This is a genomic window from Jatrophihabitans cynanchi (assembly GCF_027247405.1).
Classification (GTDB): domain Bacteria; phylum Actinomycetota; class Actinomycetes; order Mycobacteriales; family Jatrophihabitantaceae; genus Jatrophihabitans_B; species Jatrophihabitans_B cynanchi.
In genome coordinates, this window is record NZ_CP097463.1 from 1,650,137 (window position 1) to 1,706,423 (window position 56,287).

The 56,287-nt window shown below is 71.0% G+C and carries 54 protein-coding genes (2 of these 54 cut by a window edge); 29 read left to right on the top strand and 25 right to left on the bottom strand.

The features are described 5' to 3' along the window. The 5 genes from M6B22_RS07935 to M6B22_RS07955 all read left to right on the top strand — a co-directional run. Nucleotides 1-254, top strand: partial view of a MerR family transcriptional regulator gene (locus tag M6B22_RS07935; RefSeq protein ID WP_269445229.1) — the 3' portion only. The gene continues 145 nt to the left of window position 1, outside the view; only the last 254 of its 399 coding nucleotides appear in the window; its start codon lies off the left edge, out of view; its stop codon occupies nt 252-254. A 127-nt stretch (nt 255-381) separates the two neighbouring features. Continuing rightward, nucleotides 382-1,701: a glycoside hydrolase family 16 protein gene (locus tag M6B22_RS07940; RefSeq protein WP_269445230.1), complete on the top strand. Its 1,320-nt coding sequence runs from the start codon at nt 382-384 to the stop codon at nt 1,699-1,701. Nucleotides 1,702-1,844: 143 nt separating this feature from the next. Continuing rightward, nucleotides 1,845-3,608, top strand: coding sequence for an acetyl/propionyl/methylcrotonyl-CoA carboxylase subunit alpha (locus tag M6B22_RS07945; protein ID WP_269445231.1), 1,764 nt, complete (start codon nt 1,845-1,847; stop codon nt 3,606-3,608). Then, on the top strand, nt 3,608-4,390 hold the full coding sequence (locus M6B22_RS07950; RefSeq protein ID WP_407935664.1) for an SDR family oxidoreductase: 783 nt from the start codon (nt 3,608-3,610) through the stop codon (nt 4,388-4,390). Before M6B22_RS07945 ends, M6B22_RS07950 begins: the two co-directional genes overlap by 1 nt. 19 nt (nt 4,391-4,409) lie before the next feature. Beyond that, nucleotides 4,410-4,730 carry a DUF5313 family protein gene (locus tag M6B22_RS07955; protein WP_269445233.1) on the top strand — a complete coding sequence of 107 codons (321 nt, stop codon included), beginning with the start codon at nt 4,410-4,412 and terminating at the stop codon, nt 4,728-4,730. A gap of 39 nt (nt 4,731-4,769) precedes the next feature. On the opposite strand, the gene M6B22_RS07960 is transcribed toward M6B22_RS07955, so the two are convergent. From M6B22_RS07960 to M6B22_RS07970, 3 genes are all read right to left on the bottom strand, one after another. Then, nucleotides 4,770-6,128: an HNH endonuclease signature motif containing protein gene (locus M6B22_RS07960; RefSeq protein ID WP_269445234.1), complete on the bottom strand. Its 1,359-nt coding sequence runs from the start codon at nt 6,126-6,128 to the stop codon at nt 4,770-4,772. A 440-nt stretch (nt 6,129-6,568) separates the two neighbouring features. Next, entirely contained in the window at nt 6,569-6,913 is a 345-nt protein-coding gene (locus M6B22_RS07965; RefSeq protein WP_269445235.1) for a hypothetical protein, read from the bottom strand. A gap of 9 nt (nt 6,914-6,922) precedes the next feature. Beyond that, the gene (locus M6B22_RS07970) at nt 6,923-8,368 is read right to left on the bottom strand and encodes an NAD(P)H-quinone dehydrogenase (RefSeq protein ID WP_269445236.1); all 1,446 of its coding nucleotides are present in this window, start codon (nt 8,366-8,368) and stop codon (nt 6,923-6,925) included. Between the two features lie 80 nt (nt 8,369-8,448). Here M6B22_RS07970 and M6B22_RS07975 point away from each other — a divergent pair, with 80 nt between their 5' ends. The 3 genes from M6B22_RS07975 to M6B22_RS07985 are packed head-to-tail and all read left to right on the top strand — an operon-like array spanning nt 8,449 to nt 9,552. Next, on the top strand, nt 8,449-8,913 hold the full coding sequence (locus M6B22_RS07975) for a gamma-glutamylcyclotransferase family protein (protein ID WP_269445237.1): 465 nt from the start codon (nt 8,449-8,451) through the stop codon (nt 8,911-8,913). A gap of 56 nt (nt 8,914-8,969) precedes the next feature. Continuing rightward, nucleotides 8,970-9,176, top strand: coding sequence for a helix-turn-helix transcriptional regulator (locus M6B22_RS07980; protein WP_269445238.1), 207 nt, complete (start codon nt 8,970-8,972; stop codon nt 9,174-9,176). Beyond that, nucleotides 9,151-9,552 carry a hypothetical protein gene (locus tag M6B22_RS07985; RefSeq protein WP_269445239.1) on the top strand — a complete coding sequence of 134 codons (402 nt, stop codon included), beginning with the start codon at nt 9,151-9,153 and terminating at the stop codon, nt 9,550-9,552. Before M6B22_RS07980 ends, M6B22_RS07985 begins: the two co-directional genes overlap by 26 nt. Here M6B22_RS07985 and M6B22_RS07990 read toward each other — a convergent pair. From M6B22_RS07990 to M6B22_RS08005, 4 genes are read right to left on the bottom strand one after another with little or no spacing between them, the layout of a single operon-like run. Continuing rightward, entirely contained in the window at nt 9,536-10,729 is a 1,194-nt protein-coding gene (locus M6B22_RS07990) for an amidohydrolase (protein ID WP_269445240.1), read from the bottom strand. The two genes, M6B22_RS07985 and M6B22_RS07990, sit on opposite strands and share 17 nt — an antisense overlap. 18 nt (nt 10,730-10,747) lie before the next feature. Next, complete coding sequence (locus M6B22_RS07995; RefSeq protein ID WP_269445241.1) at nt 10,748-11,536, bottom strand: ABC transporter permease subunit; 789 nt, start codon at nt 11,534-11,536, stop codon at nt 10,748-10,750. Further along, entirely contained in the window at nt 11,526-12,428 is a 903-nt protein-coding gene (locus M6B22_RS08000) for an ABC transporter ATP-binding protein (RefSeq protein ID WP_269445242.1), read from the bottom strand. The genes M6B22_RS07995 and M6B22_RS08000 overlap by 11 nt, the downstream gene beginning before the upstream one ends. Further along, nucleotides 12,425-13,066: a TetR/AcrR family transcriptional regulator gene (locus M6B22_RS08005; RefSeq protein WP_269445243.1), complete on the bottom strand. Its 642-nt coding sequence runs from the start codon at nt 13,064-13,066 to the stop codon at nt 12,425-12,427. Before M6B22_RS08005 ends, M6B22_RS08000 begins: the two co-directional genes overlap by 4 nt. 105 nt (nt 13,067-13,171) lie before the next feature. Here M6B22_RS08005 and M6B22_RS08010 point away from each other — a divergent pair, with 105 nt between their 5' ends. From M6B22_RS08010 to M6B22_RS08030, 5 genes are all read left to right on the top strand, one after another. Further along, the gene (locus M6B22_RS08010; RefSeq protein WP_269445244.1) at nt 13,172-16,882 is read left to right on the top strand and encodes a nitrate reductase subunit alpha; all 3,711 of its coding nucleotides are present in this window, start codon (nt 13,172-13,174) and stop codon (nt 16,880-16,882) included. Then, nucleotides 16,882-18,546: a nitrate reductase subunit beta gene (narH, locus tag M6B22_RS08015; protein ID WP_269445245.1), complete on the top strand. Its 1,665-nt coding sequence runs from the start codon at nt 16,882-16,884 to the stop codon at nt 18,544-18,546. The genes M6B22_RS08010 and narH overlap by 1 nt, the downstream gene beginning before the upstream one ends. Continuing rightward, on the top strand, nt 18,543-19,166 hold the full coding sequence (gene narJ / locus M6B22_RS08020) for a nitrate reductase molybdenum cofactor assembly chaperone (protein ID WP_269445246.1): 624 nt from the start codon (nt 18,543-18,545) through the stop codon (nt 19,164-19,166). Before narH ends, narJ begins: the two co-directional genes overlap by 4 nt. After that, nucleotides 19,163-19,900 (top strand): respiratory nitrate reductase subunit gamma, encoded by a 738-nt coding sequence (narI, locus tag M6B22_RS08025; protein WP_269445247.1) that lies wholly within the window; start codon nt 19,163-19,165, stop codon nt 19,898-19,900. The genes narJ and narI overlap by 4 nt, the downstream gene beginning before the upstream one ends. A 64-nt stretch (nt 19,901-19,964) precedes the next feature. After that, on the top strand, nt 19,965-21,419 hold the full coding sequence (locus tag M6B22_RS08030) for a potassium/proton antiporter (protein WP_269445248.1): 1,455 nt from the start codon (nt 19,965-19,967) through the stop codon (nt 21,417-21,419). Nucleotides 21,420-21,464: 45 nt separating this feature from the next. Here the strand turns inward: M6B22_RS08030 and meaB are convergent, their stop codons facing one another. From meaB to M6B22_RS08045, 3 genes are read right to left on the bottom strand one after another with little or no spacing between them, the layout of a single operon-like run. Beyond that, complete coding sequence (gene meaB / locus M6B22_RS08035) at nt 21,465-22,454, bottom strand: methylmalonyl Co-A mutase-associated GTPase MeaB (protein ID WP_269445249.1); 990 nt, start codon at nt 22,452-22,454, stop codon at nt 21,465-21,467. Between the two features lie 5 nt (nt 22,455-22,459). After that, entirely contained in the window at nt 22,460-24,589 is a 2,130-nt protein-coding gene (gene scpA, locus M6B22_RS08040; RefSeq protein ID WP_269445250.1) for a methylmalonyl-CoA mutase, read from the bottom strand. After that, the gene (locus tag M6B22_RS08045; RefSeq protein WP_269445251.1) at nt 24,586-26,421 is read right to left on the bottom strand and encodes a methylmalonyl-CoA mutase family protein; all 1,836 of its coding nucleotides are present in this window, start codon (nt 26,419-26,421) and stop codon (nt 24,586-24,588) included. The genes scpA and M6B22_RS08045 overlap by 4 nt, the downstream gene beginning before the upstream one ends. A 139-nt stretch (nt 26,422-26,560) precedes the next feature. On the opposite strand from M6B22_RS08045, the gene M6B22_RS08050 reads away from it, so the two are divergent. From M6B22_RS08050 to M6B22_RS08070, 5 genes are read left to right on the top strand one after another with little or no spacing between them, the layout of a single operon-like run. Continuing rightward, nucleotides 26,561-26,884 (top strand): hypothetical protein, encoded by a 324-nt coding sequence (locus M6B22_RS08050; RefSeq protein WP_269445252.1) that lies wholly within the window; start codon nt 26,561-26,563, stop codon nt 26,882-26,884. 52 nt (nt 26,885-26,936) lie between these two features. Next, entirely contained in the window at nt 26,937-27,293 is a 357-nt protein-coding gene (locus tag M6B22_RS08055; protein WP_269445253.1) for a TraR/DksA family transcriptional regulator, read from the top strand. 43 nt (nt 27,294-27,336) lie between these two features. Beyond that, on the top strand, nt 27,337-28,164 hold the full coding sequence (locus tag M6B22_RS08060) for a purine-nucleoside phosphorylase (protein ID WP_269445254.1): 828 nt from the start codon (nt 27,337-27,339) through the stop codon (nt 28,162-28,164). Nucleotides 28,165-28,166: 2 nt separating this feature from the next. Then, the gene (locus M6B22_RS08065) at nt 28,167-28,715 is read left to right on the top strand and encodes an NAD-dependent epimerase/dehydratase family protein (RefSeq protein WP_269445255.1); all 549 of its coding nucleotides are present in this window, start codon (nt 28,167-28,169) and stop codon (nt 28,713-28,715) included. After that, on the top strand, nt 28,705-30,423 hold the full coding sequence (locus M6B22_RS08070) for a phospho-sugar mutase (RefSeq protein WP_269445256.1): 1,719 nt from the start codon (nt 28,705-28,707) through the stop codon (nt 30,421-30,423). Before M6B22_RS08065 ends, M6B22_RS08070 begins: the two co-directional genes overlap by 11 nt. 12 nt (nt 30,424-30,435) lie before the next feature. Here the strand turns inward: M6B22_RS08070 and M6B22_RS08075 are convergent, their stop codons facing one another. Continuing rightward, complete coding sequence (locus tag M6B22_RS08075) at nt 30,436-31,389, bottom strand: ZIP family metal transporter (protein ID WP_269445257.1); 954 nt, start codon at nt 31,387-31,389, stop codon at nt 30,436-30,438. Nucleotides 31,390-31,492: 103 nt separating this feature from the next. Between M6B22_RS08075 and M6B22_RS08080 the strand changes: the two genes are divergently transcribed. After that, nucleotides 31,493-32,248: a phosphatase PAP2 family protein gene (locus M6B22_RS08080; protein WP_269445258.1), complete on the top strand. Its 756-nt coding sequence runs from the start codon at nt 31,493-31,495 to the stop codon at nt 32,246-32,248. Here the strand turns inward: M6B22_RS08080 and M6B22_RS08085 are convergent. The 3 genes from M6B22_RS08085 to M6B22_RS22125 form a co-directional block, all read right to left on the bottom strand. Beyond that, entirely contained in the window at nt 32,161-32,937 is a 777-nt protein-coding gene (locus M6B22_RS08085; RefSeq protein ID WP_269445259.1) for a hypothetical protein, read from the bottom strand. The two genes, M6B22_RS08080 and M6B22_RS08085, sit on opposite strands and share 88 nt — an antisense overlap. A 101-nt stretch (nt 32,938-33,038) precedes the next feature. Continuing rightward, entirely contained in the window at nt 33,039-33,611 is a 573-nt protein-coding gene (gene upp, locus M6B22_RS08090) for a uracil phosphoribosyltransferase (protein ID WP_407935665.1), read from the bottom strand. Nucleotides 33,612-33,671: 60 nt separating this feature from the next. Next, nucleotides 33,672-33,935, bottom strand: a complete 264-nt coding sequence (locus tag M6B22_RS22125) for a CGNR zinc finger domain-containing protein (protein ID WP_407935666.1) — start codon at nt 33,933-33,935, stop codon at nt 33,672-33,674. Between the two features lie 28 nt (nt 33,936-33,963). Here M6B22_RS22125 and deoC point away from each other — a divergent pair, with 28 nt between their 5' ends. Genes deoC through M6B22_RS08105 form a run of 3 tightly spaced genes read left to right on the top strand, consistent with a single transcriptional unit; the run spans nt 33,964 to nt 37,240 of the window. Continuing rightward, complete coding sequence (gene deoC, locus M6B22_RS08095) at nt 33,964-34,908, top strand: deoxyribose-phosphate aldolase (protein WP_269445261.1); 945 nt, start codon at nt 33,964-33,966, stop codon at nt 34,906-34,908. Nucleotides 34,909-34,911: 3 nt separating this feature from the next. Further along, nucleotides 34,912-36,345 carry an aldehyde dehydrogenase family protein gene (locus M6B22_RS08100; protein ID WP_269445262.1) on the top strand — a complete coding sequence of 478 codons (1,434 nt, stop codon included), beginning with the start codon at nt 34,912-34,914 and terminating at the stop codon, nt 36,343-36,345. Beyond that, nucleotides 36,335-37,240 carry an aldehyde dehydrogenase family protein gene (locus M6B22_RS08105; protein WP_269445263.1) on the top strand — a complete coding sequence of 302 codons (906 nt, stop codon included), beginning with the start codon at nt 36,335-36,337 and terminating at the stop codon, nt 37,238-37,240. Before M6B22_RS08100 ends, M6B22_RS08105 begins: the two co-directional genes overlap by 11 nt. Before the next feature lie 35 nt (nt 37,241-37,275). Here the strand turns inward: M6B22_RS08105 and M6B22_RS08110 are convergent, their stop codons facing one another. Further along, nucleotides 37,276-37,725, bottom strand: a complete 450-nt coding sequence (locus M6B22_RS08110; protein ID WP_269445264.1) for a helix-turn-helix domain-containing protein — start codon at nt 37,723-37,725, stop codon at nt 37,276-37,278. Between the two features lie 351 nt (nt 37,726-38,076). On the opposite strand from M6B22_RS08110, the gene M6B22_RS08115 reads away from it, so the two are divergent. Beyond that, nucleotides 38,077-39,438, top strand: coding sequence for an IS256 family transposase (locus tag M6B22_RS08115; protein ID WP_407935646.1), 1,362 nt, complete (start codon nt 38,077-38,079; stop codon nt 39,436-39,438). A 106-nt stretch (nt 39,439-39,544) separates the two neighbouring features. Here the strand turns inward: M6B22_RS08115 and M6B22_RS08120 are convergent, their stop codons facing one another. Beyond that, nucleotides 39,545-40,450, bottom strand: coding sequence for a hypothetical protein (locus M6B22_RS08120; RefSeq protein ID WP_269445265.1), 906 nt, complete (start codon nt 40,448-40,450; stop codon nt 39,545-39,547). Between the two features lie 114 nt (nt 40,451-40,564). On the opposite strand from M6B22_RS08120, the gene M6B22_RS08125 reads away from it, so the two are divergent. Next, nucleotides 40,565-40,855, top strand: a complete 291-nt coding sequence (locus M6B22_RS08125) for a transposase (RefSeq protein WP_269443116.1) — start codon at nt 40,565-40,567, stop codon at nt 40,853-40,855. Then, nucleotides 40,852-41,748: an IS3 family transposase gene (locus M6B22_RS08130; RefSeq protein WP_269445266.1), complete on the top strand. Its 897-nt coding sequence runs from the start codon at nt 40,852-40,854 to the stop codon at nt 41,746-41,748. The genes M6B22_RS08125 and M6B22_RS08130 overlap by 4 nt, the downstream gene beginning before the upstream one ends. On the opposite strand, the gene M6B22_RS08135 is transcribed toward M6B22_RS08130, so the two are convergent. After that, nucleotides 41,720-42,379 carry a DUF6318 family protein gene (locus tag M6B22_RS08135; RefSeq protein ID WP_269445267.1) on the bottom strand — a complete coding sequence of 220 codons (660 nt, stop codon included), beginning with the start codon at nt 42,377-42,379 and terminating at the stop codon, nt 41,720-41,722. The two genes, M6B22_RS08130 and M6B22_RS08135, sit on opposite strands and share 29 nt — an antisense overlap. 123 nt (nt 42,380-42,502) lie before the next feature. Here M6B22_RS08135 and M6B22_RS08140 point away from each other — a divergent pair, with 123 nt between their 5' ends. Further along, nucleotides 42,503-43,546, top strand: coding sequence for a hypothetical protein (locus tag M6B22_RS08140; RefSeq protein ID WP_269445268.1), 1,044 nt, complete (start codon nt 42,503-42,505; stop codon nt 43,544-43,546). 32 nt (nt 43,547-43,578) lie between these two features. On the opposite strand, the gene M6B22_RS08145 is transcribed toward M6B22_RS08140, so the two are convergent. Then, nucleotides 43,579-45,303, bottom strand: coding sequence for a glycerol-3-phosphate dehydrogenase/oxidase (locus tag M6B22_RS08145; protein WP_269445269.1), 1,725 nt, complete (start codon nt 45,301-45,303; stop codon nt 43,579-43,581). A 19-nt stretch (nt 45,304-45,322) separates the two neighbouring features. Between M6B22_RS08145 and glpK the strand changes: the two genes are divergently transcribed. The 3 genes from glpK to M6B22_RS08160 are packed head-to-tail and all read left to right on the top strand — an operon-like array spanning nt 45,323 to nt 49,137. Further along, nucleotides 45,323-46,810 carry a glycerol kinase GlpK gene (gene glpK / locus M6B22_RS08150; protein WP_269445270.1) on the top strand — a complete coding sequence of 496 codons (1,488 nt, stop codon included), beginning with the start codon at nt 45,323-45,325 and terminating at the stop codon, nt 46,808-46,810. After that, complete coding sequence (locus M6B22_RS08155; protein WP_269445271.1) at nt 46,807-47,850, top strand: LLM class flavin-dependent oxidoreductase; 1,044 nt, start codon at nt 46,807-46,809, stop codon at nt 47,848-47,850. The genes glpK and M6B22_RS08155 overlap by 4 nt, the downstream gene beginning before the upstream one ends. A 42-nt stretch (nt 47,851-47,892) precedes the next feature. Further along, a complete protein-coding gene (locus M6B22_RS08160) occupies nt 47,893-49,137 on the top strand; it encodes a glycoside hydrolase family 3 N-terminal domain-containing protein (protein WP_269445272.1) in 1,245 nt (414 codons plus the stop codon). Nucleotides 49,138-49,146: 9 nt separating this feature from the next. Here M6B22_RS08160 and M6B22_RS08165 read toward each other — a convergent pair whose 3' ends face one another. From M6B22_RS08165 to M6B22_RS08195, 7 genes are all read right to left on the bottom strand, one after another. Beyond that, the gene (locus tag M6B22_RS08165; RefSeq protein ID WP_269445273.1) at nt 49,147-50,223 is read right to left on the bottom strand and encodes an adenosine deaminase; all 1,077 of its coding nucleotides are present in this window, start codon (nt 50,221-50,223) and stop codon (nt 49,147-49,149) included. A 24-nt stretch (nt 50,224-50,247) separates the two neighbouring features. Continuing rightward, complete coding sequence (locus M6B22_RS08170; protein ID WP_269445274.1) at nt 50,248-51,375, bottom strand: acyltransferase family protein; 1,128 nt, start codon at nt 51,373-51,375, stop codon at nt 50,248-50,250. Between the two features lie 117 nt (nt 51,376-51,492). Beyond that, nucleotides 51,493-52,773 (bottom strand): thymidine phosphorylase, encoded by a 1,281-nt coding sequence (locus tag M6B22_RS08175; RefSeq protein ID WP_269445275.1) that lies wholly within the window; start codon nt 52,771-52,773, stop codon nt 51,493-51,495. Continuing rightward, a complete protein-coding gene (locus tag M6B22_RS08180) occupies nt 52,766-53,113 on the bottom strand; it encodes a cytidine deaminase (RefSeq protein ID WP_331459809.1) in 348 nt (115 codons plus the stop codon). The genes M6B22_RS08175 and M6B22_RS08180 overlap by 8 nt, the downstream gene beginning before the upstream one ends. Before the next feature lie 53 nt (nt 53,114-53,166). After that, nucleotides 53,167-54,483, bottom strand: a complete 1,317-nt coding sequence (locus M6B22_RS08185) for an ABC transporter permease (RefSeq protein ID WP_269445277.1) — start codon at nt 54,481-54,483, stop codon at nt 53,167-53,169. Beyond that, nucleotides 54,480-55,727: an ABC transporter permease gene (locus tag M6B22_RS08190; protein WP_269445278.1), complete on the bottom strand. Its 1,248-nt coding sequence runs from the start codon at nt 55,725-55,727 to the stop codon at nt 54,480-54,482. The genes M6B22_RS08185 and M6B22_RS08190 overlap by 4 nt, the downstream gene beginning before the upstream one ends. Further along, on the bottom strand, nt 55,724-56,287 hold the end of the coding sequence (locus M6B22_RS08195) for an ABC transporter ATP-binding protein (RefSeq protein WP_269445279.1). Its footprint extends 1,044 nt past the window's final position; the window shows 564 of its 1,608 coding nt (coding positions 1,045-1,608); its start codon lies off the right edge, out of view; the stop codon is at nt 55,724-55,726. The genes M6B22_RS08190 and M6B22_RS08195 overlap by 4 nt, the downstream gene beginning before the upstream one ends.

Below are 56,287 nucleotides of genomic sequence, written 5' to 3' on the forward strand. Positions count from 1 at the left end.
AGCGCGACCGCGCCCGGCTCCGCCTCATCCTGCGCGGCCGTCGCTTCGGCATGACGTTGCGCGAGTGCCGCGAGATCGTGGACATGTACGACGGCGCGGCGTCCTCCGAACGGCGCCAGCTGCAGGCACTGCTTGCCCGGCTGGACGAGATCGCGACCGATCTGCGCGCCCGCCAGGCCGACCTGCGCCGCACCCTGCGTGAGGTGGACGAGGTCGCTACCCAGTGCCGCGACCGGCTGCAGGAGCTGGGTTGATCGACATCCGGTTTGCGGCCTCATAAAGTTTCTGTTAGTTTCACCTCGAGGGGAAACACGGCGGGGCCCGAGCTGGACGGCACCCGGTTGACCCGGAGCGTCGTCCTGAGATGTGAGGACGACCCGTATGAGCCCCCACGCGCTGCTGTCGCCGGCCCGTATTCGTATCGCGGGCGGCGCGTTGCTCGTGTCCGCGGCCGTGGTGCTGGCCACCGCCGCCACCCCGGCCCCGTCCGCCCACCTGGACTCCGCAACTCCCGGCACGCCGGGAGTCGCGGGCTCGCCGCGCGCAACCTGGTCCCCATCCGCCGCCGGCTCGCTGTCGGCCGCGGCCCCGTCCCGCCCGACTCCGACCGGCACCGCCGTGGCCGCGCCGGGCGCGGGCGGGCCCGGATCAGGAACGCCTCAGGCGAGCAGCCGGCCCACCGCCGGCGCCACCGCCGGCTCGACCGCCGCGGGCAGTTCGGTCGAGCCGGCGGGTGGTCACCGTCAGGCCACCTCGCCGCGTGCGGCACAGCCGGCCCGACCCGCGGGACGGGCCTTCGCCCCGATCGCCGGAACCGGCGCGAAGGCGGGCAAGCGCTCCGCACCGATCAAGGCCGCCACCGGCTCGGGCACCCCCGCCTGCGGCGGGTCGGCCCCGCGCAAGGCCGACGGCAGCCTGTGGATCTGCAGCTTCGACGACGAGTTCAGCGGGACCGCCCTGGACACCGGCAAGTGGACCGTCCAGACCACCAAAGCGAGCGGTTTCCACTCCGGCGCCGAGTGCTTCACCGACTCGCCACGCAACATCGCGGTGTCCGGCGGCACGCTGCGCCTGACCGTGCGCAAGGAGGCCGCCCCGTTCAGCTGCGCCAGCCCGCGCGGCGCCTACCAGACCCAGTACACGAGCGGCACGGTCAACGGCTTCGGCAAGTTCGCCCAGGCGTACGGGCGGTTCGAGGTCCGCGCCCAGCTGCCGAGCGCCACGGTGCCGGGCCTGCAGGAGACGCTCTGGCTGTGGCCGACGGACCAGTTCAAGTACGGTGCGTGGCCCTCGTCCGGCGAGATCGACTTCGGCGAGTTCTACAGCCAGTACCCCGGCTGGGCGATCCCCTACCTGCACTATGACGTGCTGCAGTCGAGCGTGAACTGGGCGACGAACACGAACGTGTACACGGCGCTGCCCGCGCCCTACGCGCAGCCCGGAATGAACTGCCGGATCAACCAGGCGGCGTTCAACACCTACACGCTCACCTGGCAGCCCGGCCGCCTCGTGATCGCGATCAACGGCCAGAACTGCATCGTCGACAACTACGCCGCCACCGGCCTCAGCGGGGCCGCGCCGTTCGACCAGCCGTTCTTCATCGCGCTCACCCAGGCGTTGGGGATCGGCAGCAACGCGCCGACTGCGAGCACCCCGCTTCCGGCGACCACGCAGGTCGACTACGTCCGCATCTGGAAGTAACCCGGCACTGCGGACGCGTTGCCCGGCACGCGAGAAGCACCACATCCGCTCGGTTCGTCCGATCCGGCGCGGGTAGTGTCCGCCAGGACGGTGTTGGTGCTCCCGGGTCATGGATGCGTGCCCGGACCTCAGGAGGCTCGGCAGTGCAGAAGGTGCTGATCGCCAACCGTGGCGAGATCGCAGTGCGGGTCGCCCGCGCCTGTCGGGACGCCGGCTACACGTCAGTGGCCGTCTACGCCGAACCCGACCGCGACGCACTGCATGTGCAGACGGCCGACGAGGCGTTCGCGCTCGGCGGGAACACCCCGGCCGATTCGTACCTGGTCATCGACAAGGTGATCGACGCCGCCAAGCGTTCCGGTGCCGACGCGGTGCACCCCGGGTACGGCTTCCTGTCCGAGAACGCGGACTTCGCCCAGGCGGTCCTGGACGCCGGACTGACCTGGATCGGCCCGTCGCCACAGTCGATCCGCGACCTGGGCGACAAGGCGGTCGCGCGGCACATCGCCGAGCGCGCCGGTGCGCCGCTCGTTGCCGGCACCAAGGATCCGGTGTCCGGGGCGGACGAGGTGATCGCCTTTGCCGAGGAGTACGGGCTGCCGATCGCGATCAAGGCCGTCTACGGCGGCGGCGGCCGCGGCATGAAGATCGCCCGCGAGCTGTCCGAGGTGGCCGAACTCTACGAGTCCGCGGTGCGCGAGGCGATCTCCGCGTTCGGTCGCGGCGAGTGCTTCGTGGAGCGGTACCTGGATCGCTCGCGGCACGTCGAGGCGCAGGTGCTCGCCGACCAGCACGGCAACGTGATCGTGGTGGGCACCCGCGACTGCTCGCTGCAGCGGCGCAACCAGAAGCTGGTCGAGGAGGCACCGGCGCCGTACCTGACCGACGAGCAGCGCGCGACGATCCACGCGTCCGCCAAGGCGATCTGCCGCGAGGCGAAGTACCACGGTGCCGGCACGGTCGAGTATCTGGTGGGTGCGGACGGAGTCATCAGCTTCCTGGAGGTGAACACACGGCTGCAGGTCGAGCACCCGGTCACCGAAGAGACGAGCGGCATCGACCTGGTGCGCGAGCAGTTCCGTATCGCCGAGGGCGAGAAGCTGCGCTTCACCGAGGACCCGGCGCCGCGCGGGCACGCGTTCGAGTTCCGCATCAACGGCGAGGACCCGGGCCGGGGTTTCCTGCCCGCACCCGGCACCGTAACGACCTACCACGAACCGGCCGGACCCGGCGTGCGCGTCGACTCCGGCGTCGGCCCGAACTCGGTGATCGGCGGCGCGTTCGACTCGCTGCTCGCAAAGCTGATCGTGGTCGGTGAGGACCGCGCCGAGGCGCTGCAGCGCGCGCGCCGGGCGCTGGACGAGTTCGTGATCGAGGGGATGGCGACCGCACTGCCGTTCCACCGCGCCGTCGTGCGCGATCCGGCGTTCGCGACCGGCGACGACACCCCGTTCACCATCTTCACGCGCTGGATCGAGACCGAGTTCGACAACCAGATCCCGCCGTTCAGCGGTGCCGCCGAGTCCGCTGAGGAGGCAGGTCCGCGCGAGACGATCGTCGTCGAGGTCGGGGGCAAGCGGCTCGAGGTCTCGCTGCCGGCAGGCTTCGGTGCGGGTTCCGGAGGCGGATCGGGCGCGCGCAAGGCCGCGCCCAAGCGCTCCGCCGGCAAGAAGTCCGGCGCGGCCCTGTCCGGCGACGCGCTGACCGCTCCGATGCAGGGCACCATCGTCAAGGTCGGGGTTGCCGACGGCGACGTGGTCGAGGCCGGCCAGATGATCGTCGTGCTCGAGGCGATGAAGATGGAGCAACCGCTGAACGCCCACAAGAGCGGGACGATCACCGGGCTGAACGCCGAGGTCGGCGCGGTCGTCACGTCCGGATCGGCGATCTGCGAGATCAAGGACTGATCTTGGTGCCGGCCGCCTTCATCACCGGCGCGGCGGCCGGGATCGGTCGGGCCACGGCGCTGCGGTTCGCTGCGGCCGGCTACCTCGTGGGCTGTACCGACGTCGACGGGGCCGGGCTGGCATCGCTGGCGGCCGATGTCGAGGCGGCCGGTGGCGCTACCTGGACGGCTGTTCTCGACGTGAGCGATCCGGCCGGCTGGACCGCACGGCTGGCCGAGTTCGCCGAGGTCTCCGGCGGTCGGCTGGACGTGCTCGTGAACAACGCGGGCGTCCTGCGCATCGGCCGGTTCGCCGACGTCGACCTGGACGTGCATCTGCGCACGGTGCGGGTGAACGTCGACGGCGTGATCAACGGCTGCCATACCGCGTATCCCTACCTGCGGGCGACGCCTGGCGCGCACGTGGTGAACCTGTGCTCGGCGTCCGCGATCTACGGCCAGCCCGAACTCGCGACCTACTCGGCGACCAAGTTCGCGGTGCGCGGCCTGACCGAGGCCCTGGAACTGGAGTGGGCCGCGGACGGCATCACGGTCACCGCGCTGTGGCCGCTGTTCGTGGACACGGCGATGCTCGCCCAGCGGCACGCCGCCAGTACCGACTCGCTGGGGGTGCGTCTGAGCGCGCAGGACGTCGCGGACGCGGTTCTCGACGCGGTCCGGCCACGCCGCGTGCGCCGAGTCCATCGCGCAGTGGGCAGGCAGGCCAAGGTGATGCGCGCTGCCGCGGCGGTCGCACCGGGCTGGCTGATGCGCCTTTCGAACAAGCGGATCGCGAAGCTCTGAGGCCGGGCAAGATGGACGTATGGCCGAGCGCCCACCGGTAGGCCGCTGGCTGCTGTACGCGATCGGCTTCCGGCTCCCCGAACGCTATGACGAGTGGGTCTTTCGCGATCTGAACTCGCGCGGCTGGCGGCTGCGCGAAAGCCTACGGATCCTGGCGACCGCCCTGCCGTTCGCTATCGGTGCGCTGTTCCTTCCCGGCGAGCTCGGCCTACGCGAGCTCACCGCGTCGTTCTTCGTCTTCGGGCCGGCGCTCATCGCCGCTGCGTATGCCGACGAGTTCCGTGCCTACCGCCTACGGCAGCACGGTCTACTGCCACCCTCCGGACCCGACCCGGACTGATGTCTTCATCATCTGCGGCGACGATCCGCGCCGCTTGCCCTATGTCTTCAGGGGAAAGCTCGGTCGGGGGTCGTGTGCGGTGTTGCGGATGGGGGTTTGGTTGCCTGTCCAGGCGGGTGGGATCCAGTGCGGGATCCCTCCCCCGCCGGCTACGCCTTCATTGGCGGGGGGACTCCCACTGAGCATGCGGCACACCCAGCCGAGGCGTTCGAACGTGCGGTGGTGGTAGGTGCAGAGTAGGCAGCCGTTGTCGATGTGGGTGGGTCCGCCGTCGGCCCAGGGCACGATGTGGTGGACCTGGCAGTGTTGTGGTGGTGCGTCGCAGCCGGGGAATGAGCAGCCTTTGTCTCGGATGATCAGGGCGTGGCGTTGCTGGCGGGTGAAGATGCGGCAGGGGGTGCCGAGGGCTTCGATGCGCCGGTGTTGGTTGATCCAGACGGGTTGTACGAGGGTGTCCCCGCCGTCGGCCCACTGCCGGGCGGTGCTGGCGTGCACGATGGTGCCGTGTCCGGTGGTGGCGGTGCCGGTGCCGGTGAGGAACGCCTCGCGGGTCATGCTGAGTAGCAGGGTGCTGCTGATGCCGCCGCAGTCGGGCAGCAGTTCGGCGCGGGCGGTGAGTTTGAGCGCCTCCAGGAGCGCGTCGTGGCGCCGTTGCGGCGCAGTCCGGGGGTCCTTCCCGCCATCGGCGGCAGGCTTGGGTTTGGCGAGCGTGTCGAACACTGTGCGCAGCCACTCGGTGAGTTCGGCGGTGCAGTTGCCGCTCAACCGGCCGGACCCGTCGGGGCGGATGGCGAGGGTGACTTCGCGTTGGCGTTGCCGCTGGGTTTCTTGGGTGAGTAGCCCGTCCGGGTCCAGTAGCGCGGTGACGTGCCGGGTCAGGGTGCGTAGTTGGTCCAGGTCCAGCTCGCCGGCCTGCTTCGTGAGGGTGTGTTCGAGGTCCCGGTCGACCTCGGCCCGTACCGCGTCGGGGAGCTGTTCGATGGTGTGCACGATCAGCTTCGCGGCCGGTTCGGACACCTGACCGGCGGCTTGCGCCGCGGCCAGGACCGGGTAGAGGGGTTCGAGGGGTTCGCCGAGCAGGGTGCGGCGCGGTCCGAGTGCTTCGGCCGCGACGACGCGGGCTTTGGCCGCACCGATGCCGACCCGCAGCACGCTGCGCGCCAGTGTCGTCATCGAACGCTCCCCGAGGGTGTGCGGGACGTTGCGGGTCTGCAACTGTCCGATCAGGGCGTGATCGATCGGGGCCAGGGTGCGGCGCCGGTGTTCCAGTTCGCGCCACGGGGCCAGGACTTCGCTGTCGCTGTGAGAGTCCAGCACCAGGGTGTTCAGCCGCTGCAACACGGTGTCGAGTTCGGCCAGCACGGTGCCCGCTTCCGGACTGACGTCACTGCCGAACATGCTAGCGATAATAGCAGGTGTGACCGACAGATTCCACCCGAAACAAGGCGATACTCGAGATTTCTCGGCGAATCGCGGGCAACCGGAACCTGCTGCAGCGGGCAGACCATGACGAGCACAAACCCAGCAGCCCAGCGCGAAGGCGACCGGCAGCGCCAGCCGAAACGGCCGCAGCCGCCGTCGGTGCGCCCTTCACCACGTTCGGAGGCGACCCGGCAGCGCGAGCCGAGGATGCAGCCCCCGGCCCCGTCGGTGCGTCTACCACCACGCGCGAACGCGACCCGGCAGCGCGAGCCAGGCACGAGACGAACCACCGCCGTCGGCGCGACCCTCACCACAGGCGGACCGTGACCCGGCAGCGCGACCCGAGGCACGAGTGCACGCGCCAGCCGCCCCACCCGCGGCGCACCTCCGGCCGACCGACCGACGAGCTCCGGGAGTCAGTTGCGGCGGGCGCGTATCCGATCGATGGCAGCGATCCGCTTGCGGTTGATCTCGACGAGTTCGGCCGTCCGACGTTCGATGTCCGCCCGCGTCGTCCCCGGCGGGAACACCATCGCCCAGCCGCCGCCCTCCAGCTCCGGCACCCGCTCGACCATCGAGGCGGTCTCGACGTGATGGGTGCCGGTGAACGCGTGCGAGTCGTCGACGATCGCGACCAGCACATGCCCGTCCGGGACGGAGGGCAGCTCGGCGACGATGAGCTCGACGTGCTCGGCGAACACGGCAGCGACCTCGATCGTGCGGCCGGCGCGGGCACGCGCCTCGGGTGAGAGATCAACCATGATGTCCTTCTAGTCCAGGTCGTCGTGCAACATCAGCCGGCGGGCGGCCTCGGCCAGCGAGCCGGACAGCGCGGGATAGACGCCGATCGTGCCGGCCACGTCCGCGACCGTGAGGCCGCGCTGCACGGCCAGCGCCATCGGGAAGATCAACTCGGACGCGTTCGGGGCGACGATCACCGCACCGACCACTACGCCGGTGGCCGGCCGGCAGTACACCTTGACGAACCCGTCGCTGTGGCCCTGCATCTTCGCGCGGGCGTTCGTGGCGAGCGGCAGGGTGATGCTCCGGGCGGGTACGGCACCGGACGTGATCGCCTCGTAGCCGATCCCGACCGTGGCGATCTCCGGGTGCGTGAAGATGTTCGCCGCCACGGTCTTGAGCCGCAGCGGCGCCACGGCCTCGCCGAGCGCGTGCCACATCGCGATCCGGCCCTGCATGCCGGCCACCGAGGCGAGCAGCAGCACCCCGGTGCAGTCACCGGCCGCGTAGATGGACGGGATGTTGGTGCGCGAGACACGATCGACGCCGATGTAGCCGTCAGCATTCAGCTCCACGCCGACGTGTTCCAGCCCGAGGTCGGGCGTGTTCGGCACCGACCCCACACACATCAACGCGTGCGAGCCGTGCACCACCCGCCCGTCCAACAACTCGACGAGCACGCCGTCGTCGGAGCGGCGCACCGCCGACGCTCGCGCCCGCTTGATCAGCGTCCCGCCGCGCGAGGTGAACACCTGCTCAATGACCTCGGCCGCGTCCGGGTCCTCGCCAGGCAGCACTCGGTCCCGACTGGATACCAGGGTGACCGGCACCCCGAGCTCGCAGTAGCCGCTGGCGAACTCGGCGCCGGTGACGCCGGAGCCGACCACGATCAGGTGCTCGGGCAACTCGGTCAGCTCGTACACGTCCCGCCAGGACAGGATCCGCTCACCGTCCGGCACGGCGGTCGGCAGCACGCGGGGCGTCCCGCCGGTGGCGAGCAGCACGACGTCGGCCTCGACCGTCTCGATGATCCGCCCGGAGTAGTCGAGTACCTCCACCCGGTGCGCGCGCGGCGGTTGCTCGGCGGCGAACCGTCCCGCGCCGGCGAGCACGGTGACCTTCTCGTGCAGCAGCCGCTCGGTGATGTCCTCGGACTGCTGCAGCGCCAGGGCCTTGATCCGCGCGTTGACCTGGCGCAGGTCGACGTGCACCTCGGCGGACACCGCGCCGCCGACGCCCACCCTCGGCGCGTCCCGGAAGGCGGTGACCCGGTCGCTCGTGGCGATCAGCGTCTTGCTCGGCACGCAGTCGGTGAGCACGCACGAGCCGCCCAAGCCTCCCCCGGCGGCTACGCCCCCATTGCCGGGGGGACCCCCACCGACGCCTATGACCGTCACCTCGGCCCCGAGCTGGGCGGCCACCAGGGCCGACTCGTAGCCCGCAGGTCCGCCGCCGAGGATCACGATGCGCGTCACGCCGAGCATTGTCCCGCACCGTGCGTCCGGAGCCGCGCCGTCCACCCGTCCGGACCGAACTGTCGGTACGCTCCGCTTCGATGTCAGCAACCGGTGGGCTGTACGCCGCATACGGCTCGAACATGGATCCCGAGCAGATGCTCGAGCGCTGCCCGCACTCCCCGGCAGCCGGTACCGGCTGGCTGAACGGCTGGCGGCTGACCTTCGGCGGCGAGGACCTGGGCTGGGACGGCGCGCTGGCCATGGTCGTCCCGGACCCCAGCAGCCAGGTGTTCGTGGCGCTGTACGACGTCTCGCCGCAGGACCTCGCCGTGCTGGACTACTGGGAGGGCGCGGACACCGGGCTGTACACCAAGATCAAGCTGCGGGTCGCGACGCTGGACGGCGAGCTGCTGGCGTGGGTGTACGGACTGAACGGCTACGAGGGTGGCCTGCCCTCGGCGCGCCACCTCGGGCTGATCGCCGAGGCGGCCCAGGCAGCCGGAGCGCCGGATGACTACGTGGCCGAGTTGCGCTCGCGGCCGTGCCGCTCGCTGGGCGAATGACGCCCTGGCTGTAAAGCGACCTTGACAAGCGCGTCGGAGTCAAGGACGCTTGACAGATGCGCAACGACGTCCGCACCCTGCGCCAGGCCGCCGGCTTGTCGCAGGCCGCGCTGGGCGAACAGCTGGGCGTCTCGCGCCAGACGGTGATCGCGATCGAGACCGGTCGCTACGACCCGTCGTTGCCGCTCGCGATCTCCATCGCCCGCCATTTCCGAACGACCGTGGAGGAGATTTTCCATGTCGATCAAGACTGTGCTTCGTGACGGACGGATCCAGTTCGCCACTGTCTGCGTCGCCGCCGCGATCGCGTACCTGAGCATCGGGCTGGTCCGCCACGACCGGTCCCTGGCGATCACCGGGCCGGTGATCATGATCGGTTACGGCGCCGTCGCGATCGCCCTGAGCCGCCGCAGCGAGGCCATGTCCCTGCTGAGCAGCGGCCCGGCGGACGAGCGGCAGCAGCAGGTGATCCTCCGGTCCACATCCTTCACCGGGCTGGTTCTCGTCGCTGTCCTGGTGGGCGGCGCGCTCTGGACGCTGGCCGTCGGGTCGGCGCTCGCGAACGCGTTCTGCCTGCTCTGCGCGGTGGGCGGCGCCGCGTTCGCGGGCTCGACGGTCTGGTTCAGCCGGCGGGTGTAGCCCCGCGTCCGGTGCCGAGCGCCGTGCCGCGTGCCGAGTCCAGGGCCGCCTGCGCCAACGCCACGGTGTACCGCACCCCCACGTCGAGCGCCGACTCGTCGATGTCGAAGGTGCCCTGGTGCAGGTCGAACGGTTCCCCGCCAGGCGGCCGCACGCCGAGCCGCGCCATCGCACCGGGGACCTTGTCCAGGTACCAGGCGAAGTCCTCGCCGCCCATGCTCTGCTCGGTGCCGGCGAGCGCGTCCGGGCCCAGCCCGGCCAGCACCGCCGCGCGCTGCACCGCCACGGCCGACGGGTCGTTCACCACCGGCGGCACACCGCGCACGTAGGACGTCTCGACGCGTGCGCCGGTCGGCTGCACGATCTGGCTGATCAGCTCGCGGGTCATCGGTTCGGCCGCGTGCCAGGCGGTGCGGTCGAACACGCGCAGCGTGCCGCGCAACCTCCCGGTCGACGGGATCACGTTGGTCGCCTGCCCGGCCTCGACGGCACCCCAGACGAAGGACAGCGCGGCCCGCGGATCGACCCGGCGCGAGAGCAGCCCGGGCAGTTCGGTGATCAGCAGCCCCAGCGCGTAGACCAGATCCACCGTGAGATGCGGACGGGCCGTGTGCCCGCCGCGGCCGGTCAGCACCACCTCGACCTGGTCGCACGCGGCCGTGATCGGGCCGACGCGCACGCCGATCCGGCCTGCCTCCAGGCGCGGGTCGCAGTGCAGCGCGAAGATCTGCTGCGCACCGTCCAGCACCTCGGCGGCCAACACTGTCAGTGCACCACCGGGCAGCGACTCCTCCGCGGGCTGGAAGACCAGCCGCACCGTGCCCGGCAGCGACAACTGCGCGAGCCGGGTCGCGGCGCCCAGCAGGATCGCGGTGTGCGCGTCGTGCCCGCAGCCGTGGCAGGCGCCGCCGATGCGGGAGCGGTACGGAACCTCGGTGAGGTCCTGGATCGGCAGCGCGTCGATATCGGCGCGGAGAGCGATCAGCGGCCCGCTGCCGTCGTCCGGGCCGATGTCGCACACGACACCGGTTCCGGACGGGAGCGGCTGTGGCGCGAGGCCCGCGCCGCGCAATACGTCGATGATGACCGCGGTGGTGCGATGTTCGGCGAACGCCAGTTCGGGGTGCGCGTGTAGATCACGGCGCACCGCAACGACGTCGAGCCCACCCGCGGTCATCGACTCACAGCCTAGTGGTCAGCGGATGTCCAACCGCTCGACCGCGAACACCGCACCGGCCAGCAGCACACCGGCGGTCACCACGAGGACGACGAGCGCGGACCAACTGAGCCCGTTCACCAACTGGCCGTTGCCGACGGCGTAGTAGAAGGGCGAGGCAAAGCGGGCCGGCCGGATCCAGTGCACCACCGGCGCGAGCGAGCTGATCAGGTAGGCGGCCGCGGCCAGTGCCGAGGTGATTCCGAGCGTGGTGCCGCGACTGCCGGTGAGCGCGCCGAGCAGCAACGCGAGGGCACCGAAGTCGACGCCGAGCAGCAGCGCGCCCACCGAGATCCCGACGAGGTTCGCCGAACCGATCGGCAGTTGGAACCAGCGCCCCGTCAGCACGACCATCAACGTCAGCAGGCTGACCGGCACGCCGATCAGCACCATCGTCGCGGCCTTCTGCAGCAGCAAGCTGCGCCGGGTCACCGGGAGCGTGGCGAGCATGCCGAGCGTGCCGTCCTCGTCCTGCCCGGCGATCGCGGACGCGCCGTACCCGATAGTCAGCAGCAGCACGACAAGCGGTAGGAAGTTCGCGTACACGTTCGCGTTGAGCCAGCCCGGTGGGGTCGTCAACGGGCCGCTCGCACCGAACAGTGCCGCGAGCTTCGAGCCGCCCTTGGTGAACTCGTTCAGGCTCGAGTCGTCCTTGAACGTGGGGTAGAGGGCGACGATGACGAAGGCGTAGCCGGCCATGCCGAGCGCGTAGCCGATCATCGACCGGCGACGCAGCCGGGCGTCCAGGCGGGCAAGCTCAGTGAACATCGTGCAGCTCCGGGGAGTTTCGGTAGTAGCTCAGGAACAACTCGTCCAGATCGGCCGGGCGCGCGGTGAGGTCGACCGGATCGAGGTCGGCGGCAACGCGGAGCAGCGGCGCGATCTCCCCGGTCACCGACAGCACGATCCGATCGCGCTCGTGTTCGGCGACGCGCACGCCCGTCAGCGCCGCGAACGCCGCCGCCTCCACCGGCCGGCCGAAGTGGAACTCCACGGTGCGCGGGGATGCCTTGCGCAGCCCGTCGATCGTGTCGGTGACGATGATCTCCCCTTCGCGGATGATGGCTAGCCGATCGACGACTCGTTGCACCTCGTCCAGTTCGTGCGAGGACAGCAGCACGGTCTGGCCGCCGTCGACGCTCTCGCGCACCAAGCGCGCGAACTCGTCCTGCAGCAGCGGATCGAGGCCGGAGGTCGGCTCGTCCAGCACGAGCAGGTCCGGCCGGTGCATGAACGCCGCGACGATGCCGATCTTCTGGCGGTTGCCCTTGGACAGCGTGTGCACCGGACGGTCCAGTTCGGCCGTGAACCGCTCGACCAGCTCGTCGCGGAACGCCAGGTCGGTCAGTCCGCGGGCGCGCGCGAAGTGCGCCAGGTGCTCGCGGCCGGTCAGCCGGCCGAACAGTGCGAGCTCGCCAGGCAGGTAGCCGACGCGCCGGTGGATCGCCGCCGCCTCACGGGTCGGGTCGAGGCCGAACACCCGCATCCGTCCGGACGTCGGGCGGTAGAGGCCCAGGAGCAGCCGGATGGTCGTCGACTTGCCCGCGCCGTTCGGGCCGAGGAAGCCGAACACCTCGCCGGCGTCGACGTGCAGGCTGACGTCGGTGACGCCACGGCGAGTGCCGAAGCGCCGGGTCAGCCCGTCGATCTCGATGATCACGATTTGCGTCCCTTTCCCTTTGCCGGTGACGACTTCGCCCGAGCGCGGGCGAACATGCCGCCGTACACCTCCATCACCGTGTCGCCCCAGCGCCCGATGCCGGCGCGGCTGAGCGGGTCGACCCCGACGACTGCGCGAAGCTGCTCGCGCAGGATTGCCGCGCCCAGGTCGTTGACCAGCAGGAACGCCGCCCGCAGCGCCGCGTCCGCGGTGGGCGCGAGCAGGCCCGCTGCCTCGAGTGCGGCCAGCGAGGCGACTGTGCCGTCGTAGAGCATGCGGAACAGCGCGTCAGCGGCAGGCCCGCCGTCGATCAGCAGGCGTCGCAGGTAGGGCATCAGGCTCGGATGGGTGTCGATCAGATCGACCATGACCTCGCTCATCGCGGAGAATGCGTCGGGGTCGAGCGGATCGGCACTCTCCACCGGGAACACCGCCATGAGCAGCTCGATGGCGCGCTGGTCGACCGCGTTCTTGAGCCCTGCCTTGGAGCCGTAGTGATGGATCACCAGAGCCGGCGACACGGCGGCGGCGGCGGCGATGTCACGCACGGTCACCCCCGCCAGGCCCCGCTCGGCGAACAGCCCCATCGCTGCGTCGCGGATCGTTGCCGCGGCAGTGAGGTCGTGTGCTGAATGCATGTTCAGAACATAGAACAACTGTTTAGCGGGGCCAAGTGCAGTGTTCCCGATCTTTCTCGATAGCGTCAGGCCGACGGCGCGACGACGAACGGAGCCACGAGACGTATGAACTCCCGCGAGCACCCGGTGGCGGCACTCGACGATCCGCTGACCGAGGCCCTCCTTCGCGCCGGCCGGCACCTGCGTCCCGGTGTCGTATCGGCCGATCTGCGCACCATCACCCGCGAGGGCGGGCGGGAGGCCGACTCGTTCTACCGGGACCGCTGGTCGTACGACAAGGTCGTCCGCTCGACTCACGGCGTGAACTGCACCGGCTCGTGCTCGTGGAAGGTGTACGTCAAGGACGGCATCATCACCTGGGAGTCGCAGCAGACCGACTACCCGACGGTGGGGCCGGACAGCCCGGAGTACGAACCCCGCGGGTGCCCGCGCGGTGCCGCGTTCTCCTGGTACACGTACTCGCCGACGCGGGTGCGCTACCCGTACGTGCGAGGCGTGCTGCTACAGCTGTACCGCGAGGCCAAGGCGCGCAACAACGGCGACCCGGTCGCGGCCTGGGCCGAGATCGTCGGCACGCCGCAGTTGCGCGAGCGGTACGTCAAGGCCCGCGGCTCGGGCGGCTTCGTCCGCGCCCACTGGGACGAGGCGGTCGAGCTTGCGGCCGCGGCCCAGGTGCACACCATTCGCACCTGGGGGCCGGACCGGATGGCCGGGTTCTCCCCCATCCCCGCCATGAGCATGGTGAGCCACGGCGTAGGCGCGCGTTACCACGCCCTGCTCGGCGCCCCGATGCTGTCCTTCTACGACTGGTACGCGGACCTTCCGGTCGCCTCGCCGCAGGTGTTCGGCGACCAGACGGACGTGCCCGAGTCCGGTGACTGGTGGAACTCGTCGTACCTGATCATGTGGGGCTCCAACCTGCCGGTCACGCGGACGCCCGACGCGCACTGGATGGTCGAGGCGCGCTACCGCGGCCAGAAGGTGATCGCGGTCTCGCCCGACTACGCCGACAACGTCAAGTTCGCCGACGAGTGGCTGCCCGCGCAGCCCGGTACCGACGCCGCGCTGGCCATGGCGATGGGGCACGTCGTGCTCAAGGAGTTCTTCGTCGACCGGCAGACGCAGTATTTCCACGACTACGTCACCCGGTTCACCGATCTGCCGTTCCTCGTCACGCTGGACGAGCTGGACGAGCAGGACGGGCAGGCCTACACGGCCGGCAAGTTCGTCACGTCCGCCGACCTCGGCGGTACCGAGGAGAACGCGGCGTTCAAGACCGTGCTGCTGGACCGGACGACGCGTCAGCCGGTGGTCCCGAACGGCACGCTCGGGGATCGCTTCGGCGACGCCGGCGTGGGCAGGTGGAACCTGAAGCTCGGCGACGTCTCGCCGCAGTTGAGCCTCTACGGCGATGCCGATGCCGAACCGGTGCAGGTGCTGCTGCCCCGGTTCGACGAACCCAGCGGCGCGGGCGCGACGATGCGACGCGGTGTGCCGGCGCGCCGGATCGGCGGGCGGCTGGTGACCACCGTGTTCGACCTGCTGCTCGCGAACTACGGGGTCGGCCGCGACGGCCTGCCGGGTGACTGGCCGAGCGGCTACGACGACCCGAGCCAGCCCGGCACTCCTGCCTGGCAGGAGGAGATCACCTCGGTCCCGGCCGCGGCGGCCGCACGCATCGGCCGCGAGTTCGCCGAGAATGCCGCGGAATCACAAGGGCGTTCCATGATCGTGATGGGCGCCGGCACGAACCACTACTTCCACTCCGACACGATCTACCGCACCTTCCTCGCGCTGGTGACCCTGACCGGCTGCCAGGGCGTGAACGGTGGCGGCTGGGCGCACTACGTCGGGCAGGAGAAGGTGCGCCCGCTCACCGGCTACAGCATGTACGCCGCCGCGTCCGACTGGTCGCGCCCGCCACGCACCATGATCGGCACCGCATTCTTCTACCTGGCCACCGACCAGTGGCGCTACGACCAGGCCGACAACGGTCACCTCGCCTCGCCGCTGGGCACCGGACGGTTCGCCGGGCGCACCGCGGCCGACCTGATCGCGACGTCGGCACGCCTCGGCTGGATGCCGTCGTACCCGACGTTCAACTGGAACCCGCTCGAGCTCGCCGACGCGATCGAGCGATCCGGCGAGCAGCCTGCCGACTTCGTCCGCGCCGAGCTGGGTTCGGGCAAGCTCGGCTTCGCCTGCGAGGACCCCGACGCCGAGGCGAACTGGCCGCGCGTGCTGACGGTCTGGCGCTCCAACCTGCTCGGCTCGAGCGCCAAGGGTGACGAGTACTTCCTCAAGCACCTGATCGGAGCGCAGGACTCGCTGCGCGCCGAGGAGGCCGCTCCGGACGCCCGCCCCGCAGACGTCCGCTGGCGTGACGAGGCCCCGGCCGGCAAGCTCGACCTGCTGCTGACGATGGACTTCCGGATGACGTCCACGACGCTGTTCTCCGACATCGTCCTGCCCGCGGCGACGTGGTACGAGAAGCACGACCTGTCCAGCACCGACATGCACCCGTTCGTGCACGCGTTCAACCCCGCCATCCCGCCGCCGTGGCAGACCCGCACCGACTTCGACACCTTCCACGCGTTGGCGAAGCGGTTCAGTGAGCTAGCTGCCGGACGGCTGGACACCCGCACCGATCTCGTCGCGGTGCCGCTGATGCACGACACGGCCGATGCGATGGCGACACCGCACGGCATGGTGCGTGACTGGCGGGACGACGGTGTCGATGCCGTGCCCGGCGTCAACTTCCCCAAGCTGGTGCTCGTGGAGCGCGACTACACAGCGGTGGCCGGCAAGCTCGGAGCGCTCGGGCCTCTCGCCGACTCGCTCGGCGCCACCACCAAGGGGATCACCTTCGACCTGACCAAGCCGATCTCCTACCTCGGCGCGAAGAACGGCCTGGTGCGCGGTGGCGCAGGCGCCGGACGTCCCGCGCTCGGCACGGATGCCCAGGCGTGCGAGGCGATTCTGGCGATGTCCGGCACGACGAACGGGCAGCTCGCGGTGGCCGGCTACCACTCGCTGGAGCAGCGCACCGGCGTCCAACTGGCGGACCTCGCGGCCGAGCACGAGGGCAAGCAGATCACCTTCGCCGACACCCAGGCCCGGCCGACCCCGGTGATCACCTCGCCGGAGTGGTCCGGCTCGGAGACGGGCGGGCGCCGCTACTCGGCGTTCGTGGTCAACGTCGAGCGCGAGAAGCCCTGGCACACGCTGACCGGACGGATGCATTTCTTCCTCGACCACGACTGGATGAGCGAGATCGGCGAGCAGTTGCCGGTGTACCGGCCCCCGCTGGACATGCACCGCCTCTTCGGCGAGCCGCAACTGGGCAGCGTCGGTGAGCTCGGCGTCTCGGTCCGCTACCTGACGCCGCACTCGAAGTGGTCGATCCACTCGGAGTACCAGGACAACCTGTTCATGCTCTCGCTCTCGCGCGGCGGCCCGACGATCTGGATGAGCCCGCAGGACGCGAAGAAGGTCGGCGTGAGCGACAACGACTGGATCGAGGCCGTCAACCGCAACGGCGTGATCGTGGCGCGCGCGATCGTCTCGCAGCGGATGCCCGAGGGAACCGTGTACATGTACCACGCGCAGGAGCGGGTCGTGGACGTGCCGATCGCCGAGACCAGCGGCAAGCGCGGCGGCATCCACAACAGCGGCACCCGGCTGTTCATCAAGCCCAGCCACCTGATCGGCGGGTACGCCCAGCTGGCCTACGCGTTCAACTACCTCGGCCCCACCGGGAACCAGCGCGACGAAGTGACCATGATCCGCCGCCGGTCGCAGGAGGTGCAGTACTGATGCGCGTCATGGCTCAGATGTCCATGGTCATGAACCTGGACAAGTGCATCGGCTGCCACACGTGCTCGGTCACCTGCAAGCAGGCCTGGACGAACCGGGCCGGCGTCGAATACGTCTGGTTCAACAACGTCGAGACGCGGCCCGGTCAGGGTTACCCGCGCACCTACGAGGACCAGGAACGCTGGAACGGCGGCTGGAAGCTGACCAGGCGCGGCCGGCTGACGCTGCGCGCAGGCGGCCGGCTCAAGAAGCTGTCCACCATCTTCAGCAACCCGCTGCTGCCGAACATCAGCGACTACTACGAGCCGTGGACGTACGACTACGAGAACCTCATCGCCGCGCCGGCTCAGCAGCACATCCCGGTCGCCCAGCCGAAGTCGCTGCTCACCGGCAGGCCGATGAAGGTGCAGTGGTCGGCGAACTGGGACGACGCGCTCGGCGGCGCGCCCGAGCTCACCAAGAACGACCCGATCCTGGCGAAGATCGGCGAGCAGGTGCGCACCGAGTTCGAGAACACCTACCTGTTCTACCTGCCCCGGATCTGCGAGCACTGCCTCAACCCGTCCTGCGCGGCGTCCTGCCCGTCCGGTGCGATCTACAAGCGCACCGAGGACGGCATCGTGCTCGTCGACCAGGACAAGTGCCGCGGCTGGCGCATGTGCGTGACCGGCTGCCCCTACAAGAAGATCTACTTCAACCACCGCACGGGCAAGGCGGAGAAGTGCACGTTCTGCTTCCCGCGCATCGAGGTCGGCATCCCCACCGTCTGCGCCGAGACCTGCGTCGGCCGGCTGCGCTACATCGGCGTCGTGCTCTACGACGCGGACCGGGTGCTGGAGGCGGCCTCGACGCCGGACGATCACGACCTGTACGCGGCGCAGCGCTCGGTGTTCCTCGACCCGGACGACCCGGCGGTGCAGCGGGCGGCCGAGGAGGCCGGCATCCCGCACGACTGGGTGCAGGCCGCGCAGCGCTCGCCGATCTGGGCACTGATCAGCAAGTACCAGGTCGCGCTGCCGCTGCACCCGGAGTACCGCACCATGCCGATGGTCTGGTACATCCCGCCGCTGTCGCCGGTGGTGGACGTGCTCGCCAAGGACGGCCACGACGCCGAGGACTCCGGCAACCTGTTCGGCGCCATCGACGCGCTGCGCATCCCGATCGGCTACCTCGCCGAGCTGTTCACCGCCGGGGACCCCAAGCCGGTGCGCGACGTGCTGGCCCGGCTGGCCGCGATGCGCTCGTACATGCGTGACGTCAACCTCGGCCGCCCGACCCGTCCGGACATCCCCGATGCGGTGGGGATGAGCGAGGCGGAGATCCGGGACATGTATCGGCTGCTCGCGATCGCCAAGTACGACGAGCGCTACGTGATCCCGCCGGCGCACGGCGAGTTGCACGAGCAGGCGGGCGAGCTGGAGGAACTTGCCTGCTCGCTGGACTACGACGGCGGTCCGGGGATGCAGCACTCCGGGCCCTTCGGCGAGTCCTCCGGCGGCCCGCAGCCGATCGCGATCGAGAACTTCCACGCGCTGCAGCAACGCCAGACGTCCGACGACTTCGTCGATCCGGGCGACGGGCGGCGGCGGGTGAACCTGCTGAACTGGGACGGCAAGGGGGCTGCGGCCGACGTGATGCCACCGCGCGCGCAGGACGAGCCGTGACCAGCGAGCTGGACCGGTCCCGGGCACTGCAGGCCGCGGCGCTGTGCCTGGACTATCCGGACGAGACGCTGCTGGGCAGACTCGAGCTGTTGCGCGCGGCCGCGCACGCGCTGCCCGGCGCGGTGGGTGCGGGCCTCGCCCGGTTCGTCGGGCACCTCGCCGACACCGACCCCGCCGAGTTGGCCCGCGACTACGTCGACACGTTCGACCTGCGCCGGCGCACCTGCCTGCACCTGACGTACTACGCGTACGGCGACACCCGCAAGCGCGGCATGGCGCTGCTGCGCTTCACACACGCGTACCGCGAGGCCGACATCGTGATCGCCGACGGCGAGCTGCCCGATCACCTCGCCGTGGTGTGCGAGGTCGCCGCCCGGCAGCCGGGGGTCGGGCTGCGGCTGATCGCGGAGAACCGGGCCGGCGTGGAGCTGCTGCGGATGGCGTTGGCCGACGCCGGATCGCCTTATGTCGACGTGCTCGACGTCATCCGTGCGGTGCTGCCGGAACCGGCGCCGCGCGATCTGGACCGCGCGCTCGCGCTGGCGCGATCCGGGCCGCCCGCCGAGGAGGTGGGGCTCGAGCCGTTCGCCCCGCCGGAGTACATGGGAGCTCAACGATGAGCGTGTTCTTGTGGGTCATCGTCGCGTATCTGTCGATCGCGATCTTCATCGGCGGGCACATCTGGCGGTACCGGTACGACAAGTTCGGCTGGACCACGCGCTCGAGCCAGCTGTACGAGAACCGGCTGCTGCGCCTCGGCTCGCCGCTGTTCCACTTCGGCATCCTGCTGGTGATCCTCGGCCACGTCGGCGGCATCCTGATCCCGGAGAGCGCGACGGACGCGATCGGCATCTCCGAGGACGCCTACCACGCCGCCGCAGTCACGCTGGGCGCGATCTCCGGGTTCATGACGCTCGCCGGCATCGCCATCCTGATCTACCGGCGCCGCACCACCGGGCCGGTGTTCTCGGCAACCACCCGGAACGACAAGGGGATGTACGTGCTGCTCGTGGCCACCCTGGTCGCCGGGCTCGCCACCACCGTCCTCGGCAACATCACCGGGCACCCGCACGACTACCGGCTGACGGTGGCGCCGTACTTCCGCTCGATCTTCTACTTCAACCCGGACGTCGACAAGATCACCAGCGCTCCGGTCGGCTTCCAGGTCCACGCCATGCTGGCCTGGGTGCTGTTCGCGGTCTGGCCGTTCACCCGGCTGGTGCACGTGTTCTCGGCGCCGTTCGGCTACCTCACCCGGCCCTACATCGTCTACCGCTCGCGCGGCGACCTCGGCGCGGGCGCCCGCCCGGTCAAGCGCGGGTGGGAACCGGTAGGGAGCCCCGACAAGCGCTAGTCTGTTAGATCGGAGCGCCGGGAAGTCTGGTCGGCACAGCCGCCGCCGACCCCCGAAGGAACCCGTGTCCGACATCGAGCCCTACGCGATCGCCCTCACGATCGCGGCACTTGCGCTGCTCGGCGCCATCGCGTCCAACCGGGTGAGCGAGCGCCTCGGCATCCCCGCGCCGGCCATCTTCCTGCTGGCCGCGTCGGTCGCCGCCGACCTGGTCCCGACGTTGGGCTCGCTGGACATCCGTACCGACCAGCGGATCGTGACCGTCGCGCTGGTACTGATCCTGTTCGACGGTGGCATGCACATCGGCTGGCGCCGGTTCAGGGCGGCCGCGGGCGCGATCGCGTGGCTCGGTGTGGCCGGCACCTTCGTCACGGCGGGAGCGCTCGCCCTTGCCGCGCACGGACTGTTCGGCTTCGACTGGAAGCCGGCGCTGCTGATCGGCGCCGCGCTCGCCCCGACCGACCCGGCCGTCGTGTTCTCCGTACTCGGCCGGCGCGAGGTCTCCGGACGGAGCGGGACCCTGCTCGAGGGCGAGTCCGGTGCCAACGACCCGGTCGGGATCGCGCTGATGGTCAGCCTGCTCGGCGCGACCGGGTCGGGGTGGTCGGCCGTCGGCCACGGCGCATTCGAGTTCGTGCTGCAGATGGTGCTGGGCGGCGTCTTCGGTGTGCTCGGCGGCTACGCGCTGCTGTGGCTGATGCGCCACCTGCCGATGCCGAACGAGGCGCTGTACTCGCTGCGCACGATCGCCTTCGCATTGCTGATCTTCGGCGTGACAACGGCCTGCCACGGCTCGGGGTTCCTCGCCGTGTTCCTTGCCGGGATCCTGGTCGGCGACGCGCGAGCGCCGTACAAGCGGGAGATCGAACGATTCGCCGGGGCGGCCGCGAGCCTGGGCGAGATCGTCGCGTTCACCGTGCTCGGGCTGAGCATCCCGATCAGCACCGCCCTCGGCGACGGCCGGGTCTGGACCGGGCTCGGGCTGGCCGCACTGCTGATCCTGCTGGTGCGCCCACTGCTCGTCGGCGCCGTGCTGATCCCCGTCCGGCTGCGGCTCGGCGAGCGGGCCTTCGTGCTGTGGGCCGGGCTCAAGGGCGCGGTGCCTATCCTGCTCGGCACCTATGTGCTCGCCGAGGGGATAGCCGGCGGCGAGCGGATCTACTCGGTGATCTTCGTCGTCGTGCTGGTGTCGGTGGTGGTGCAGGGCGGCCCGGTGCCGGTGCTCGCGCGGCTGTGGAAGGTGCCGATGCGGGTGATCGAGCCCGAGCCGTGGGCGCTGGGAATGCGCTTTCGCGAGCAGCCCGAGGGGTTGCACCGCTACCTGGTCGCGGCGGGCTCGGCGGCCGACGGCTGCTCCATCGCCGACCTCGACCTGGGCGAGGACGCCTGGATCAGCATGGTCAGCCGGCGCGGCCGGCTGGTGCAGGTCCGCGGCGAGACCGTGCTGCGGCCGGGTGATGAGGTGCTCGCGCTCGCCGAGGACGACGCCGACCCCGGCCACCTGTTCCGCGCCCCCTGACCCCTCTTGGCCCCGTAGCAGGGTGGCGCGCGGCGTGTCGCCCTGCTACGGGGCCAACTCCGTCGGCGACGGGTCGAGGGTGGCCAGGATCCGGGTCGCCGCCTGGTCGGGCGTCAGCTCGCCGGCGAGGACGGCAGCCTCGGCGGCCGCGACGGCCTCGCGCACCGCGGGCGCGTCCAGGCGGGCGAGCAGCCGGTCGCGCACCATCGCCCGCGTCCAGTGCACGAGTTGCCCGGCACGCTTGGCGGCCAGTCCGCCACTGCGCTGCTCCAGCCAATCGCGGTGCCGCTGCACGTGCTTCCACACCCGGTCCAGGTTCACGTTGTGCAGACCGCTGCAGGTGATCACCGGGGTCTGCCATTGCGTCTCGGGGCCGCGCAGGAAACGCAGTGCACCGGACAGCTCGCGAGCAGCGCGCGCGGACTCGTCCTCGTGCTGCTCGTCGGCCTTGTTCACCGCGATCACGTCGGCCAGTTCCAGGATGCCGCGCTTCATGCCCTGCAGCTGATCACCGGTGCGGGCGAGCGTCAGGAACACGAACGTGTCCACCATGTCGGCAACCACGTACTCGGACTGCCCGACCCCGACCGTCTCGACCAGTACCACGTCGTAGCCGGCGGCCTCCATCACCAGCATCGTCTCGCGGGTCGCCTTGGCGACGCCGCCGAACGTGCCCGAGGCCGGGGACGGCCGGACGAACGCGTGCTCGTCGGCCGCCAGGCGGACCATGCGCGTCTTGTCGCCGAGGATCGAGCCGCCGGTGCGCGCGGACGACGGGTCGACAGCCAGCACCGCGACCCGATGCCCGGCGGCGATCAGGTTCACCCCGAGCTGATCGATGAACGTCGACTTGCCCACGCCGGGCACGCCGGAGACACCGATCCGGATCGCGCTTCCGGTGTGCGGCAGCAGCTCGGCCAGCAGGGCCTGCGCCTGCTCGCGGTGATCGGCGCGGCTGGACTCCACCAGCGTGATCGCCTGCGCGATCGCGGCCCGTTCACCGGCGAGCACGCTCCCGGCCAGTTGCTGCGTCATGCGGGTCAGTTGAGCTGGTCCAGCAGCGCCAGCGCCGACTCGGCGAGCACGGTGCCGGGCGGGAAGATCGCGGCGGCGCCTGCAGCGCGCAACTCCTCGAAGTCCTGGGGCGGGATGACGCCGCCGACCACGATCAGGATGTCCGGACGGCCCTGGCGGGCCAGCTCGTCACGCAGCGCCGGCACCAGGGTCAGGTGCCCGGCGGCCAGCGAGTTGACGCCGACCACGTGCACGTCCGCCTCGACGGCCTGGCGCGCGACCTCGGCCGGCGTCTGGAACAGCGGGCCGACATCGACGTCGAAGCCCAGGTCCGCGAACGCGGTCGCGATCACCTTCTGCCCGCGGTCGTGCCCGTCCTGGCCCATCTTGGCGACCAGGATGCGCGGCCGCCGGCCGTGTTCCCGCTCGAACTCGGTGGTCGCGGCGCGGGCCCGGTCGATGACGTCCACCTGGCCAGCCTCCTCCCGGTAGACGCCGGAGATCGTGCGGATCGTCGCCGCGTGTCGCCCGTACACCTTCTCCAGCGCGTCGGAGATCTCGCCGACGGTCGCCTTGGCGCGGGCCGCGTCGATCGCGAGCGCCAGCAGGTTTCCGCTGCCGGGCTCGGCCGCGCCCGCGGTAAGCGCGTCCAGCGCGGAGCGGGTCGCGGCCTCGTCGCGCTCCTCGCGCAGCCGCCGCAGCTTGTCGGCCTGCTCGCGGCGCACCCCGGCGTTGTCGATCTTGAGGACGTCCAGCTGGTCCTCCTGCTCGGGCCGGTACTTGTTCACGCCGATCAGCGGCTGGCGTCCGGAGTCGATGCGCGCCTGGGTGCGGGCGGCCGCCTCCTCGATGCGCAGCTTCGGCAGCCCCGCGTCGATCGCCTTCGCCATCCCGCCGGCCGCCTCGACCTCGCTGATGTGCTCCCACGCGCGGCGGGCCAGGTCGTGCGTCAGCTTCTCGACGTAGTACGAGCCGCCCCACGGGTCGATGACCCGCGTCGTGCCGGACTCCTGCTGCAGCACCAACTGGGTGTTGCGGGCGATCCGCGCGGAGAAGTCGGTCGGCAGCGCCAGCGCCTCGTCCAGGGCGTTGGTGTGCAGCGACTGGGTGTGTCCCTGGGTCGCCGCCATCGCCTCGATGCAGGTACGGATCACGTTGTTGAACACGTCCTGCGCGGTGAGGGACCAGCCGGACGTCTGGCAGTGGGTGCGCAGCGACAGCGACTTGGGGTTCTTCGGCCCGAACTCCTTGACCAGCTTGGCCCACAGCAGCCGGGCCGCCCGCAGTTTGGCGACCTCCATGAAGAAGTTGGTGCCGATGCCGAAGAAGAAACTCAGTCGCGGCGCGAACGCGTCGATGTCCAGCCCCGCGCCCAGGCCGGCCCGGAGGTACTCGACGCCGTCGGCGAGGGTGTACGCGAGCTCGAGGTCGGCCGTCGCCCCGGCCTCCTGGATGTGGTAGCCGGAGATCGAGATCGAGTTGAACTTCGGCATCCGCCGGCTGGTGAACCGGAAGATGTCGCTGATGATCCGCATCGACGGCGCAGGCGGGTAGATGTAGGTGTTGCGGACCATGAACTCCTTGAGGATGTCGTTCTGGATGGTCCCGGTGAGCTGTTCCGGCGTGACGCCCTGCTCCTCGGCGGCGACGACGTAGAGCGCGAGCACGGGCAGCACGGCACCGTTCATGGTCATGCTCACGGACATGCGATCGAGCGGGATGCCGTCGAACAGCTCGCGCATGTCGTAGATCGAATCGATCGCGACGCCGGCCATCCCGACGTCGCCGATGACGCGCGGGTTGTCGCTGTCGTAACCGCGGTGGGTGGGCAGGTCGAACGCGATCGACAGGCCCTTCTGCCCCATCGCCAGGTTGCGCCGGTAGAAGGCGTTGGATTCGGTGGCGGTGGAGAACCCGGCGTACTGCCGGATCGTCCACGGCTGGTTGACGTACATCGTCGGGTACGGCCCACGCAGGAACGGCGCGATCCCCGGGTAGGTGTCCAGGAAGTCCAGGCCGGCCAGGTCGTCGGCGGTGTACAGCGACGGGACGGCGATGCCCTCCGGCGTCTGCCACTGTTGGCCGCGCTGCAGGTGCGGCGGCGGCGTGTCGCCCTGCTCAGAGGCCAACGCAGCCGAGCTGAAGTCGGGGATCATGCCGTGCCTCCGAGGACGTCGAGCGTGGCGCGCAGCACGGACAGCGCGTCGCAGCCGGCGAACAGGTAGCCGTCGATCCCGGCGCTCTGGTAGCGGTTCAGCCGCTCGCCGGGCTGGCCGGCCAGCCAGATGTGTTGCGCGCCCGCCGCCTTCAGCGCGGCCGCTTCGGACTCGGCACGCTCGGCGTAGATCGTGTCGGACGAGCACAGGCAGGCGACGGTGCTGCCGCTCTTGGCGAACGCCTCGACGAGCTCGTCCGGCTCGCCCGTGCCGACGACCGAGGCGATGCCTCCTGCCGCGAACAGGTTGGCCGCGAAGCCGGCGCGCGACGAGTGCGCGGCGACCGGGCCGAGTGCGGCGAGGAAGACGGTCGGGCGTTCCGCCGCGGCGTCAGCGCGGTCGCGCAGCGCCTCGAACTCCTCGGCGTACCGGTGCGCTTCGAGCGGCCCGCCGGTGGGGACGGACGGTGCCGCCGGGCGGGTGACCGGCAACTCCTGCAGGAACGCGAACTCGCTGATGCCGGTGAGCGGCGCGCGGCGGTGCGCGACGTCGGCGGCGCGGCGCTCGTACGTCGAGCGCAGCAGCTCGCCGATCGACCCGCCGTCGAGCGCGGCCAGCGCGCCCCCGTCGCGTTCGATGCCGGTGAAGACGTCCCAGGCGGCGGTGGCCAGCTGGTCGGTGCGCGACTCGACGTACCAGGAGCCGCCGGCCGCGTCCACGACCCGGGCCAGCGAGGACTCGTCGTGCAAGATCGCGGACGTGTTGCGGCCAATGCGCCGCGCGAAGTCGTCCGGCAGCCCGATCGCCGAGTCGAACGGCAGGACGGTGACCGCCTCGGCCCCGCCGATCGCGCCGGCGAAGCAGCCGATCGTGGTGCGCAGCAGGTTCACCCAGGGATCGCGTTGCGTCAGCATGGCGGCCGACGTCACCGCGTGCTGACGCTGGCCCGCGGCGCCGGTGGTCGCCTCGCACAGCTCGGCGACGCGGCTCCAGACCCGGCGCGCCGCCCGCAGCTTGGCGATGCCGGCGAACTGGTCGGCGGTCACGGCGAAGCGGAACTCCAGCGCTGCGAGCGCGTCGTCCACACAAAGACCGGCCCCGGTCAGCGCGCGCAGGTAGGCGACGCCGACCGACGTGGCGATCGCGATCTCCTGCGCGTCGCTCGCCCCCGCGTCGTGATAGACGGTGGCGTCGACCGTGGCCACCCGCAGCCCGGGCGCCGGCCCGGCCAGCTCGGCGAGCGCGGGAAGCAGCGTGAGGTCCGCATCCGCACCGGTACGGGCGCGCAACCCGATCGGGTCGGCACCGGTCGAGCCGCGCAGCTCGGCGAGCGCGACACCGGTCTGCTCGGCCCTCCCGAGCAGAGCTTGCACCGCTCGGTAGGTGTCGGCGCCGGCATCCAGCACGATCGGCGCCAGGTCCAGGTGCACGCCGTCGAGCACCTTGCCGAGGTCGTCGACCGCGGCGCCGCCGGCACCGAGCACCAGCCACAGCGACGTCGCGCCACCCGTCAGGTCGGCCAGCACCGCGGCGTTGGCACGGCCCGGATCCGGGTCGGCGTGCCGCGCCCGGACGTCCCAAGCAGTGTGCTCCGCGCTCGCACCGCGCACGTACGGCGAACTTCCCGGCGCTCCCGTGGGCACCGAAGGCGCGTCCTCGGCCGTGTACAGCGCCTTGATCGTGATGCCGTCGTAGCTCACCGAGCGCAGCGCGTCCTCGGCGTCCGCCGCGTCGGTGCCGGACCTGGCCAGGACGGCGGCGACCAGTTCACGCCACTGCGCACGCGTGGCGCCGGGGAACTGGGCGGCCAGCGGAAGAATCGCCTCGGACATTGCCGCATCGTATGGCGCGCAGCCCGCGGGTGACCTGCGGAGGTGGCCCATCTCTCGTGCCGCCTATACGCCGTTGCGCACCGAAATGGAAGGCGCGGAACCGACCCGATTCGTCTACCGTTGTGATCATATGGAGGCCATGACGACGAGGGCGACGCGGCAGGTCCGCGTCGTTGCCGTCATGGCCGCTCTGCTGTGTGCCTTCGCCGCATTCGGCCCGCTGGTCGCCCGCGAGGCCGGCCCCGCCCATTCGCGGATGCACCTGGTCAAGGTCGTCAACCCGGCCTCGGCCGACCAGCACGGCACCACCACCAAGTTCGACCAGCCGGTGGTGGCGGCGGTCCCGGTCCAGGACGTGTACGCCTCGGCGCTCAGCGTGCGCCCGAGCGAGTCGGCGCAGAGCACCCACCACACCACGGTCCGGACCCCGGCCAACCGGGGACCGCCCTCGTTGACGAGCTGACCGCACCTCCCGCCGCTCGCGGGAGGCCAGGCTTCGTCAACGAGGAGTACTCATGACCCAATCCGCAGCGCCCGCTGCACGTGGCGCCCCGGTGCCCGATACCCAACTCGCCGTCCTGCGCGGCATGCTCGAACAGCAGCGCCGGTTCCGGCTCGACCAGCTCGAGCAGTTGCAGCGCTCGGACCAGCTCGGCCTGCTCAGCGGCAGCGACCGCGAGATCAGCGACTCGCTGATCCGCGGCGCGCGCGCCGCGCTGCGCGACGTCGTCGACGCCTTGCAGCGCATGGCCGACGGCCGTTACGGCCGCTGCCGCCGCTGCGGCACGGCACTGGCCCCCGAGCGGCTCGAGGTACTGCCGCAGGTGAGCCTGTGCATGCCCTGCCAGCGCGAGGAGCAGGCGGACGACTGACGCCGCGCGGTGAATGACCGTCGGGCCGTTAGGCTCGGCGGTCATGGAGCACCAGACGGTAGAGGGCGCGGGCCGACCGCCCGCCGATCCGGCGACGGTGGCCAAGGACGCCGCCGCGGCACTGGCCGAGCGGACCGGCGTCGCCTCACATGACGTCGCGATCGTGCTCGGCTCCGGCTGGGTGCCCGCGATCGACGCCCTGGGCACGCCCACCGCCGAGGTCACCGTCACCGAGCTGCCGGGTTTCCTGCCGCCGAGCGTCGAGGGCCACGCCGGCCGGATCCGTTCGCTGGACGTGTCCGGGGTGCGGGTGCTCGCCTTCCTCGGCCGCACCCACTTCTACGAGGGGCGCGGCGTGGAGCCGGTCGTGCACGGCGTCCGGGTGGCGGCAGCCGCAGGGTGCCGCACGATCGTGCTGACCAACGCGTGCGGCGGGCTGCGTCCGGGCATGCAGGTGGGCGATCCGGTACTGATCAGCGACCACCTGAACCTGACCTGGCGCTCCCCGCTGGTCGGCGCCCGGTTCGTCGACCTCACCGACCTGTACTCGGCCCGGCTGCGCGCCCTGGTCCGCGAGATCGACCCGAGCATCAGCGAGGGTGTCTACGCGATGTTCCCCGGCCCGCAGTACGAGACGCCCGCCGAGGTCCGGATGGCCGGCGTGCTCGGCGCCGACCTGGTCGGCATGTCCACCGTGCTGGAGGCGATCGCCGCGCGCGCCGAGGGTTGCGATGTGCTCGGCCTGTCGCTGGTGACGAACCTGGCGGCCGGGCTGGGCGACCCGCTGGACCACGAAGAGGTGCTGGCTGCCGGCCGCGCCGCCGCGTCCCGGATGGGGGAACTGCTCGCCCGGCTCGTTCCGCAGCTGTGAGCGTGACGGTCCTGGTCACCGGCGCGGCCGGGCGCATCGGCGCGACGCTGTGCGAGCGGCTGCCCGCGCTCGGCTGGAACGTCCGCCCGTTCGACCTGGTCCCGGTGGGCGGCGCCCCGGCGGGCGAGGTGACCAGCGCGCGCGACCTGGACGCGGCGCTGGACGGGGTGAGCGAGGCGCTCGGGCGCTACTACGCCGACCGCTACGGCCTACGGGTCGCCTGCCTGCGCATCGGCACGTTCGCACCGCGGCCGCCTGACCGCCGCGCGCTGGCCGACTGGCTCTCACCCGGCGACTGCGCCCGGCTGGTGGACGCCTGCCTGCGGTCGCCGCAGCTCGACTACGCCGTGGTGTGGGGCGTCTCGGCGAACGCCCGGCGCGGCTGGTCACTGGACGAGGCGCTGGCCCTCGGCTACCGGCCCGAGGACGACGCGGAGGCCTACGCGGCCGATCTCGGCGACGCGTGCTCCTACGATTCGGACGGCTACGTGGGCGGGGGCTTCACCTCGCCCGGATTCGGGATCGACGAGGTGGCTGCGCGTGCGCGATGAGGAACTGCGGGGACGGGTCGAGGCCTGGCTCGCCGACGAGGTGGACGACGCCGCGGCCGCCGAACTGCGCGTGCTGCTGGACGCGGCCGAAGGCGGCGCTGCCGAGCGCGGTGCTGCCGAGCGCGGTGCTGCCGAGCGCGGTGCTGCCGAGCGCGGTGCTGCCGAGCGCGGTGCTGCCGAGCGCGGTGCCGCCGAGCGCGGTGCCGACAGCCAGGCGGCCGAGGCCGAGCTGGTCGACCGGTTCCGCGGCCCGCTGACCTTCGGCACCGCCGGGCTTCGCGGTCCGGTGCGGGCCGGCCCCAACGGGATGAACCGGGTGGTGGTGCGCCGCGCCGCCGCGGGCCTGGCCGCGTGGCTGACCGCGCAGGGGCGCTCCGGCGAACCGGTGGTGGTCGGCTACGACGGCCGGCACGGGTCGGCCGAGTTCGCGCACGACTCGGCGGCGATCTTCGCCGCGGCGGGTTTCGACGCCCGGTTGCTGCCGCGGTTGTTGCCCACCCCGGTGCTCGCGTTCGCGGTGCAGCACCTGGGCGCGGCCGCCGGCGTGATGGTGACCGCGTCGCACAACCCGCCACAGGACAACGGCTACAAGGTGTACGTGGCCGACGGCGCGCAGATCGCCCCGCCGGTCGACGTCGAGATCGAAGCGGCCATCCGAGCGGTCGCCTCGGCGCGGGGCGTCCCGCTGTCGGACCGCTACACCGTGCTGGGCGAGGACATCGTCGACGCGTACGTCGGCGCGGTTGCCGGCCTGATCGGGCCGGGCTCGCGGGAGGTGCGCATCGTGCACACCGCGATGCACGGCGTGGGCACCGAGGTGATCACGAAGGTGTTCGCCGCCGCCGGGTTCGCGCCGATGCACGGCGTCCCGCAGCAGGCTGCGCCGGACGCCGACTTCCCGACCGTCTCGTTCCCGAACCCCGAGGAGACCGGAGCGCTCGACCTCGCGCTGGCGCTGGCCCGCGAGCAGGACGCCGACCTGGTGATCGCGAACGATCCCGACGCGGACCGGTGCGCGGTCGCCGTGCCGGACGCCTCCGGTGAGTGGCGCATGCTGCGCGGTGATCAGGTCGGTGTGCTGCTCGCCGATGCCCTGCTGCGCAAGGGGGTTCGTGGCACGTACGCGACGACGATCGTGTCGTCCTCGATGCTCGGCGCGATGGCGGCACGCAACCAGGTGCCGTACCGCGAAACGCTGACCGGCTTCAAGTGGATCTCCCGGGCCGCGCCGGATCTCGTGTTCGGCTACGAGGAGGCGCTGGGCTACGCGGTCGCGCCGGAACTGGTGCGCGACAAGGACGGCATCAGCGCCGCGCTGCTGGTGGCCGAGCTCGCGGCGGCGCTCAAGGCCGACGGCTCCTCGCTCACGCAGCGGCTCGAACAGCTGTACGCCGAGTACGGCCGGTACGCGACCGACCAGGTGTCCGTGCGGGTCGAGGATCTCGCGCTGATCGCGGCGATGATGCAACGGCTGCGCGCCCGGCCGCCGACCCAGCTGCTCGGCCGGCCGGTCACGGTCGAGGACCTGCTGCCGGACAACGACGTGCTGCGCCTGCGCTGGCAAGGCGGGCGCGTGGTGATCCGGCCGTCCGGCACCGAGCCGAAGCTGAAGGCCTATCTCGAGGTGATCGTTCCCGACGGCGACGCGGCGCACGCTGCCGAGTTGCTCGCGCACCTGCGCGGCGAGGTCGGCGCGGCGCTGGCCTGACCCCGGCGGCCGTCAGGCGCCGGCGTACCCGACCACGGCGTCGGTGGCGAAGCCGGCCAGCAGCCCGATGAGCAGGCCGATCGCGAGCAGGTCGGGCCGCTTGGCGCGGGCCGCGACACCGAGCAACTGGGTGACGACGTAGATGATCGATCCCGCGGCCAGGGTCAGGAACACGACGCTGACCGCCTCACTCGTGAAGCCGTGCCCGACGATCGTGCCGACGAAGGTCGGGCCGCCGCCGATCAGCGCGAGCAGCAGCAGGAATCCCCAGGACGGCCGGCGGGCCGAGCCGTCGTCGTCCAGGTCGCCGGCGAGCGGGGCGACGATGCCGAAGCCCTCGGTCGCGTTGTGCAGGCCGAAGCCGATCACCAGCATCGTCGCGAGCGCGATCTCGCCGGACGCCGCCGACTGGCCGATCGCGAGCCCCTCGGCGAAGTTGTGCAGCCCGATCCCCACCGCGATCAGCAACGCGAGGCGCCGCGCGGGTGACCAGCCGGCGATCCCCGGGATCCGCACCGGGCGCACCTGCACCGCGGTTCCGGCCAGCGCCGGGCCCGGCTCGGGCGGTGCGACGACGGGGTTGCCGGCCGGGCCGGCGATCTCGGTCCGGTCGGCGGCCGCGGCCGCTGCCCGGGCGGTCACCCGTGCCGTCGTCGCTGCCATATAGCGCTCGTAGCCGACGAGCGACAGCAGCCCGACGCTCACCCCGAGCACGAACAGCGCGCCGTAGCCGAACGCCGGGGCGAGCCCGCCGACGTGGTCGTGCGCGGCCGACAGCGCGCCGTCGATCGGCTCCCACGCGGCGGACAGCACGTCCCAGACGAGGAACAGCAAGATGCCGACCGCGATCGCGTTGAGCAGCAGGCGCAGCGAGGGCATCGGGCGCCGGATCCTGCCGAGCGGGATGCCGAGGACGATGGTGACACCCGCGATCAGGCCGAGGATCAGTGTCTTCGTAAGGGACATCAACGCTCCAGGATTAGGTCTGCCTAACCTTACAAACGGCCGCGACCTGTGCAAACGCCGGGATCGCCCCGGCACACACAGCCGCTGCCTCTATCGTCACGGAGTGACTCGGCCCAAGATCATCTCTGCGCCGCTCGGCCGCGCGGTCGCGGTGCTCGCGTTGACCGGAGCGGTGCTTCTCGCGGTGGGCCTGACCGTCGGCCTGACCCTGATCGGCCGGCACGGCAACGGGCCGGTGCGCGGCCTGGACCGGCACGTGGGGAACTGGTTCCTCGACCATCGCTACCTCATCGGCCTGGCGAAGGCGATCGCGACCGTGGGCGATGCCGCGCTTCTCGGGGTGGTGTGCGTCGTGCTGACGCTCGCACTGCTCGCGTGGCGGCGCACGCCGATCATGCTGGCGCCGCTGGCCGGTTACCTCGGCGGCGAGGGACTGGTCTACCTCACCCGCGCCGTCGTGCACCGCGACCGGCCGCCGACGGCCGACTACCCGGCACCCGGTGCCCTGGCCGGCATCCACGAGACGAGCTGGTCGTTCCCGTCCGGACACGCCACCGCGGTGACCGCCGTGCTGTTCGCCGGGCTCGGCGTCGTGGCGCTGTCGCGCCGCGCGCTCTGGCCGTGGCTGGTCGCCGCCGCCGGCTCGCTCTACGTCGCGGCGAGCAGGCTCGATCTGGGCGTGCACTGGTTCACCGACGTCGCGACCGGTTGGGTGCTGGGCACGGTGTGGGGCGTGACGGTCGCGCTGGTCGCCGTCCGGCTGGCGGTCGGCTACGGGGTGGCGGCGAACCGGTACGAGCGGCCGCGCCATTCGTCCAGCACCGCCGTGTCGACCAGAGGGCCGGCCGACGGGCCGTAGTGCGCCGTCACCGTGCCGTTGTCGTTGACGGTGATTCCCGCCGCGTCGTTCCCGTCGCAGCGGTAGGTGAGGTCGACGTCGCCGAGCGCGGGCACCGCGCCGGTGACCGATACGCAGCGCCGGCCGTTACCGAGCACGATCGCCCACGGGTTTCCCTCGGTCAGGACCGGGTCGTACTTCGGCAGCGCGCGGGTCAGGGTGATGATCTGCCCGGTCGACCACGGGTCGGCGAAGCAGGCCACCGTGGGCGGGGTGCTCTCACGCGCTGACGCGAAGCACGGGTCCAAGATGGTGTTGCCGATCAGGCAGCGGAACACGCCGGCCACCGGGACCGCGATCGAGGTCGCGAAGCAGGAGCCGTGGCCGGCCGCGCGCGCGTGCACCAGCCGCCGTCCGTTCTCGTCGAACGGGGTGAACTGATGCACGGTGGGTGGCTTGGCCGGCACGGCGCCAGGGGCCGTCGCCCGGGTCGGGTCGACGGCGGCGGGCTGAGCGCCGCCGGTGCTCGCGGACCTGATCGGCGTCGGCGAGCTCGACGTCGGCGGGTTCGGCTGGGGCGAGTTCGCGGTGGACGTCGGTGAGCCGCACGCGGCCAGCACCCCCAGGCAGGCCGCGGCGGCCACCGCCGGGATGGACGCTCGGAGGACGCGCGTCAGCGCACGACCTCGCGCGTCCTCCGAGCTCGCCATCAAGCCTCCCTCGCACTAGTAGACGCTCCGAGCGCGCGGGACGTTGCGTGCAGAAGGCAACGGTTATGTCTCGATTGTGTGTTGATCAGGTGCGCGGGCCGCTAGCGCGGTCCGAACTGCCTGTCCCCGGCGTCGCCGAGTCCGGGGACGATGTAGGCGTTCTCGTTCAGGCGCTCGTCGACGCTGGCGACGAACAGCCGCCCGGCCAGCCCGCTCTCGGCGATGAGCTGGACGCCCTCGGGAGCGGCGAGCGCGCAGAGCACCGTGACGTCGGTGGCGCCGCGCTCGTGCAACAGCTCCAGGCAGTGCTTGAGCGAACCGCCGGTGGCCAGCATCGGGTCCAGCACGATCACCGGGCGGCCGGCGAGTGAGGCCGGCAGGGAGGCCATGTACGGGTGCGGCACGTGCGTCTGCTCGTCGCGGGCCAGGCCGACGAAGCCCATCTGCGACTCCGGCAGCAGGTTGAACGCCGCCTCGGCCATGCCCAGGCCGGCGCGCAGCACCGGCACCAGCAGCGGCGGGTTCGCGATCGCGGTGCCCGTGGTGGGCGCGACCGGCGTGGTGACCGGGACGTCGGCGACGGCGAGCTCGCGGGTGGCCTCGTAGACCAGCAGGGTGGCCAGCTCGCGCAGCGCGGCGCGGAACTCGGCGTTGCTGCTGCGCTCGTCGCGCATCACGGTGAGCCGGGCCTGGACGATGGGGTGCGTGACGACGACGGTTTCCACGCGCGCAGCCTACTGAGTCCGCGCCCTCGCGCGATGGGCGCGCACCCGCGCGCGCGAGCCGAACAAGCTGTCCGAGCACCAGCGACGGCGCCCGCTCTCGTCCAGGAAGATCCCGCCGCAGGTCTCGTCCGAGCAGGCGCGCAGCCGCGTCCGCTCCGGGCCGGTGAGGTGCCCGACCGCTTCCCGCGCGATCCGGGCCAGCGCGAGCGAAGTGGGCGTGCGGCTGCTGTCCCGGCGGCCTGCGGCGGTGCGCCCGACCGCCGAACCCGCCAGGTCGCTCGTGCGCTCCTAGACTGGCGGGGTGACCACAGTCGTCGACCTGCGGGACGTCACCCGCGACAACGCCGCACTGCGCCGCTTCCTGCACGGGCTGCCCGGCGTCGATCAGGTCGGCGCCGAGGGGCGGGCCGGCGCGCTGGCCACCCGCAGCATCAAGACCACCGCCAAGGCGTGGGCGATCGACACCGCGATCTCGATGGTCGACCTGACCACCCTCGAGGGCGCGGACACACCGGGAAAGGTGCGCTCGCTGTGCGCCAAGGCGATGCGTCCCGATCCCACCGACGCCTCGGTACCCGCCGTCGCCGCGGTGTGTGTCTACCCCGACCTGGTCGAGACGGCCGTCCACGCGCTGCGCGGGTCGCGGGTGGGCGTGGCGAGCGTGGCCACCGCGTTCCCGTCCGGCCGGGCGTCGCTGGAGACCAAGCTGCACGACGTCCGGGACGCGGTGGCGGCCGGCGCGAGCGAGATCGACATGGTGATCGATCGCGGCGCGTTCCTCGCCGGGCGGTACCTGCAGGTGTTCGAGGAGATCGTCGCGACCAAGGCGGCCTGCGGCACTGCCCACCTGAAGGTGATCCTGGAGACCGGCGAGCTCGCGACGCTGGACAACACCCGGCGCGCATCCTGGCTGGCCTTGCTCGCGGGGGGCGACTTCATCAAGACCTCGACCGGCAAGGTCGCGCCCGCGGCGACGCCGCCGGTCGCGTTGGTGATGCTCGAGGCGGTGCGTGACTACCGCGAGGTCAGCGGCGAGTTGCGCGGGGTGAAGCTGGCCGGCGGGATCCGCGCCTCCAAGGAAGCGGTGCGCTACCTGGTGATGGTGAACGAGGTGGCCGGCGACGACTGGCTCGACCCGCGCCTGTTCCGGTTCGGCGCGTCCAGCCTGCTCAACGACCTGCTGCTGCAGCGGCACAAGCTCGCGACCGGCAGCTACGACGGCCCCGACTATGTGACGGTGGACTGACCCATGGCATCTCGCTTCGAGTACGCGCCCGCGCCGGAGTCCCGCGACATCGCGCGGCTGCGCCCGAGCTACCAGATCTTCGTGAACGGCCGGTTCCGCGACGGCAGCGGCGAGGCGGTCAAGACGATCAACCCGGCGGACGAGACACCGCTGGCCGAGATCGTCGAGGCGGGCCGCTCCGACGTGGACGACGCGGTGCGGGCCGCACGACGCGCGTTCGGGCCGTGGTCGCGGCTGCCCGGGCGCGAGCGTGGCAAGTACCTGTTCCGGATCGCGCGTGCGATCCAGGAACGCGGTCGCGAGCTGGCGGTGCTGGAGTCGCTCGACAACGGCAAGCCGATCCGCGAGTCGCGCGACGTCGACGTCCCGACCGCGGCAGCGCACTTCTTCTACTACGCCGGCTGGGCGGACAAGCTCGGCTACGCGGGGTTCGGCCCCGATCCGCAACCGATCGGCGTGGCCGGCCAGATCATCCCGTGGAACTTCCCGCTGCTGATGGCGGCGTGGAAGATCGCGCCGGCGCTGGCGTGCGGCAACACCGTGGTGCTCAAGCCGGCCGAGACGACCCCGCTGACCGCGCTCGTGCTGGCCGAGATCATCGCCGAGGCGGACCTGCCACCGGGCGTGGTCAACATCCTCGCCGGTGGACCGGACATCGGGCAGGCCATCGTCGAGCACGCCGGCGTGGACAAGATCGCGTTCACCGGCTCCACCGACGTCGGCAAGATCATCCAGCGCTCGCTCGCCGGCTCCGGCAGGCGGCTCTCGCTGGAGCTGGGCGGCAAGGCGGCGAACATCGTCTTCGACGACGCTCCGATCGACCAGGCCGTCGAGGGCATCGTGAACGGGATCTTCTTCAACCAGGGCCAGGTGTGCTGCGCCGGCTCGCGGCTGCTCGTGCAGGAGTCCGTGGCCGACGAGCTCATCTCGTCGCTGCAGCGCCGGCTCGGAACGCTGCGCGTGGGCGACCCGCTGGACAAGAACACCGACGTGGGGGCGATCAACTCGGCCGCGCAACTGGCCCGGATCCGCGAGCTGACCGACGCGGGTGTCGCCGAGGGCGCGACCCGCTGGTCGCCACCGTGCGCGCTGCCCGAGCGCGGCTACTGGTTCGCGCCCACCGTGTTCACCGGCGTCTCGCAGGCGCACCGCATCGCCCGCGAGGAGATCTTCGGCCCGGTCCTGTCGGTGCTGACGTTCCGGACCCCGTCCGAGGCGGTGGACAAGGCGAACAACACGCCGTACGGGCTGTCCGCGGGCGTGTGGACCGAGAAGGGGTCGCGGATCCTGTCGATGGCCTCGCGGCTGCGCGCCGGCGTGGTCTGGGCCAACACGTTCAACCGGTTCGACCCGTCCTCGCCGTTCGGCGGTTACAAGGAGTCCGGCTTCGGTCGCGAAGGCGGACGCCACGGCCTGGAGGCCTACCTTGCCCACTGACTCCAAGTCCGGTGCTGCCGGCAAGGCCGGCGCCGGCGAGGCCCGGCTGCGGGTGCGCAAGACGTACAAGCTCTACCTGGGCGGAGCGTTCCCGCGCTCGGAGTCAGGGCGCTCGTACCCGGTGTCGTCGGCACGCGGCACGCTGCTCGCGCACGCCGCGCAGGCGTCGCGCAAGGACGTGCGAGACGCGGTCGTCGCGGCGCGCAAGGCGTTCGGCGGCTGGTCCGGCGCGACGGCGTACAACCGCGGCCAGGTGCTGTACCGGGTAGCCGAACTGCTGGACGGCCGGCGCGAGCAGTTCGCCGCCGAGGTGCAGGCGGCCGAGGGCGGTACGGCACGCGCGGCCGCCGCCCAGGTGGCCGCGGCGATCGACCGGTGGGTCTACTACGCCGGCTGGGCGGACAAGTATGCGCAGGTGGCCGGCGGCACCAACCCGGTGGCCGGGCCGTACTTCAACTTCTCGCTGCCCGAGCCGACCGGTGTGGTTGCGATCGTCGCACCGCAGGATTCGTCCCTGCTCGGACTGGTGTCCGTTCTGGCTCCGGCGCTCACCACGGGCAACACCACGGTGGTGCTCGCCGCCCAGGACCGGCCGCTGCCCGCCGTCTCGCTGACCGAGGTGCTGGCAACGTCCGACGTTCCCGGCGGCGTCGTGAACCTGCTGACCGGGTTCACCGCCGAACTCGCGCCCTGGCTGGCCTCGCACCGCGACGTCAACGCGATCGACCTGACCGGCGTCCCGCCTGCCGAGCGGGCGGCGCTGGAGATCGCCGCTGCCGACAACGTCAAGCGCGTGTACGTACCGCGATCCGTCGACTGGTCGACCGATCCCGGGCTGTCCCGGCTGGACGCCTTCGTCGAGACCAAGACCGTCTGGCACCCGATCGGCGTCTGAGGTTGCGCCGGATCCGGCTTCGGCGGTTGGGCCGCTCACGTCGCCGCGTCCCACTTGTGCTTGCCGAACCGCGGATCGGCGAGGACCTCCGGATCTGGCCGCCAGTCGTAGGTGTACGCCGGCACCGCCGGGTTCTGTCTCGGGTTGTCCGGCATCCAGGCAATACGGAACCAACCCCACCACGGTGTCTGCATGCTGCAGATGGGGCGAACGCGCAGGTGGGCGGGCAGGCGCCGGCCGTCGCGCATCCGATACTCGACCGGTTCGCCGGGCACGACGAACTCGCGCCCGTGGCCGTGCAGCACTGCGATCCGCAGGCCGACGCTGCCCAGGATGCGCGTCAGCGTGCCGATCGTCGGGTCGGCGCACTCGCCGGATTCGAGCCGGCCGATGGTCGACTTGCCCAACCCGCTGAGCTCGGCGAGTTCGCGTTGGCTGAGCACGTACCTGCGCCGGATCTCGCGCAGCATGATCGCGGTGTTCATGCTCCCGACGGTGCTCGCCAGGTGTGACGCCGGACGTGCCGGTCCTCCGCTGCCTGTGGACGACACGCGAACTGTGGACAGACGGTCGTTCGCGTCGCGGGTACGTTCTCCCGGGCACCCGGGTCCAGGCACCCCCAGGTGCGCTGGCGTGTAGTGGATTGCCCCGGGCGTGTCAGATGGTCTGTGTGAGGGGTTGAGCTAACCCCGTGCGGGAGGCTCCTGCGGGAGCTGTCGCACAGATCGGAGAACACGATCATGACGATCACGATGATGCCGGGCGGCCGGGCCGCTGCGGTGAACGAGGTGCCGTCGGCGGTGGCCGATCAGCTGGTGTCGGCGACACTGGAGGACATGGCCAAGCGCAGCCGCAAGGACGAGCCGGTGCCACCGGCGCGGGTGGCGGCGCGCAAGCTGGTGGCCGAGATGGCCGGGCAGGGCTGGCTGGACGATCTGATGTCGAAGGTCGGTGACGACGGTGTCGCGTTGACCGGCGACGGCGGGTTCCTGCCGGAGATGATCAAGGCGGTGCTCGAGCGTGGACTCGAGGCCGAGCTCACCGATCACTTGGGCTACGAGCGTGGTGACCCGGCCGGGGCCGGGTCTGGCAACTCCCGTAACGGGTCGACGCCGAAGACGTTGTTGACCGAGGTCGGGCCGGTCGATCTGGACACGCCGCGGGATCGGGTCGGCAGCTTCACGCCCCGGCTGGTACCGAAGGGGACCCGCCGCCTCGGCGGCCTGTCGGACATGATCATCAGCCTCTATGCCGGTGGGATGACGGTGCGCGACATCGGCCACCACCTGCAGCGGGTCTATGGCACCGAGCTGTCCCATGACACGATCTCCAAGATCACCGACGAGGTCCTCGAAGAGGTCAAGGCCTGGCAGACCCGTCCCCTGGACGCGGTCTATCCGGTGATCTTCATCGACGCCCTGGTGGTGAAGGTCCGCGACCAGAACGTAGTGCGCAACAAGGCCTGTCACGTGGTGATCGGCGTCGATACCGACGGCGTGAAGCACGTGCTGGGCTTGTGGGTTCAGCAGCAAGAAGGCGCTCGGTTCTGGAACCAGGTGCTCGGCGAGCTGCGCAACCGCGGAGTGCGCGACGTGCTGATCGCCTGCTGCGACGGCCTGGTCGGGCTGCCAGAGGCGGTCGAGTCGACCTGGCCGCAGACAGTGGTGCAGACCTGCGTGGTCCACCTGATTCGCGCCTCGCTGCGTTACGTGTCCTACAACGACCGCAAGGCCGTCGCTGCGGCGCTCAAGCCGATCTACACCGCGGTCAACGCCGACGCCGCCTTCGACGAGCTCACCACGTTCGCCGACTCCGAACTCGGCAAGAAGTACGGCGCCACCGTCGCAGCGTGGGAACGAGCCTGGGACCGGTTCGTGCCGTTCCTGGCCTTCCCACTGGAGGTTCGCAAGGTCATCTACACCACCAACTCGATCGAGTCGTTGAACTACCAGCTCCGCAAGATCATCAAGAACCGTGGCCAGTTCCCCAATGACGACGCCATCATCAAGCTCATCTGGCTGGCCATCCTCGACATCGAAGACAAGCGCGCCGCTCTGCGAGAGAAGGACAAAGGCAAGCCGGCGAACAAGCGCACCGCCCCGCCCCGCCTGATCGAAGGCGCCACCACCACCGGCTGGCGCGCCGCCATCAACGCCCTCGACCTGGCCTACCCCGGCCGGCTCCCCGCCGGCCTCTAACCCAACGATCTTGACCACTTACACAGAAGACTTGACAGGCTCATTGCCCCGGATCCCGGGGCAATCCACCATCGCCGCAGCAGCCCCGGTCGGCCGCCGCCAGAACTCAGTCGCCCGGGTTCGGCACCAACACCGCCCGCGCCTGCCGCACCGTCAGCGCGGTCGAGGCGGCCGGGCCGGTGATCGGACCACCGGCCAACTGCTGGAAATGCGCGGCGTCCAGGGAATACGACGCGGTCCACGACACCACCAGCGTGATCCGCACCGGCCCCGCACTGCGGTACACGTGCCCGTAATAGTCCGGACACAACACCTGCGCACACCGATCCCCCACATCGTCATACGCCTTACCCGGAACAGCACTGGACGCCCGGACCCCGTCACCGAAATCCCACGCCGCATGATCGAACACGATCTTCAACCACACCGGCTGACCCACCACCATCACCTGACCCAAGCTCCGAGCCGTACCGGTCCGCGCCCACAACAACGTCTGAATGTTCACCAACGTCGTCGGCGACGGACCGGCCAGCCCGATCCCCACCGCAGGCAACAACCGGATCGCCCGATCCCGGATCGTCGCCGCATCCGGCACCACCACCGGCACCTGCGTCTGCGGACACCAGAAACTCTCGTTCTGCCACCCCTGACCGGGCTTACGGCTCTGATACTCGAACGCATTCACGAAGACCGGGCCGGACTGTCCACCCTCGGCCAACAACTTGCAGCGCGGCACATTCGGCCCGCACCGACCCACCACCTGACCATCCAGCAGTGCCGCACCCGTGTCCGTACACGCCACCCGCCGATACTCGATCGAAGGCGAAGTGGGCGGCGTTGCTGATTCGCCGTCGACGCAGATGCCATTGAGAATCACCCCGTGCTTGCCCCCCGACCCAGCGATGATGCAGTCCTGAGCGTTGCTACTTGGGAGCGCTGCAGCTGGGAGCATGGCAGACAGTTGCGCCACGAATGCGATGCCGAGCAACACCCGGATGACACGGCGCGCCATGTCACACCCGCACACTGAACGCGTTGGCTCGCCAGCCGCTGTCGCGCCAGATGACTTCGATCCTGAACTGGAAATCCCCCGAAACCGTGGAGGCATGCACTATGAGGAGTAGTCATGCCAGAGAAGCGCAGGAAGTTCGATGCGGAGTTCCGCGAGGGCGCGGTGCGGCTGGTGCACGAGACCGGCAAGCCGATCGCGCAGATCGCTCGTGACCTGGGGGTCAACGAGGGCACGCTGGGCAACTGGGTCGCTCGTGACCGCGTAGCACGTGAGGGCCGAGACGGCCTGTCCCGTGATGATCTTGATGAGTTGAAGCGGCTGCGTGCGGAGAACGCCGAGCTGCGGATGGAGCGCGATGTCCTCAAGCGCTCCGTGGTCCTGTGGGTGAAGGAGGCGACGAAGTGAGCGTGGCACGCTTCATCGCCGACCAGAGGACGAACTACCGCGTTCCCGTCGCGGTCTGCTGCGCGATTTTCGGGCTGTCCGTCTCGTGGTTCTACAAGTGGGTCAAGGCCCCGGTCACCGCGCAGCTCACGCGGCGGCGTGAGCTCGATGCTGCCGTCGCTGAGCAGTTCGAGAACTCGGGACGGACCTACGGCTCGCCGCGGATCCATCGGGACCTGGTCGAGGCCGGCTGGCAGGTCGGCGAGAACACCGTCGCCGAGTCGATGCGCCGGCAGGGCCTGTTCGGCCGCAAACCCAAGCGGCGCAAGGGCCTGACCAGGCAGGACAAGGCAGCGCCGAAGTTCGCTGACCTGCTGCGGCGGGACTTCTCCGCGCCGGCACCGAACGTGAAGTGGTGCGGGGATATGACCGAGATCCCGACCGGCGAGGGCAAGCTGTTCATGGCCACGGTGATCGACCTGTACTCGCGTCGACTGCTGGCCTGCCCGATGTCCGAGCACCCGGACCGGTGGCTGGCGATGGACGCGATCAAGATCGCCGCCGCCACCCGGGGCGGCCGCGAGAACATCGAGAGCGTCATCTTCCACACCGACCGAGGATCGACCTACACCGCGGGCGAATTCACCAAGCTGTGCAAGGACAAACTCGGGATCCGGCAGTCGATGGGCCGGGTCGGTTCGTGCTTCGACAACGCCGCCGCCGAGTCGTTCTTCTCCACCCTGGAACACGAGGTCCTGTCCCGGCACACCTTCGAGACGAAGGCCCAGGCCCGCGCCGTCGTGCTCGCCTGGTGCCACAAGTTCTACAACACCCGACGACGGCACAGCAGCGCCGCGTTGCTAGCCCCAGCCGAGTTCGAGAAGATCACCGCTGACCAACCGGCAGCGGCATAACGAAGTCCTTCACGATTTCGGGGGAAACCCAGAACTGCTCACCCGTGTGCGCGATATCGCCTTGCTGGAACTGATTCCTTGCATCGACCTCCTCGAAAGAGGTCACGTCGACTGTGAACTGCACCGCCATGTGTGTGCTGCTCGCATCCGGATCGATCGTCGGAGCGCCTCGCACGCTGAACCTGCCGCCGAGGTAGTGATTGCCCTTCGCCCGAACGGCGTCCATGCCGTTGGCGAGCGCTGCGCATGACGTGCACGTTTTGGTGGCGTAGTGCCGCATGTAGGCGCCGCTGGTGGTCGCGAAACCCCAGTCGATCGTCTGGATGAAGAACTTCGCGAACGCGACCGCACCGTCCTGGGTGTGCTGCGTCGCCTCCAACGGCATCACCGGCGGCTTCTCCCCGGGCTTGCGCAGATTCGGGCCCGTCGTCGGCACATCGGCAGGCACCGTCGGCCCGGCCGGCCGCGGCGGACCCGAATGACTGACAGTCACCGGCGGCACCGAACCCGACACCGAACCCGCCGGCGACGTCCGAACCGGCGAGGACGGATCACCCCCCGAACCACTTCCGTCACACGCCGCAAGCGCCATCACCACCAACAGCACCAAAGGGGCGAAACGCGCACGCACACCCGGCAGCATAGGGTCCACGAGCGCCCGGCGCATCAAGTCAGCTGCGGCTGTGGAAGCCCGGTCCCCGCTCGGCGAACGGTGGGCCCGCGTGTTCGAACGCGGTTGGGTAGGTTCGCAACTATGACGAGCTCGCTGGACGCCGGCATCATCCCGATCACGCTGACCGTGAACGGCCGCATCGGACTGACCCTCTGGGCGCCACCGTGGGAGGACGAGGACGACGAGGAGTGGCAGGGTTTCCTCGGCGACGGCGCGAAGATCCTTCTCTTCCCGGGCACTCGCGAGCTGGCCGAGTTCATCGCGTCCGGTGAGGAGAACGACCTGTCCGACCACCCGGCCTGGGGTCGCGTGCAGAAGCTCCGGCCGGACGACCTTCGCCCCGACCCGGAGGACGGCTACGACCTGGACGCCGTGTACGAGTGGGCATCGGGCGAACCGGACCCGGTGCGCGTGTCCGCGCTGGCCAACGTCGTCGACATGGTCGCCAAGATCGCCGACTGCTGCGACGACGGGGCGCTGCGCCGGCTCGTCGAGCACACCCCGGCGTACGAAGAGCTGGTCGACGAAGACGTCAGCTACCAGGGCAAGGACGGCCGTAAGCGCTGGAACGAACTCGGGGACACCATCGCCGAGACGTGGGAGCGCGCCATCACGCGCGTGGACGCCTGGCTGTCCTGGCAGGGCGACTTCTCGCACAGCGACCTGGCCAGTGAGACGGTCTGGGACCGGGTGGGCGCCGAGCCGATCGAGATCCGCGTCGGCGACGCCCGCTACCTCACCGTGCGCGGCTACGTCTCCCCCGACGCCGAGGACGCCGAGACCGAGGCCGCGTTCATCGGCGGCGACGACACCGTCGTCGTGTTCACCGACGTCGCCAGCCTGGCCCGCTACTGCCGTACCGCGAAGGACCATGCGCTCACCAAGCTCGAATGGTGGTCCGAGCTCGCCGACCTCGAGGACGAGGCCGCGTTCGGCCCCGGCCTGGACGCGACGTACGACCTGCGCAAGCCGTCGGTGCGGGGCGCCGAACTGCTGCGCGAACTGGTCGCGTTCTGCAACCTGGACGCCGACACGTCCGTCCTGGACGGGCCGTCCGTCGACAAGGACGACTGGCGCAACCTGCTGGAGGAAGTGTCCGGCTGCCTGGATCCCCAGGACGGCTGACTCCCAGGACGGCTGACTCGGGACGGGAACGGCTAGAGGTACCCGCGCACCTCGGGTACCGCGGTGCGCGCCTCGTCGGCAGCAGCATCGTCGAGGCGGTCCTGCGACGCGCGCTCGGCCGCGACACGGTCGGTGTACGCCTTCACCTCGCGGCTGCGCGTGCGACGGTCCCAGCCGAGTACCGAACCGGCCAGCGCGGCCACCGGCTCGGCGCAGTCGACACCGCGGTGCGGGTACTCGATCGAGATGCGGGTACGCCGGGTCAGCACGTCCTCCAGGTGCAGTGCACCCTCGTGGGTCACGGCGTAACGGATCTCGGCCAGCAGGTAGTCCGGCGCGCCCGGCACGGTATCGAGCAGGTTCGCCTCGTCCAGGCCGGGGTCGAGCACGTCGCGGATCAGCGAGCCGTAGCGGTCCAGCACGTGCCGGATCCGATGTGGGTGCAGACCGTAGTCGGCGGCCAGCGTGTCGATCTGGTTGCGCATCGCGAAGTAGCCGTCCGCGCCGAGCAGTGGCACCCGATCGGTGCACGACGGCTGGACGCGGCGCGGCAACTCCTCGGCCGCGGCGTCCACGATGTCCGCGGCCATCACCCGGTACGTCGTGTACTTGCCCCCCGCGATCGAGATCAACCCGGGAACCACCTGCGCCACGGCGTGTTCGCGCGACAGCGCGGACGACTCCTCGGACTCGCCGGCCAGCAGCGGCCGCAGCCCCGCGTAAACACCCTGGATGTCGGCCGCCGTCAGCGGCGTCACCAGCACCTCGTTGACCCGCTCCAGCAGGTAGTCGATGTCGGCCCGGGTCGCAGCCGGATGCGCCAGGTCGAGCGTCCAGTCGGTGTCGGTCGTGCCGATCAGCCAGTGGTTCTTCCACGGGATCACGAACAGCACCGACGTCGGCGTGCGCAGGATGAGTCCGGCGTCGCCGGTGATCTTGCCGCGCGGCACCACGATGTGCACACCCTTGGACGCACGCACCTGGAACCGGCCGCGTCCGCCGGACAGCTCCTGGATGTCATCGGTCCAGACGCCGGTGCAGTTCAACACCACGCCGGCCCGGACCGTCGCCTGCGCGCCGGTCTCGGTGTCGCGCAACTCGACACCGACCACGCGGTCGGACTCGCGGGCGAACCCCACCGCAGCGGTCGACGCGCGGACCACGGCACCGTACCTGGCCGCGGTGCGCGCGACGGTCAGCGTGTGCCGTGCGTCGTCGGCCTGGGCGTCGTAGTAGCGCACCGCGCCGACGAGGGAATCCGGCTTCATGCTCGGGAACATCCGCAGCGCGGCACGCCGGCTCAGGTGCTTCTGCGCCGGCACGCTCGAGTGCCCGCCCATGGTGTCGTACAGGGCCAGACCCGCTGCCACGTAAGGACGTTCCCAGCCCCGATGGGTGAGCGGGTACAGGAACGGGACGGGCTTGACCAGGTGCGGCGCGAGGCGCGTTGTCATCAGCTCGCGTTCGTGCAGCGCCTCACGGACCAGGCCGAACTCCAACTGCTCCAGGTAGCGCAGGCCGCCGTGGAACAGCTTGGACGATCGGCTGGACGTGCCCGCCGCGAAGTCGCGCGCCTCCACAAGCGCCACCGAGAGCCCCCGGGTGGCGGCGTCCAAGGCGGCGCCCGCGCCGGTGACCCCGCCGCCGACCACCACGACGTCGAACGACTCGGCGGCGAGCCGGCTCCACGCGGTGTCCCGGTACACGGTATCGAGCCGCGACGTGTCGCCGCCGCCCTTCGGAATCGATGCGCCCACAAGGTGGCAGGCTAGCCGAATGCCGGCTGTCGTCGCTGCGATCGACCAGGGGACCACGTCCACCCGCTGCCTGCTCTTCGACCACGACGCGCGGATCGTCGCGATGGAGCAGCTCGAACACCGCCAGTACCTGCCGCGGCCCGGCTGGGTGGAGCACGACCCGGCGGAGATCTGGTCGAACACCCGGACGGTGCTGGCCGGCGCGGTCGCGCGCGCCGAGTGCCGGCCGGGGGACGTCGCCGCGATCGGCATCACGAACCAGCGCGAGACCACGGTCGTCTGGGACCGCACCACGGGCGAGCCGATCGCGCCGGCGATCGTGTGGCAGGACACCCGCACCCAGTCGATCTGTGACGATCTGGCGGTGGACGGCGGTGTCGGCCGCTATCGCGAGCGTGTCGGCCTGCCGCTGGCCACCTACTTCGCCGGCCCCAAGGTGCGCTGGCTGCTCGAGCACGTCGACGGAGCGCGCGCCAGGGCCGAGGCGGGCGAGTTGTTGATGGGCACGATCGATTCCTGGTTGGTGTGGAACCTGTCCGGTGGGCTGCACGTCACCGACGCCACGAACGCCAGCCGCACCATGCTGATGGACCTGGACACCCTCGACTGGGCGCCGGACATCGCGGCGGACCTCGGCATCCCTGTTGCCATGCTGCCGCAGATCCGCTCGTCGTCCGAGGTGTACGCGCAGGTGCGCGAGCGGGGTCCGCTGGCCGGCGTGCCGATCGCGGGCATCCTCGGCGACCAGCAGGCGGCGACGTTCGGGCAGGCGTGCCTGCAGCGGGGTGAGGCCAAGAACACCTACGGCACCGGCAACTTCCTGCTGCTCAACACCGGCACCGAACGGGTGCTGTCGCAGAACGGGTTGCTGACCACGGTCTGTTACGCCCTGCCAGGGCAGCCGCCGGTGTACGCGCTGGAGGGCTCGATCGCGGTCACCGGCTCGCTGGTGCAGTGGCTGCGCGACAACCTCGGCCTCATCGAGTCCGCGCCGGAGGTGGAGACGCTCGCCGCGTCCGTCGAGGACAACGGCGGCGCCTACTTCGTCCCGGCGTTCTCCGGACTGTTCGCACCGCACTGGCGTCCGGACGCGCGCGGCGCGATCGTCGGGCTCACCCGCTACGTCAACCGTGGCCACCTCGCCCGCGCCGCACTGGAGGCGACCGCGTTCCAGACCCGCGAGGTGATCGAGGCGATGAATGCGGACGCGGCGGTCGACCTGCGGTCGCTGAAGGTCGACGGCGGCATGGTCGGCAACGAGCTGCTGATGCAGTTCCAGGCCGACCTGCTCGACGTCCCGGTCGTGCGGCCGGTGGTCACCGAGACGACGGCCCTGGGCGCGGCGTACGCGGCCGGGCTGGCGGTGGGGTTCTGGTCCTCGACCGAGGAGATCCGGGCGAACTGGGCGGCCGACCGCGAGTGGCGACCGGCGATGGGCGCGGCGCAGCGCGAGGAGCTGTACGCCCGGTGGAAGAAAGCCGTCACCCGCACGTTGGACTGGGTATGAGCAGCCCTTTGCCCGCCGTCCCACTGTCCGTGCTCGATCTCGCGCCGGTGGGCGACGGGGCGAGCGCAAGCGATGCGGTGCAGGCCAGCCTCGAGCTCGCGCGCCGGGCCGACGAGCTGGGCTTCACCCGCTTCTGGCTGGCCGAGCACCACAGCATGCCGGGCATCGCCAGCTCGGCGCCGGCCGTGCTGATCGGTGCGGTCGCCGCCGCGACGCGCCGGATCCGGGTGGGTTCCGGTGGCGTGATGCTGCCGAACCACGCGCCGCTGGTGGTCGCCGAGCAGTTCGGGACGCTCGCCGCCCTGCACCCGGGCCGCATCGACCTGGGTCTGGGACGCGCGCCCGGCACCGACCCGCGCACCGCCGCCGCGCTGCGGCGTTCGGCCGACCCGCTCGGCCCGGACGACTTTCCCGAGCAACTCGGCGAGCTGGCGTGTTTCCTGAGCGGCGCGTTTCCCGAAGGCCATCCGTACCGGCAGATCCGCGCGGTGCCGCAGGCCGACGCGCCGCCGCCGATCTGGCTGCTCGGTTCGAGCCTGTACAGCGCCGAACTGGCCGGGCTGCTCGGACTGCCGTTCGCGTTCGCACACCACTTCAGCTCGGCGCATACGCTGCCCGCGCTCGAGCGCTACCGCTCGTCCTTCAGGCAGGGCCGCACCCTGGACGAGCCGTACGCGATGGTGACCGTGCAAGCCGTGTGCGCGCCCACCGACGAGGAGGCCGAGCGGATCGCACTGCCGGCGGCGCTGTCGTTCCTGCGGCTGCGCCAGGGGCAGCCAGGAACCCTGCCCACGCCGGAGCAGGCCGCCGAGTACCCGTGGTCACCGATGGAGCGTGAGTTCGTCGCCCAGCGCCGCGACGGCCAGGCCGTCGGCTCGCCGGACACGGTGCGCGACGCGCTCGCCGCCCTGCTCAAGGCCACCGGGCCGGACGAGCTGATGATCACCACCCTGGTGCACTCGCCGCAGGAGCGGTTGCGCTCGACCGAACTCGTGCGCGGCCTGTTCGCTGAACTTCCCCGCGGCCTGCAACAGACCTGAGGCCCTGTCGGCGTCGATGCTGACGTGAGCAAGGATGTGAGCATGCCTCGACGGACCCGCCTGGTGCCGCTCGCCCTGGCCGTGGTCGCACTCGCCGCCTGCTCGACCGGCACCAGCGGCACGCCGTCCACGTCACCGCGGCCTCCGCAGTCGCCGCAGTCGCCGCGGACCGTCCCGGCCACCACGGTGACGACGACCGGCACTGTTCCGACGAGTGCAGCGCCGACCCGATCCGGCAGCCCGTCGCCGACGCCGACGAGTCCGGCCGAGATCTCGCTGGCGACCATGAGCCTGCCCGAGCGCGTCGGCCAGCTGCTGATGGTCGACTGCCCGAGCACGTCGGTCACCGCGGCCACCGCGACGGCGATCGAGAAGTACCACGTCGGTTCGGTGATCCTCGACGGCAACAGCCAGCTCGGCGTGGAGGCCACCGCGGCGATCGTGCAGCAGTTGCAGGACCGGATCACCCGCGGCCCCAAGCTGTTCGTCGCGACCGACCAGGAGGGCGGCATCGTCCAGCGGCTGCGTGGCCCCGGCTTCACCTCCATCCCGAGTGCGGTGCAGCAGGGCGCCGAGAAGCCCGGTCAGCTGCAGACCGACACGACGGTCTGGGCCGGCCAGCTGCGGGCGGCGGGCGTGAACGTCGACCTGGCGCCGGTGCTGGACACCGTCCCGGCGGGATCGGGCAGCAACCCCCCGATCGGCGATCTGGACCGCAACTACGGCACCACGCCGGACACCGTCTCCTCGCACGGGTTGGCGGTGGCCAAGGGTCTTGCGGCAGCGGGCATCGCGGCAACGGTCAAGCACTTCCCCGGGCTCGGCCGGGTCACCCAGAACACCGACACCACGGCCGGGGTCCGCGACACGATCACCACCGCGGACGACCCGTACCTCGACCCGTTCGCCGCGGCCGTCAAGGCGGGCGTGCCGTTCGTGATGATGTCGACCGCGATCTACACCCGGCTCGACCCGAAGAACCCGGCCGCGTTCTCCTCGACGATCATCACCGGGCTGTTGCGCGACAAGCTCGGCTTCGACGGTGTGGTGATCAGCGACGACCTGGGCGCGGCCAAGCAGGTCGCGCATTACCCGGTGGCGCAGCGGGCGGTGCGGTTCATCGCGGCCGGCGGCGACATGGTGCTCACCGTCGATGCCACGCAGGCCAAGGCGATGACGGCGGCACTGATCGCGAAGGCCGAGGCGGACCCGGCTTTCGCAGCCCTCGTCGACGCGGCAGCGCTGCGGGTGCTCAAGGCCAAGCAGGTCGCCGAGCTGATCTCCTGAGCCGGGTACTCAGGCGCGCAGGGCGGCGTAGCCCGGCTTGATGACCCCGTTGATGAGCTGCAGCCGCTCGTCGAAGCCGATGAACGAGCTCTTCATCGCGTTGATCGTGAACCACTGCAGGTCGGCCCAGTCGTAGCCGAACGCGTCGGCGAGCAACGCCATCTCGCGCGTCATCGACGTCCCGCTCATCAGCCGGTTGTCGGTGTTCACCGTGACCCGGAACTGCAGCTTGCGCAGCAACCCGATCGGGTGCTCGGCGATGGACTCGGCCGCGCCGGTCTGCACGTTGGACGACGGGCACATCTCCAGCGGGATCCGCTTGTCGCGCACGTACTGCGCCAGCCGGCCGAGCGCGCCGCCTGCGGTGATGTCGTCGACGATGCGCACCCCGTGGCCCAACCGGTCGGTGCCGCACCACTGGATCGCCTCCCAGATCGACGGCAGCCCGAACGCCTCCCCGGCGTGGATGGTGAAGTGGAAGTTCTCGCGGCGCAGGTACTCGAACGCGTCCAGGTGCCGGGTGGGCGGGAAGCCCGCCTCGGCGCCGGCGATGTCGAAGCCGACGATGCCCTTGTCGCGGTACGCGACCGCGAGCTCGGCGATCTCACGGGAGCGGGCAGCGTGCCGCATCGCGGTCGCGATCGCCCCGACCCGGATGCGCTTTCCGCGCTCGGCCGCGGCCTGCTCGCCCTCGCGGAACCCGGCCAGGACGGCGTCGACGACCTCGTCCAGGGACAGTCCGGCCTCGGTGTGCTGCTCGGGCGCCCAGCGGATCTCGGCGTACACGACACCGTCGTCGGCTAGGTCCTCCGCGGCTTCGCGCGCGACGCGGGCCAGCCCGTCCGCGGTCTGCATCACCGCGACCGTGTGCGCGAAGGTCTCCAGGTAGCGCTCCAGCGAGCCGGAGTCGGCCGAGTCACGGAACCACTTCGCCAGCGTCGGCGCATCCGGCGCGGGCAACTCGTCGTAGCCGATCTCGCGCGCGATGTCGACGACGGTCTCCGGCCGCACGCCACCGTCGAGGTGATCGTGCAGCAGGACCTTGGGCGCGGTGCGGATCGAGGACTCGTCGAGCGGCGTCGGCATGCCTCCACCGTAGTGCGGGCGCGGTCAGCGAGCGGGCACCAGCCGGGGCGCGACCGACGTGCCGCTCGCGGCGGGCTGCGTCGCGGGTTCGGGACGGTGTGCCCAGCGCTTGCGCAGCGGCGTCTCGACCCAGCGGTAGGACGCCTCGGCGGTGCCCACCAGGGCGAGCAGCCACAGTAGCCCGGCCCACCCGGCGTCGATCGGCTTGTGCCCGAACAACTGGTTGAAGCCGTTCATGAACAGCATGTTCCACAGGTACAGGCCGTATGAGAGCCGCCCCAGGTGCACGAACGGGCCCCAGCCGAGGAACCGGGCGAGCAGCCCGCCGGGGGTGATCACCAGGCCGGCAACGATCACCAGGCAGAGCAGGGCCACCTGCCCGTACCCGCGAGCATCGCCGCTGTACAGCGGAAGGATCTTCAGGCTGCCGTCCATCAGCACCCCGAGGGTCACGAACGCGACCACGGCGAGCGTGCCCGCGACGTGCCGGGCGAGCCGTCCGAAGGCGCGTCCCGCGGTGACGATCGCCAGGATGGCGCCGAGCGCGATCGCGTCCATGTGGGTACGGAAGGCGAAGCTGATCTGCTGCTGCGCGGACTGGACGCCGGCCATGTCGGCCCGGCTCACCCATGCCAGCACCACGACGGCGCCGGCGAACGAGGCCAGCCAGGTGCGTCCCCAGCGGCCGCCGAAGGCGAGCAGCACGATCATCAGCACCGGCCATACCAGGTAGAACTGCTCTTCGATGGCGAGCGACCAGGACCACTCGAAGTAGGTGCTGATGTGCGGCTGCAGCGCGGTCTGCTCGATGAAGTCGGTCGTGTAGGTGAGCGCGCCGACGAGCCCGGCGATCCAGTTGCTCACCGCGAGGCCGATGCCGAGCACCCAGCCCAGCGTCACGCCGACGACGAGCAGCAGCGCGGGCGCCAGCCGGGCGAACCGGCGGCGGTAGAACGCCCCGATGCTCAGGGTGCCGGTGGAGCCGTGCTCGGCGAGCAGCAGCCCGGTGATCAGGTAGCCGCTGATGACGAAGAAGACGACGACGCCGTACGTGCCGATCGCCGGCAGGCCGGCGTGATCGCAGATGACGACAGCGACGGCGGCCGCGCGCAGCCCGTCCAGTGCCCGGTTGTAGCCCAGCGTGCGGCGCATCGTGCCCCGTTCCCGTCGTGGCGCGCCGGTCGGGCCCGGCGCGTCCGTTACCTGTTTGTTACCCAAACAGGCTGGGAACTACGCAAGAGGCGGGCAAAGCCACCCAAACCGGTACGCTCAGCCGACCCGGTCGATCACCAGCGGCGCCGACGAGGCGCTGCCACCCACCTCGAACGCGCCGTCCAGGGCCGCCAGCGCCCGCTCGAAGCGGGACGGGTCGTCGGCGTGCAGCTCCAGCAGCGGCGCGCCCGCCTGGACGCGATCGCCCGGCTTGGCGAGCAGCACCACACCCGCCGCCGCGGACACCGGATCCTCCTTGCGCGCCCGGCCGGCGCCCAGCCGCCAGGCCGCCACGCCCACGGCGTAGGCATCCAGCCGGGTGAGCACTCCGGACGCCGGCGCCGCGACCACGTGCCGCTCGCGGGCGGTGGGCAGCGGGGCGTCCGGGTCACCGCCCTGAGCCGCGATCATCGCGCGCCAGGTGTCCATCGCCCGGCCGTCACGCAGCGCGTCCGCCGGGTCGACGTCGGCCAGCCCCGCGCCGGCGAGCATCTCGCGGGCCAGCGCGAGGGTGAGTTCGACCACGTCCGCCGGGCCGCCGCCCGCGAGCACCTCGACCGACTCGGTCACCTCCAGCGCGTTGCCGGCGGTCCGCCCGAGCGGGGTGGACATGTCGGTCAGCAGCGCCACGGTACGCACCCCGTGCGCGGTGCCGAGCCCGACCATCGTCTCGGCCAGCTGCCGCGCCGTCGTGAGGTCCTTCATGAACGCGCCGGTACCGACCTTGACGTCCAGCACGAGCGAAGCCGATCCTTCGGCGATCTTCTTGCTCATGATCGACGAGGCGATCAGCGGGATCGACTCGACCGTGCCGGTGACATCGCGCAGCGCGTACAGCTTGCGGTCGGCGGGCGCGAGCTCGTCGCCGGCCGCACAGACCACCGCACCGACCTCGTTGAGCTGGGCGATGAACGCGGCGTTGGACACCTCGGCGCGCCAGCCCGGGATCGACTCGAGCTTGTCCAGCGTGCCGCCGGTGTGCCCGAGGCCGCGGCCGGACAGCTGCGGGACCGCGGCCCCGCACGCGGCCACCAGCGGCGCGAGCGGCAGGGTGATCTTGTCCCCGACGCCGCCGGTGGAGTGCTTGTCGGACGTCGGGCGCGCGACCGCGGACAGGTCGAGCCGCTCGCCGGAGGCGATCATCGCGGCCGTCCAGCGGGCCAGTTCGCGGGGCGTCAGGCCACGCAACAGCACCGCCATCGCCAGCGCCGCCATCTGCTCCTCGGCAACGGCCCCACGCGTGTACGCGTCGATCACCCAGTCGATCTGGGCGTCGGACAGCTCGCCTCCGTCGCGCTTGGTGCGGATGACGTCGACGGCGTCGAAGGCGCTACTCACCCACCAGGTCCTCGCGGGTGAAGGCCAGCGGGAGCACCTCGATCATCGGATTCGGGCCGTCCGGCGTGTCGACGAGCAGGTCCGGGCCGCCGTGCTCCCACAGCAACTGCCGGCACCTGCCACAGGGCATCAGCACCTCACCGCGGAAGTCGACGCACGCGAACGCGACCAGCCGGCCGCCGCCGGACGCGTGCAGCGCCGACACCAGCCCGCACTCGGCGCACAGCCCCAGCCCGTAGGAGGCGTTCTCGACGTTGCAGCCGACCACCATGCGGCCGTCGTCGACGAAGGCCGCCGCGCCGACCGGGTACTGCGAGTACGGGGCGTACGCCCGGCCCATCGCCTCCAGGGCCGCCCGGCGCAGGGCTGCCCAGTCGATGGAAGAGGCCACGACTACTCCTTCTCGTAGGGCTGGCCGTCCGCAGCGGGCGCCTGTACCCGACCGACCAGGCCGGCGACGGCGAACACGGTGACCAGGTACGGAGCCATGGCCAGGAACGCGGACGGGATCGCCACCGGTGTGCCGACGATACCGAGCGTGATCTGCAACTGGTCGGTGAACCCGAACAGCAGCGCGGCGGCGATCGCACCGCGCGGGCTCCACCGTCCGAAGATCACCGCGGCGAGCGCGATGAACCCCTTGCCGGAGGAGATGTTGGTGTTGAACTGCCCCGAGCCGCCGATGGTGAGGAACGCGCCCGCCAAGCCCGCGATGAGCCCGGCGATGATCACGTTGCGGTACCGGGTGCGGTTCACCTTGATGCCGACGGTGTCGGCCGCCTTGGGGTGCTCGCCGACCGCGCGGGTGCGCAGTCCCCAGCGCGTGCGGAACAGCGCGACGTCGATCGCCACGATCAGCCCGTAGGTGATGTAGACGATGATGTTCACGTCGAACAGCGCCGAACCGATGATCGGGATGTCGGCAAGCAACGGGATCTTGATCGGCGGCAGCGTGGTGACCGCGTTGTAGTGGTCGGGGTTGCTCTGCATGATCGAGTGGTAACCGAGGTTGGTCAGACCCAGCGCGAAGGTGTTGAGCACGACGCCGAGCACGATCTGGTTGACCAGGTAGCGGATCGCGAAGACCGCGAGCAGCACGGCGATCAGCCCGCCGGCGGCGAGCGAGGCGATCAGGCCGATGCCCAGGTTGTGCGCTGCCGACGCGAACAGCGCCCCGGCGAACGCGCCGACCAGCATCTGGCCCTCGATGGCGATGTTGATCACGCCCGAGCGCTCGCCGATGATGCCGCACAGCGCGCCCAGGATCAGCGGGATGGAGGCGATCACCGAGTTGGCGACCAGGCCGGTCAGGCTGATCGCGTTGGTCGGATCACCCGTTCCCGCCCAGCACAGGAACGCCAGCACGAACAGCAGCGCCGTGACCGAGACGGCCCAGCGCATCGCGGTACGGCCGTACGGGCGCAGCAGCTGCCCGATCCCGACGGCCACGATGATCACGCCGAAGATCATCGCGACGGCGCCGCCGGGGAACCGCATGGTCGGCACCTGGTACTTGTCGCCGAACTGTGACACCTGGAAGGCGGCATCGCCGTTGCGGGCGCCGATACCCCAGGCGAAGAAGGTGATCAGACCGGCGAGCAGGAACGCAACCCCGATGCCGATGCGGCGACGCCGCGAGACCGGGACGGTGACGACCTCGTGCGAGGCGACGAACTCGTCCTCGTCGACAGGAACGGTCGGGGTGCTCATCCGTTCCATCCCTTCGCGAGCTGGCCGACGCTGCCACTGCGGGCGGCACGCAGCCGGAACAGGCCGCGGATGAGGGCCGGCGCCGCGATGAACAGCACGATCACCGGCTCGATCACCGAGACGACGTCTGCCGGCGTGTGCGTCTGCGAGGCCATCACCACACCGCCGGCGCGGAACGCGCCGAACAACAGGCCGGCGAGCACCGTGCCACCCGGGGAGCCGCGACCGAGCAGGGCGACGGTGATCGCGTCGAAGCCGAAACCGGCGTCGACGTCCTGGGTGACGACCTGCCGGGTGCCGAGCGCCTGCGAACAGCCGACCAGCCCCGCCAGCGCGCCGGAGATGATCATCACGACGATGTAGCCGCGCTCGATGTGCATCCCTGCGGTCCGCGCCGCGAACGGGTTCGCGCCCACTGCGCGCAGCCGGAAGCCGAGCGTGGAGCGGGACAGCAGCCACCAGCACAGCACCGCCGCGACCAGCGCAATGATCAGGCCGGAGTGCAGCGAGCCGAACAGGTGCGGCAGCTTCGCCGTGCTCAGGATGCGTGGCGAGGTGGCCTCGGTCTGGTGCGGTGCCTGGAACCCGTTCAGGCCGAGCAGGTACCCCAGCAGGTACAAGGCGACGTAGTTGAGCATGATGGTCGTGATGACCTCGTGCGCGCCGGTCTTCGCCTTCAGGTAGCCGACGATCCCGCCCCATACGGCGCCGCCGATGATGCCGGCGAGCAGCGCGACGATCAGGTGCAGGCCCGCCGGCAGGTGCCAGGTGAACCCGACGTACCCGGCGCAGATGGCGCCCATGATCAGCTGACCCTGCACCCCGATGTTGAACAGCCCGGCGCGGAACGCAACGGCCACCGAGAGGCCGCCCAGGATCAGCGGCGCCGCGTTGACCAGGGTGTCCGAGATCGGCCCGAACACCGCGATTCCGCCGTTCGAGTACAGCGAGTCGGTGTTGAAGACCGCGCCGCGGAACAGCGCCGAGTAGCCGGCCGAGATCGCGTTCCACGCGTCAGTGAAGGTGTCGGTCGGGTGCTGGAAGAAGTACCCGAGCGACTTGCGGGTCGCCTCGTCGGCCAACGCGATCAGGACCGCGCCGAACACCAGCGCGCAGACGAAGGCGAGGGCGGTGACGACCGCGGTGTTCCCGTACAGGTAGCCGTCCAGGATCCGGCGGCCCAGGTTGCGCCGCCCGGTCGGCGGCGGCGGTCCGACGTCGGCGGGGGCAGTCTGCGTCGTCACTCGTCCTCACTCCCGCGCTGAGCGCTAGGGGCCGGCCCGTCCGTGTCATCCGTGGCGTCCGTGTCATCCGTGGCGTCCGTGTCATCCGTGTCATCCGTGGCGCTCGCCGCGCCACCGCCGGCCATCAGCAACCCGATCTCCTGCGCCGCGGTGCCCGCCGGCACCTCCCCGGCGATCCTGCCCCGGTACATGACGGCGATGCGGTCGGCCAAGCCCAGCACCTCGTCCAGTTCGGTCGAGACCAGCACCACCGCGGTGCCCTGATCGCGCTCGTCGACGATGCGCCGGTGCACGAACTCCATCGAGCCGACGTCCAGACCGCGCGTCGGCTGGGCCACGATCAGCAGCTTGAGCGGGCGGGACAGTTCGCGCGCGAGCACCACCTTCTGCTGGTTGCCGCCGGACAGCGTGCTGGCCGCCGCCGCGGGCGTGGGCGGGCGCACATCGAACTCCTGCACGCGGGCAGTCGCATTGCGCTCGATCTCGCCCAGGTTCAGCGAGCCGCGCCGGGCGAACGGCGCCTTGTCGTGGATGTCGAGGACCAGGTTCTCGGCGACGCT

What these genes read in the sequence shown, in the direction of transcription:
- M6B22_RS07990 (WP_269445240.1), bottom strand. Translation starts at nt 10,729, where the DNA reads ATGACCGCGGGTGGGCTCGACGTCGTTGCGGTGCGCCGTGATCTACAC.
- M6B22_RS08165 (WP_269445273.1), bottom strand. Translation starts at nt 50,223, where the DNA reads ATGCCGACGCCGCTCGACGAGTCCTCGATCCGCACCGCGCCCAAGGTC.
- M6B22_RS08060 (WP_269445254.1), top strand. Translation starts at nt 27,337, where the DNA reads ATGGAGCACCAGACGGTAGAGGGCGCGGGCCGACCGCCCGCCGATCCG.
- M6B22_RS08005 (WP_269445243.1), bottom strand. Translation starts at nt 13,066, where the DNA reads ATGCATTCAGCACACGACCTCACTGCCGCGGCAACGATCCGCGACGCA.
- M6B22_RS08085 (WP_269445259.1), bottom strand. Translation starts at nt 32,937, where the DNA reads ATGGCGAGCTCGGAGGACGCGCGAGGTCGTGCGCTGACGCGCGTCCTC.
- M6B22_RS08170 (WP_269445274.1), bottom strand. Translation starts at nt 51,375, where the DNA reads ATGCGCCGCACGCTGGGCTACAACCGGGCACTGGACGGGCTGCGCGCG.
- narH (WP_269445245.1), top strand. Translation starts at nt 16,882, where the DNA reads ATGCGCGTCATGGCTCAGATGTCCATGGTCATGAACCTGGACAAGTGC.
- M6B22_RS08075 (WP_269445257.1), bottom strand. Translation starts at nt 31,389, where the DNA reads ATGTCCCTTACGAAGACACTGATCCTCGGCCTGATCGCGGGTGTCACC.
- M6B22_RS08045 (WP_269445251.1), bottom strand. Translation starts at nt 26,421, where the DNA reads ATGTCCGAGGCGATTCTTCCGCTGGCCGCCCAGTTCCCCGGCGCCACG.
- M6B22_RS08180 (WP_331459809.1), bottom strand. Translation starts at nt 53,113, where the DNA reads ATGGGCCGGGCGTACGCCCCGTACTCGCAGTACCCGGTCGGCGCGGCG.
- M6B22_RS08160 (WP_269445272.1), top strand. Translation starts at nt 47,893, where the DNA reads ATGCCTCGACGGACCCGCCTGGTGCCGCTCGCCCTGGCCGTGGTCGCA.
- glpK (WP_269445270.1), top strand. Translation starts at nt 45,323, where the DNA reads ATGCCGGCTGTCGTCGCTGCGATCGACCAGGGGACCACGTCCACCCGC.
- narI (WP_269445247.1), top strand. Translation starts at nt 19,163, where the DNA reads ATGAGCGTGTTCTTGTGGGTCATCGTCGCGTATCTGTCGATCGCGATC.
- M6B22_RS08100 (WP_269445262.1), top strand. Translation starts at nt 34,912, where the DNA reads ATGGCATCTCGCTTCGAGTACGCGCCCGCGCCGGAGTCCCGCGACATC.
- M6B22_RS08055 (WP_269445253.1), top strand. Translation starts at nt 26,937, where the DNA reads ATGACCCAATCCGCAGCGCCCGCTGCACGTGGCGCCCCGGTGCCCGAT.
- scpA (WP_269445250.1), bottom strand. Translation starts at nt 24,589, where the DNA reads ATGATCCCCGACTTCAGCTCGGCTGCGTTGGCCTCTGAGCAGGGCGAC.
- M6B22_RS08140 (WP_269445268.1), top strand. Translation starts at nt 42,503, where the DNA reads ATGACGAGCTCGCTGGACGCCGGCATCATCCCGATCACGCTGACCGTG.
- M6B22_RS07965 (WP_269445235.1), bottom strand. Translation starts at nt 6,913, where the DNA reads ATGGTTGATCTCTCACCCGAGGCGCGTGCCCGCGCCGGCCGCACGATC.
- M6B22_RS08050 (WP_269445252.1), top strand. Translation starts at nt 26,561, where the DNA reads ATGACGACGAGGGCGACGCGGCAGGTCCGCGTCGTTGCCGTCATGGCC.
- M6B22_RS08120 (WP_269445265.1), bottom strand. Translation starts at nt 40,450, where the DNA reads ATGGCGCGCCGTGTCATCCGGGTGTTGCTCGGCATCGCATTCGTGGCG.
- M6B22_RS07975 (WP_269445237.1), top strand. Translation starts at nt 8,449, where the DNA reads ATGTCAGCAACCGGTGGGCTGTACGCCGCATACGGCTCGAACATGGAT.
- M6B22_RS08155 (WP_269445271.1), top strand. Translation starts at nt 46,807, where the DNA reads ATGAGCAGCCCTTTGCCCGCCGTCCCACTGTCCGTGCTCGATCTCGCG.
- M6B22_RS08115 (WP_407935646.1), top strand. Translation starts at nt 38,077, where the DNA reads ATGGCCAAGCGCAGCCGCAAGGACGAGCCGGTGCCACCGGCGCGGGTG.
- upp (WP_407935665.1), bottom strand. Translation starts at nt 33,611, where the DNA reads ATGCGCGACGAGCGCAGCAGCAACGCCGAGTTCCGCGCCGCGCTGCGC.
- M6B22_RS08125 (WP_269443116.1), top strand. Translation starts at nt 40,565, where the DNA reads ATGCCAGAGAAGCGCAGGAAGTTCGATGCGGAGTTCCGCGAGGGCGCG.
- meaB (WP_269445249.1), bottom strand. Translation starts at nt 22,454, where the DNA reads ATGACGCAGCAACTGGCCGGGAGCGTGCTCGCCGGTGAACGGGCCGCG.
- M6B22_RS07985 (WP_269445239.1), top strand. Translation starts at nt 9,151, where the DNA reads ATGTCGATCAAGACTGTGCTTCGTGACGGACGGATCCAGTTCGCCACT.
- M6B22_RS07960 (WP_269445234.1), bottom strand. Translation starts at nt 6,128, where the DNA reads ATGTTCGGCAGTGACGTCAGTCCGGAAGCGGGCACCGTGCTGGCCGAA.
- M6B22_RS08010 (WP_269445244.1), top strand. Translation starts at nt 13,172, where the DNA reads ATGAACTCCCGCGAGCACCCGGTGGCGGCACTCGACGATCCGCTGACC.
- M6B22_RS08110 (WP_269445264.1), bottom strand. Translation starts at nt 37,725, where the DNA reads ATGAACACCGCGATCATGCTGCGCGAGATCCGGCGCAGGTACGTGCTC.
- M6B22_RS07940 (WP_269445230.1), top strand. Translation starts at nt 382, where the DNA reads ATGAGCCCCCACGCGCTGCTGTCGCCGGCCCGTATTCGTATCGCGGGC.
- M6B22_RS07995 (WP_269445241.1), bottom strand. Translation starts at nt 11,536, where the DNA reads ATGTTCACTGAGCTTGCCCGCCTGGACGCCCGGCTGCGTCGCCGGTCG.
- M6B22_RS07955 (WP_269445233.1), top strand. Translation starts at nt 4,410, where the DNA reads ATGGCCGAGCGCCCACCGGTAGGCCGCTGGCTGCTGTACGCGATCGGC.
- M6B22_RS08185 (WP_269445277.1), bottom strand. Translation starts at nt 54,483, where the DNA reads ATGAGCACCCCGACCGTTCCTGTCGACGAGGACGAGTTCGTCGCCTCG.
- M6B22_RS07980 (WP_269445238.1), top strand. Translation starts at nt 8,970, where the DNA reads ATGCGCAACGACGTCCGCACCCTGCGCCAGGCCGCCGGCTTGTCGCAG.